Annotated in this window: 50 protein-coding genes and 3 pseudogenes (1 of these 53 running past the window's edge); 30 read left to right on the top strand and 23 right to left on the bottom strand. The window is 61.8% G+C overall.

Annotation, left to right across the window (positions count from 1 at the left end; all coding sequences use genetic code 11):
• Positions 1–211 (bottom strand): transposase (locus E1N52_RS27195; protein ID WP_133185892.1); only part of this gene is annotated, 211 nt, incomplete at its 3' end.
• Positions 212–413: 202 nt separating this feature from the next.
• Positions 414–1,118, bottom strand: a complete 705-nt coding sequence (locus E1N52_RS27200; RefSeq protein WP_133185893.1) for an SDR family oxidoreductase — start codon at positions 1,116–1,118, stop codon at positions 414–416.
• A 198-nt stretch (positions 1,119–1,316) separates the two neighbouring features.
• Here E1N52_RS27200 and gcvA point away from each other — a divergent pair, with 198 nt between their 5' ends.
• On the top strand, positions 1,317–2,219 hold the full coding sequence (gene gcvA, locus E1N52_RS27205) for a transcriptional regulator GcvA (RefSeq protein ID WP_133185894.1): 903 nt from the start codon (positions 1,317–1,319) through the stop codon (positions 2,217–2,219).
• Positions 2,220–2,393: 174 nt separating this feature from the next.
• Positions 2,394–7,235: an NAD-glutamate dehydrogenase gene (locus E1N52_RS27210; RefSeq protein ID WP_133185895.1), complete on the top strand. Its 4,842-nt coding sequence runs from the start codon at positions 2,394–2,396 to the stop codon at positions 7,233–7,235.
• Positions 7,236–7,265: 30 nt separating this feature from the next.
• Here E1N52_RS27210 and E1N52_RS27215 read toward each other — a convergent pair whose 3' ends face one another.
• The 6 genes from E1N52_RS27215 to E1N52_RS27240 all read right to left on the bottom strand — a co-directional run bounded on the left by E1N52_RS27215 (position 7,266) and on the right by E1N52_RS27240 (position 13,125).
• Positions 7,266–9,182: an AAA family ATPase gene (locus E1N52_RS27215; RefSeq protein WP_133185896.1), complete on the bottom strand. Its 1,917-nt coding sequence runs from the start codon at positions 9,180–9,182 to the stop codon at positions 7,266–7,268.
• A 290-nt stretch (positions 9,183–9,472) separates the two neighbouring features.
• Positions 9,473–10,012 carry a hypothetical protein gene (locus E1N52_RS27220; RefSeq protein ID WP_133185897.1) on the bottom strand — a complete coding sequence of 180 codons (540 nt, stop codon included), beginning with the start codon at positions 10,010–10,012 and terminating at the stop codon, positions 9,473–9,475.
• Positions 10,013–10,118: 106 nt separating this feature from the next.
• A complete protein-coding gene (gene tatA / locus E1N52_RS27225; RefSeq protein WP_133185898.1) occupies positions 10,119–10,355 on the bottom strand; it encodes a Sec-independent protein translocase subunit TatA in 237 nt (78 codons plus the stop codon).
• A gap of 29 nt (positions 10,356–10,384) precedes the next feature.
• Positions 10,385–11,125, bottom strand: coding sequence for an ABC transporter permease (locus E1N52_RS27230; RefSeq protein WP_133185899.1), 741 nt, complete (start codon positions 11,123–11,125; stop codon positions 10,385–10,387).
• Positions 11,122–12,069, bottom strand: a complete 948-nt coding sequence (gene ccmA, locus E1N52_RS27235) for a heme ABC exporter ATP-binding protein CcmA (RefSeq protein ID WP_133185900.1) — start codon at positions 12,067–12,069, stop codon at positions 11,122–11,124. Before ccmA ends, E1N52_RS27230 begins: the two co-directional genes overlap by 4 nt.
• A gap of 12 nt (positions 12,070–12,081) precedes the next feature.
• On the bottom strand, positions 12,082–13,125 hold the full coding sequence (locus tag E1N52_RS27240) for an FAD:protein FMN transferase (RefSeq protein ID WP_246089238.1): 1,044 nt from the start codon (positions 13,123–13,125) through the stop codon (positions 12,082–12,084).
• Between the two features lie 477 nt (positions 13,126–13,602).
• On the opposite strand from E1N52_RS27240, the gene nosZ reads away from it, so the two are divergent.
• The 13 genes from nosZ to E1N52_RS27305 all read left to right on the top strand — a co-directional run bounded on the left by nosZ (position 13,603) and on the right by E1N52_RS27305 (position 26,266).
• On the top strand, positions 13,603–15,573 hold the full coding sequence (gene nosZ / locus E1N52_RS27245) for a TAT-dependent nitrous-oxide reductase (protein ID WP_133185902.1): 1,971 nt from the start codon (positions 13,603–13,605) through the stop codon (positions 15,571–15,573).
• Between the two features lie 112 nt (positions 15,574–15,685).
• Positions 15,686–16,942 (top strand): nitrous oxide reductase family maturation protein NosD, encoded by a 1,257-nt coding sequence (locus E1N52_RS27250; protein ID WP_133185903.1) that lies wholly within the window; start codon positions 15,686–15,688, stop codon positions 16,940–16,942.
• A complete protein-coding gene (locus E1N52_RS27255; protein WP_133185904.1) occupies positions 16,935–17,843 on the top strand; it encodes an ABC transporter ATP-binding protein in 909 nt (302 codons plus the stop codon). The genes E1N52_RS27250 and E1N52_RS27255 overlap by 8 nt, the downstream gene beginning before the upstream one ends.
• Positions 17,840–18,673: an ABC transporter permease gene (locus E1N52_RS27260; protein WP_133185905.1), complete on the top strand. Its 834-nt coding sequence runs from the start codon at positions 17,840–17,842 to the stop codon at positions 18,671–18,673. Before E1N52_RS27255 ends, E1N52_RS27260 begins: the two co-directional genes overlap by 4 nt.
• Positions 18,670–19,197, top strand: coding sequence for a nitrous oxide reductase accessory protein NosL (locus E1N52_RS27265; RefSeq protein WP_133185906.1), 528 nt, complete (start codon positions 18,670–18,672; stop codon positions 19,195–19,197). The genes E1N52_RS27260 and E1N52_RS27265 overlap by 4 nt, the downstream gene beginning before the upstream one ends.
• Before the next feature lie 10 nt (positions 19,198–19,207).
• On the top strand, positions 19,208–19,474 hold the full coding sequence (locus E1N52_RS27270; protein ID WP_133185907.1) for a hypothetical protein: 267 nt from the start codon (positions 19,208–19,210) through the stop codon (positions 19,472–19,474).
• Between the two features lie 2 nt (positions 19,475–19,476).
• Entirely contained in the window at positions 19,477–19,875 is a 399-nt protein-coding gene (locus tag E1N52_RS27275; RefSeq protein ID WP_133185908.1) for a toxin-antitoxin system TumE family protein, read from the top strand.
• Positions 19,876–19,897: 22 nt separating this feature from the next.
• Positions 19,898–20,362 (top strand): c-type cytochrome, encoded by a 465-nt coding sequence (locus tag E1N52_RS27280; protein WP_133185909.1) that lies wholly within the window; start codon positions 19,898–19,900, stop codon positions 20,360–20,362.
• Between the two features lie 139 nt (positions 20,363–20,501).
• The gene (locus tag E1N52_RS27285; RefSeq protein WP_133185910.1) at positions 20,502–22,742 is read left to right on the top strand and encodes a NosR/NirI family protein; all 2,241 of its coding nucleotides are present in this window, start codon (positions 20,502–20,504) and stop codon (positions 22,740–22,742) included.
• Positions 22,739–23,392 (top strand): c-type cytochrome, encoded by a 654-nt coding sequence (locus E1N52_RS27290; RefSeq protein WP_133185911.1) that lies wholly within the window; start codon positions 22,739–22,741, stop codon positions 23,390–23,392. The genes E1N52_RS27285 and E1N52_RS27290 overlap by 4 nt, the downstream gene beginning before the upstream one ends.
• Before the next feature lie 70 nt (positions 23,393–23,462).
• A complete protein-coding gene (gene petA, locus E1N52_RS27295; protein ID WP_133185912.1) occupies positions 23,463–24,083 on the top strand; it encodes a ubiquinol-cytochrome c reductase iron-sulfur subunit in 621 nt (206 codons plus the stop codon).
• Complete coding sequence (locus E1N52_RS27300; protein WP_133185913.1) at positions 24,083–25,468, top strand: cytochrome b; 1,386 nt, start codon at positions 24,083–24,085, stop codon at positions 25,466–25,468. The genes petA and E1N52_RS27300 overlap by 1 nt, the downstream gene beginning before the upstream one ends.
• A gap of 24 nt (positions 25,469–25,492) precedes the next feature.
• Entirely contained in the window at positions 25,493–26,266 is a 774-nt protein-coding gene (locus E1N52_RS27305; protein WP_425468140.1) for a cytochrome c1, read from the top strand.
• A 71-nt stretch (positions 26,267–26,337) separates the two neighbouring features.
• Here E1N52_RS27305 and E1N52_RS27310 read toward each other — a convergent pair whose 3' ends face one another.
• Positions 26,338–26,808 (bottom strand): Rrf2 family transcriptional regulator, encoded by a 471-nt coding sequence (locus tag E1N52_RS27310; RefSeq protein WP_133185914.1) that lies wholly within the window; start codon positions 26,806–26,808, stop codon positions 26,338–26,340.
• A 470-nt stretch (positions 26,809–27,278) separates the two neighbouring features.
• Here E1N52_RS27310 and E1N52_RS27315 point away from each other — a divergent pair, with 470 nt between their 5' ends.
• Positions 27,279–27,917: a Crp/Fnr family transcriptional regulator gene (locus tag E1N52_RS27315; protein WP_425468142.1), complete on the top strand. Its 639-nt coding sequence runs from the start codon at positions 27,279–27,281 to the stop codon at positions 27,915–27,917.
• A 10-nt stretch (positions 27,918–27,927) separates the two neighbouring features.
• Here E1N52_RS27315 and E1N52_RS27320 read toward each other — a convergent pair whose 3' ends face one another.
• Positions 27,928–28,470 (bottom strand): SCO family protein, encoded by a 543-nt coding sequence (locus tag E1N52_RS27320; RefSeq protein WP_165979453.1) that lies wholly within the window; start codon positions 28,468–28,470, stop codon positions 27,928–27,930.
• Positions 28,467–29,303: a formylglycine-generating enzyme family protein gene (locus tag E1N52_RS27325; RefSeq protein WP_133185917.1), complete on the bottom strand. Its 837-nt coding sequence runs from the start codon at positions 29,301–29,303 to the stop codon at positions 28,467–28,469. Before E1N52_RS27325 ends, E1N52_RS27320 begins: the two co-directional genes overlap by 4 nt.
• A gap of 367 nt (positions 29,304–29,670) precedes the next feature.
• Between E1N52_RS27325 and E1N52_RS27330 the strand changes: the two genes are divergently transcribed.
• Complete coding sequence (locus E1N52_RS27330; RefSeq protein WP_246089232.1) at positions 29,671–30,867, top strand: NnrS family protein; 1,197 nt, start codon at positions 29,671–29,673, stop codon at positions 30,865–30,867.
• Between the two features lie 35 nt (positions 30,868–30,902).
• On the opposite strand, the gene E1N52_RS27335 is transcribed toward E1N52_RS27330, so the two are convergent.
• Together E1N52_RS27335 and E1N52_RS27340 are read right to left on the bottom strand one after the other, a co-directional pair.
• Positions 30,903–32,210, bottom strand: coding sequence for a hypothetical protein (locus E1N52_RS27335; RefSeq protein ID WP_133185919.1), 1,308 nt, complete (start codon positions 32,208–32,210; stop codon positions 30,903–30,905).
• On the bottom strand, positions 32,210–32,443 hold the full coding sequence (locus tag E1N52_RS27340) for a DUF2249 domain-containing protein (protein ID WP_133185920.1): 234 nt from the start codon (positions 32,441–32,443) through the stop codon (positions 32,210–32,212). The genes E1N52_RS27335 and E1N52_RS27340 overlap by 1 nt, the downstream gene beginning before the upstream one ends.
• Before the next feature lie 280 nt (positions 32,444–32,723).
• Here E1N52_RS27340 and E1N52_RS27345 point away from each other — a divergent pair, with 280 nt between their 5' ends.
• From E1N52_RS27345 to E1N52_RS27365, 5 genes are read left to right on the top strand one after another with little or no spacing between them, the layout of a single operon-like run.
• Positions 32,724–32,912 carry a hypothetical protein gene (locus E1N52_RS27345; protein WP_133185921.1) on the top strand — a complete coding sequence of 63 codons (189 nt, stop codon included), beginning with the start codon at positions 32,724–32,726 and terminating at the stop codon, positions 32,910–32,912.
• The gene (gene ubiU / locus E1N52_RS27350) at positions 32,909–33,943 is read left to right on the top strand and encodes a ubiquinone anaerobic biosynthesis protein UbiU (RefSeq protein ID WP_425468141.1); all 1,035 of its coding nucleotides are present in this window, start codon (positions 32,909–32,911) and stop codon (positions 33,941–33,943) included. The genes E1N52_RS27345 and ubiU overlap by 4 nt, the downstream gene beginning before the upstream one ends.
• A gap of 40 nt (positions 33,944–33,983) precedes the next feature.
• A complete protein-coding gene (gene ubiV / locus E1N52_RS27355; RefSeq protein ID WP_133185922.1) occupies positions 33,984–34,871 on the top strand; it encodes a ubiquinone anaerobic biosynthesis protein UbiV in 888 nt (295 codons plus the stop codon).
• A 30-nt stretch (positions 34,872–34,901) separates the two neighbouring features.
• Positions 34,902–35,393, top strand: a complete 492-nt coding sequence (gene ubiT, locus E1N52_RS27360) for a ubiquinone anaerobic biosynthesis accessory factor UbiT (protein ID WP_133185923.1) — start codon at positions 34,902–34,904, stop codon at positions 35,391–35,393.
• Positions 35,394–35,415: 22 nt separating this feature from the next.
• Positions 35,416–35,808 (top strand): putative zinc-binding protein, encoded by a 393-nt coding sequence (locus E1N52_RS27365; protein ID WP_133185994.1) that lies wholly within the window; start codon positions 35,416–35,418, stop codon positions 35,806–35,808.
• Positions 35,809–35,838: 30 nt separating this feature from the next.
• Here the strand turns inward: E1N52_RS27365 and E1N52_RS27370 are convergent, their stop codons facing one another.
• The 4 genes and pseudogenes from E1N52_RS27370 to E1N52_RS27390 all read right to left on the bottom strand — a co-directional run bounded on the left by E1N52_RS27370 (position 35,839) and on the right by E1N52_RS27390 (position 41,598).
• Positions 35,839–36,573 (bottom strand): anaerobic ribonucleoside-triphosphate reductase activating protein, encoded by a 735-nt coding sequence (locus tag E1N52_RS27370; protein ID WP_133185995.1) that lies wholly within the window; start codon positions 36,571–36,573, stop codon positions 35,839–35,841.
• A gap of 1 nt (position 36,574) precedes the next feature.
• Positions 36,575–38,566 (bottom strand): annotated as a pseudogene (locus E1N52_RS27380) (ribonucleoside triphosphate reductase).
• A gap of 407 nt (positions 38,567–38,973) precedes the next feature.
• Positions 38,974–39,213 (bottom strand): annotated as a pseudogene (locus E1N52_RS27385) (DUF2249 domain-containing protein); the annotation flags it as partial.
• A gap of 90 nt (positions 39,214–39,303) precedes the next feature.
• Positions 39,304–41,598, bottom strand: coding sequence for a nitric-oxide reductase large subunit (locus tag E1N52_RS27390; RefSeq protein ID WP_133185926.1), 2,295 nt, complete (start codon positions 41,596–41,598; stop codon positions 39,304–39,306).
• Between the two features lie 282 nt (positions 41,599–41,880).
• On the opposite strand from E1N52_RS27390, the gene E1N52_RS27395 reads away from it, so the two are divergent.
• Positions 41,881–42,588, top strand: a complete 708-nt coding sequence (locus tag E1N52_RS27395) for a Crp/Fnr family transcriptional regulator (protein ID WP_205965673.1) — start codon at positions 41,881–41,883, stop codon at positions 42,586–42,588.
• 523 nt (positions 42,589–43,111) lie between these two features.
• A pseudogene (nirK, locus tag E1N52_RS27400) lies at positions 43,112–44,143 on the top strand (copper-containing nitrite reductase); the annotation flags it as partial.
• A gap of 51 nt (positions 44,144–44,194) precedes the next feature.
• On the opposite strand, the gene E1N52_RS27405 reads toward nirK, so the two are convergent.
• Positions 44,195–45,493 carry a TAXI family TRAP transporter solute-binding subunit gene (locus tag E1N52_RS27405; protein ID WP_133185927.1) on the bottom strand — a complete coding sequence of 433 codons (1,299 nt, stop codon included), beginning with the start codon at positions 45,491–45,493 and terminating at the stop codon, positions 44,195–44,197.
• A gap of 430 nt (positions 45,494–45,923) precedes the next feature.
• Between E1N52_RS27405 and E1N52_RS27410 the strand changes: the two genes are divergently transcribed.
• Entirely contained in the window at positions 45,924–46,127 is a 204-nt protein-coding gene (locus E1N52_RS27410; protein WP_133185928.1) for a DUF3562 domain-containing protein, read from the top strand.
• Between the two features lie 48 nt (positions 46,128–46,175).
• Here the strand turns inward: E1N52_RS27410 and E1N52_RS27415 are convergent, their stop codons facing one another.
• From E1N52_RS27415 to E1N52_RS27430, 4 genes are all read right to left on the bottom strand, one after another.
• Complete coding sequence (locus E1N52_RS27415; protein ID WP_133185929.1) at positions 46,176–47,459, bottom strand: MFS transporter; 1,284 nt, start codon at positions 47,457–47,459, stop codon at positions 46,176–46,178.
• A 65-nt stretch (positions 47,460–47,524) separates the two neighbouring features.
• The gene (locus E1N52_RS27420; protein WP_133185930.1) at positions 47,525–47,893 is read right to left on the bottom strand and encodes a BON domain-containing protein; all 369 of its coding nucleotides are present in this window, start codon (positions 47,891–47,893) and stop codon (positions 47,525–47,527) included.
• A gap of 43 nt (positions 47,894–47,936) precedes the next feature.
• The gene (locus E1N52_RS27425) at positions 47,937–49,181 is read right to left on the bottom strand and encodes a porin (protein ID WP_133185931.1); all 1,245 of its coding nucleotides are present in this window, start codon (positions 49,179–49,181) and stop codon (positions 47,937–47,939) included.
• Between the two features lie 96 nt (positions 49,182–49,277).
• Positions 49,278–50,489 (bottom strand): M20 aminoacylase family protein, encoded by a 1,212-nt coding sequence (locus E1N52_RS27430; protein ID WP_133185932.1) that lies wholly within the window; start codon positions 50,487–50,489, stop codon positions 49,278–49,280.
• On the opposite strand from E1N52_RS27430, the gene E1N52_RS27435 reads away from it, so the two are divergent.
• From E1N52_RS27435 to E1N52_RS27445, 3 genes are all read left to right on the top strand, one after another.
• The gene (locus E1N52_RS27435) at positions 50,474–51,550 is read left to right on the top strand and encodes a LysR family transcriptional regulator (protein WP_165979454.1); all 1,077 of its coding nucleotides are present in this window, start codon (positions 50,474–50,476) and stop codon (positions 51,548–51,550) included. The genes E1N52_RS27430 and E1N52_RS27435 overlap by 16 nt on opposite strands.
• 453 nt (positions 51,551–52,003) lie before the next feature.
• Positions 52,004–53,362 (top strand): MFS transporter, encoded by a 1,359-nt coding sequence (locus tag E1N52_RS27440; protein WP_133185934.1) that lies wholly within the window; start codon positions 52,004–52,006, stop codon positions 53,360–53,362.
• A gap of 98 nt (positions 53,363–53,460) precedes the next feature.
• Positions 53,461–54,609 (top strand): porin, encoded by a 1,149-nt coding sequence (locus E1N52_RS27445; RefSeq protein WP_205965674.1) that lies wholly within the window; start codon positions 53,461–53,463, stop codon positions 54,607–54,609.
• A 110-nt stretch (positions 54,610–54,719) separates the two neighbouring features.
• Here E1N52_RS27445 and E1N52_RS27450 read toward each other — a convergent pair whose 3' ends face one another.
• Positions 54,720–55,727: a LysR substrate-binding domain-containing protein gene (locus tag E1N52_RS27450; protein WP_133185935.1), complete on the bottom strand. Its 1,008-nt coding sequence runs from the start codon at positions 55,725–55,727 to the stop codon at positions 54,720–54,722.
• A 155-nt stretch (positions 55,728–55,882) separates the two neighbouring features.
• Here E1N52_RS27450 and gtdA point away from each other — a divergent pair, with 155 nt between their 5' ends.
• A complete protein-coding gene (gene gtdA / locus E1N52_RS27455; RefSeq protein WP_133185936.1) occupies positions 55,883–56,929 on the top strand; it encodes a gentisate 1,2-dioxygenase in 1,047 nt (348 codons plus the stop codon).
• Positions 56,930–57,033: 104 nt separating this feature from the next.
• Positions 57,034–57,269, top strand: partial view of a fumarylacetoacetate hydrolase family protein gene (locus tag E1N52_RS27460; RefSeq protein ID WP_133185937.1) — the 5' portion only. The gene runs 463 nt beyond the window's last position; 236 of the gene's 699 nt are visible here — the first part of the coding sequence; the start codon lies at positions 57,034–57,036; its stop codon lies off the right edge, out of view.

Raw genomic sequence — 57,269 nt, forward strand, 5'->3', positions numbered from 1 at the left:
CGTCTACCGGTGGCTCGCTCGACACCGGGCCGGCCGCACCGAACACGTCGGCCGCGCGCTCCTGCAACTGCCGCTTCCATTCCGTGATCTGGTTCGGATGCACATCGAACTGCTGCGCCAGTTCGGCGAGCGTGCGCTCGCCCTTGACTGCCGCCAGGGCCACTTTCGCTTTGAACGCCGCTGAGTGCGTGCGTCGGGTTCGTTTCGTCATTTTCTCGGTTCCTTTGCCTGCATTATCGCTGGCTCAGGCCCCGGTCGTTCCACTTATCCCGCTGTCCGATTTTGCGCGGCCACCTCTTAGCGCGATCGTCGCGACCTGTAGCATCGTGAAGGGCGAACGCTCCTTTCCCGCGTTTGCGCCTGCGTGCAGGCGCGCCCAGACCTCATCGACGATCTGATCCATATTTGCCGAATTACAGGCCACGCACGATGCCGCCGTCGACACGGATGTTTTGCCCCGTGATGTAGCCCGCGGCATCCGACAACAGGAACGCGACCGTTTGCGCGATCTCCTGTGTCTTCCCAAAGCGGCCAACCGGTATGCGGGCAACGATCTCGGGCGTCTCGGGCCAGCTGTCGATAAAGCCCGGCAGCACGGAGTTGATTCGAATATTGTCTTTCGCGTAGCGATCGGCATAAAGGCGCGTGAACGAACTCAACGCGGCGCGCAGTGCAGAAGAAACCGGCATGGCCTGCTCAGGCGCATCTGCGGCAAAGCTCGAGATGTTCACCACAGCGCCGCCGCCTTGCTCGAGAAACGCAGGCGTCACACGACGCAGCACGCGAGCGACGTTGAGCAAGATGAGATCGAGCCCGAGGTGCCACTGCTCGTCTGCGATAGAAAGCAGATCGCCCTTCGGCGGATGCCCCGTGTTGTTTACCACGGCGTCGATGCGACCATACTTATCGAGCGTTTCGCGAACGAATCGGTCAATACAGTCCGGCTCGGTGACCGAGCCCGTAAAGCCGAATCCGCCAAGTTCTTTCGCCAGTTCGGCGGCGCTGCCGGACGGGGACATCAAGGCCAGCCGGTAACCGCCGGCTGCCAGTTCGCGCGCGATAGCCGCGCCCATACCCTTGCCGGCCGCCGTAATGAGTGCGACTTTTTCTACTGCCATGGTGCTCCCTCCCTGAATTGGATTCAGCGCGTACGAGCTGCGCTGTATGGGGTTTCGTCCAAACTGTATGGCGTTATGATTGGCTTGTCGAATGATGATTTTTATAGTCTGACAATAGATTTATTGCAGGCTCGCTGTTGGATCAGTGCTGGCTAATCGCTGGCTTTCCACTAGCCAATATACCCGTTCAAGCATTCATTGAAGCCACGCCACCTGCCGCCGCTAAATGCGCTTCGCGCGTTCGATGCATCCGCCCGGCACCTCAATTTCCGCCTCGCGTCCGAGGAACTCGGCGTTACGCAAGGCGCCGTCGCGCAACAGGTGCGGGTGCTGGAGGAGGCGCTGAATTTGCCCCTTTTCGCGAGGGGGCCACGGGGTCTCGCTCTCACGACCGAGGGGCAGACTTACTTCGCTGCCATTCAACGGGCGCTCACGATCGTCGCCGACGCGACCGCGGCATTGAACCGGCGCTCGACCTCCCTCACGATCAGCACGACGCCGTCATTCGCTTCGAAATGGCTGATACCCAGGCTAGCAGAGTTCGGCGAGCACCACCCGGAAATCGACGTCAGGATTATTGCTGATGCGGCGCTATGCAACTTCAGGTCCGATGGCGTGGATATCGCGGTTCGGCTCGGCAAGCCACCGTTCGCGAAGGGTCTCGTCAGCGACCTGCTATTTCCGCTGCAGGTGTTCGCCGTCGCCAGCCCGCAACTGCTCAAGCCCGATCACCCGGTGCGCACGATCTCGGACCTGCAAAACTATGTGCTTCTCCACGATTCTCATGATCTATGGCCGGAATTTTTCAACGCCCTGGGCTGCACAAATGATGTGGGCGAGCTGAAAGGGCCGCACTTCAGTCAATCGTCGCTCGCCATCGATGCCGCGATTGCGGGACAAGGCATTGCGCTCACGAGCGAACATCTCGTCGAGCGCGATATCGCGGCCGGAAGGCTGCGACGCCTGTTCGATTTTTCGTTGCCACTGTCGCTGGGTTATTACGTTGTCCTTCCACAGGCCAGCGTCCGGTCAGAGACGAGCCAGAAGCTGCGTACCTGGCTGCTCGCCCAGTTCAAATCCGCATCGAAAGCGGCGCCATAAGCGCGTTGAAGCGGGCGTCCGCAGTCAGCAAGTTCTGCGCCACCATCCGTATTGCAGCGCAGCGCCTCACCGTGGGGCAGGCTCGTGCGCACGCATTCATCGTTCGATCACCTTGCCGGTGCATAATGCTTGAACCGCCGATGCAGTCGATGACTATCCGCCAAGGAGTTCGTCATGCTAGCGAGGAACGAAGAATTCGTCGCCCATCTGCTCTCCGACGTCATGGAATTTGCGCGGGCGCGCTTGCCCGAGCCGACGTTCCAGATCGTCGAGCCCTTCCTGCGGCACTACTACGATTTCGCCGACGCCGAGGATCTGCGTAGCCGCAGCATCGCCGACCTCTACGGCGCCGCCATGGCGCACTGGCGAACCGCGCAGCGCTTCGTGCCGGGCAGCGAGCGCATGCAGGTCTACAACCCGATCCTCGAACAGCACGGCTGGCATTCGGACCATACGGTCATCGAAATCGTGAACGACGACATGCCATTTCTCGTCGATTCGGTTTCCATGGCCGTCAACCGTCTGGGGCTCGCGCTGCATTCCGCGCTGCACCCCGTATTCCGGATCTGGCGCGGCAAGGACGGCACGATCGAGCGGGTGGACGAGGGCGGCGCTAGCGCCGGCGACGGGCAATCGCAACTCGCCTCGTTCATCCATTTCGAGGTGGACCGCTGCGGCGACGCAGCAAAGCTCGACGAACTGCGCAACGACATCGCCAAGGTGCTTGGCGACGTACGGGCGTCCGTAGAAGATTGGCCGAACCTGCTCGAGGCTGCGCGTACCACCATCAAGACGATGAAAGCGCGCGAGACGAGCGCAGAGGACATCGAGGCGCGCGCGTTTCTCGAATGGATGGTCGCCGACCATTTCACCTTCCTCGGCCAGCGCGATTACGCGCTGGTTTCGCATGACGGCGGCTACGCCCTGCGCGGCGTGGAAGGCTCGGGCCTCGGCATTCTGCGTGAATCGCTGCGCGCGCCGGGCACGCCCGACATCACGCCGCTGCCGCCCGCGGCCGTAGACATCATCAGCGGCGCGTGGCCGATTTTCCTGACGAAAGCGAACTCGCGCGCCACTGTGCACCGGCCCGGCTATCTGGACTATGTCGGGGTGAAGCTCGTCGGCGCGGATGGCAAGGTGTGCGGCGAGCGCCGCTTCGTGGGCCTCTACACCTCGACCGCCTATATGGTATCCACCGCCGAAATCCCGATCGTGCGGCGCAAATGCGCGAATATCGTGCAGCGTGCGGGTTTTCTGCCGAAAGGCCATCTCGGGAAATCGCTGGTGACCGTGCTCGAAACCTATCCGCGCGATGAACTGCTGCAGGCGAGCGAGGACGAACTCTTCGACATCGCGCTCGGTGTGCTGCGCTTGCAGGAGCACCAGCGCACGCGGCTATTCGTGCGGCGCGACCGCTTCAACCGCTTCGTTTCATGCCTCGTGTACGTCTCGCGTGACAAATACAATACCGATCTGCGGCGACGGATTGCAAACCTCCTCGTGGATGCTTTCAACGGCGTTTCCGTGGAGTTCACGCCGCTGCTTTCGGAGTCGGCGATCGCGCGGATTCACTTCGTCGTGCACGCCGATCCGAGCACGATGCCCGAAGTCGACACGCACGAACTGGAAGCGCGGCTCGTGCAGGTCACGCGCCGCTGGCAGGACGATCTGGCCGATGCGCTGCTCGACGCATTCGGCGAAGAGCAGGGTACGAGTCTGTTGCATCGCTACGCCGATTCGTTTCCGCCGGGCTATCGCGACGACTATCCGGCGCGCACGGCGGTACGCGACATCGAGCTGATCGAGCGCGTGCAGGGAACGCAGCGCATCGCGATGAATCTGTACCGGCCCATCGAGGCGGGGCCGCGTACGTTCCGCTTCAAGGTCTATTGCGCGGGCGAAGCGATTGCACTTTCGCGCAGCCTGCCGATGCTGGAGCATCTCGGCGTGCGCGTGGATGAAGAGCGGCCCTATGTGATCGAGGCGCCGTCCTGCGAACCTGCATGGGTCCACGATTTCGGCCTCGAGCTCGCGGACGACGCTGAATTCGACATCGAACGTGTGAAGGGGCTATTCGAAGACGCATTCGAAAGCGTCTGGAACGCACGCATCGAAAACGACGATTTCAACCGGCTCGTCCTGCGCGCCTATCTGAGCGCGCGCGAAGTCACGATCCTGCGCGCCTATGCAAAGTATCTTCGCCAGGTGGGATCGACATTCAGCGACGCCTATATCGAGCGTGCGCTAACTGGCAATCCCGCGATCGCCCGCCAATTTGTCGAGCTGTTCGTACTCCGATTTGATCCTCGCGATTCGCAGGCACGGGAAGAACGCACGGCGCTCATGCTCAAGGCCATTGAAAGCGCGCTCGACCAGGTGCCCAATCTCGACGAAGACCGTATCCTGCGGCAGTTCCTCGGCGTAATCAACGCGACGGTGCGCACGAACTATTTCCGCCGCGAAGCCAATGGCGCGGAGCGGCCCTCGCTCTCGTTCAAATTCGATCCGTCGAAAGTGCCTGGGCTGCCCGAACCCAAGCCCATGTTCGAGATCTGGGTCTATTCGCCGCGCGTGGAGGGCGTGCATTTGCGCGGCGGGCGCGTCGCGCGTGGCGGCCTGCGCTGGTCGGATCGCCGCGAAGATTTCCGCACCGAAGTGCTGGGCCTCATGAAAGCCCAGATGGTGAAGAACGTCGTGATCGTGCCGGTCGGATCGAAGGGCGGCTTTGTCGTGAAGAATCCGCCGCCGGCGAGCGACCGCGAAGCATGGATGCGTGAGGGCGTGGCGTGCTATCAGACCTTCCTGCGCGGCCTGCTCGATCTCACCGACAATCTCGTGAACAACGCGATCGTGCCGCCGCCGGATGTCGTGCGCCACGATCCCGACGACCCGTACCTCGTCGTGGCCGCCGACAAGGGCACCGCCACGTTCTCCGACTACGCGAACGCGATATCCGCCGAATACGGCTTCTGGCTCGACGATGCTTTTGCCTCGGGCGGATCCGTGGGCTACGACCACAAGAAGATGGCGATCACGGCGCGCGGCGCGTGGGAGTCGGTCAAGCGGCATTTCCGCGAAATGGGCGTGGATACGCAGGCCACCGATTTCACCGTGGTCGGCATCGGCGACATGTCGGGCGACGTGTTTGGCAACGGTATGCTGCTCTCGCCGCATATCAAGCTCGTCGCAGCCTTCGATCACCGCCATATTTTCCTCGACCCCAACCCCGATACGGCCGTGAGCCTCGCGGAACGCACGCGGCTCTTCGCGCTCGAACGCTCGAGCTGGGCCGACTACGATCCGGCCACGATTTCGGCCGGTGGCGGCGTGTTCGCGCGCACCATGAAGACGATTCCGCTCTCGGCCGCGGTGCGAACGGCGCTTGGCATCGAGGCAGCAGCACTTTCGCCAACCGAGTTGATTCGCGCGATCTTGCTGGCGAACGTCGATTTGCTCTATAACGGCGGCATTGGCACTTATGTGAAAGCCGCGCGCGAGACCAACGCACAAGTCGGCGACAAAGCCAACGACGCCGTGCGCGTGAACGGCTCGGAACTACGCTGCAAGGTCGTGGGCGAGGGAGGCAATCTCGGCGTCACGCAGTTCGGGCGCATCGAATTCGCGCAGCACGGCGGCCACATCAACACGGATGCGATCGATAACTCGGCAGGCGTAGATTGTTCGGACCACGAAGTCAACATCAAGATCCTGCTCGGACTCGTGGTGGCCGACGGCGAGATGACGACGAAACAGCGCAACGCGTTGCTCGCGGAGATGACCGACGAGGTCGGACTGCTGGTGCTGAGCGACAACTACTACCAGACTCAGGCGCTTTCGATCGCGGGCCGCTACGCCGTGGAACTACTCGATGCCGAGTCGCGCCTCATGCGCTGGCTCGAACGCGCAGGGCGTCTGAACCGCCATATCGAATTCCTGCCGACCGACGACGAAATCGCCGAACGCCAGGCGGCGAAACTCGGGCTCACGTCGCCGGAGCGCGCCGTGCTGCTCGCTTACAGCAAGATGTGGCTCTACGACGCGTTGCTCGATTCGACCGTGCCGGAAGACCCGCTCGTCGCGGACTTGCTGATCGACTACTTCCCGCAGCCGCTGCAGCAGCGCTTTAGCGAACCCATGCATCGGCATCCGCTGCGGCGCGAAATCCTGGCGACGCATCTGACGAACGCGCTCGTGAACCGCGTGGGCTGCGCATTCGTGCACCGTTTGATGGAGGAAACCGACGCGCAGCCCGGCGAAATCGTGCGTGCGTGCATCATGGCGCGCGACGTATTCGGCCTCAATGACATCTGGCGCGCCATCGACGCGCTCGACAACCGCGTGCCCGACGACGTGCAGGCGCGCATGTTCGTCGACATCGCGCGGCTGCTCGAACGCGCGGCGCTCTGGTTCCTGCGGCATCTGCAGGCGGGCGCGGTGGGTAACGATGGCGTGAGCACGCTGCTGGCGCGCTGCCGCGATGCCGCTCAGCGCCTCGCGCCGCAATTGCCGACGCTGCTGCCCGAACCGGATCTCGAAGCGCTTTCGGCACGCCAGGGCGAACTCGTGAAGGCGGGCGTCGAAAACGCGCTCGCGCTGCGCGTGGCGAGTGGAGATATTTCGGTAGCACTGCTGGACATCGCGGATGTAGCGGCGGCGTGCGACCGTCCGCTAGAGCGCGTTGCGGCGGCGTACTTTGCTTTGGGTACGCGGCTCAATTACAGCTGGATTGGCGAGCGTGCAGCGACGCTGCCTACGCCGACGCATTGGGACACCATGGCGCGCGCGGCGGCGCTCGCCGAGGTGGCGCACCTCAAGCGCGCGCTCACCACGAGCGTGCTTACACAAGGCTCCGATGCCGCGGACGCACAAACGCTCGTTGACGCATGGTGCGCTCAGCACGAGGCGGCGCTCGAGCGTTATGGGCAACTGCTTACGGAACTGCGTGCCTCGAGCGGCGTGAGTCTTTCTGTGCTGCTCGTGATCGTGAGGGCGATGGCGGCGCTCGAAAGGGCTTGAAGACCGAACGCTGAAGGCGGTGCAAGCGACTTACGCGGCGGCGGCTTCGGTCACCGCCTGCGTGCTCGCCACGGCCGCCGCATGCTCGCGAATCAGGCGATAGACCGTCTCGCCGGGCACCGTCTCCGAATCGAGCAACTGGTCGGCGATCGCGCGCAGCACCGGCTCGTTCGCACGCAGCAACGCGAAGCACGCGTCGTTGAGTTCGTGCAGCAGCCCGTTCGCGTGCTCGATCGCGGTCTTCAACTGCAAGCCCGCGACCTGCTGCGGCAGCGCCGCGAGGCTGAACAGATTGCCATCCGCGTTGAAGCCGTGCTTCGACACCATGTCGAGGCTGATGCGCGAGGCCTCCTGTAAATCCTGCGCCGCACCGCTCGATGCTTCGCTGAACATGAGCAGTTCCGCATTGCGCCCGCCCAGCAGCACCTGGATCTCGTTGCGCATTTCCGTCTCGCGATACAGGTACTTGTCCTGCATTTTCGTGATCAGCGCCACGCCCAACGCGCCACCACGCGGCAAAATCGTCACTTCTTCGAGCACGCCGGTGCCGAGGAGGGCGGCGACGAGGCCATGCCCCGCTTCATGGATCGCAATGCGCGAGCGTTCGTCGTCCGAAAGCGCACGCTCTGCGCCGTTGACGTCGCCAATGCGCGCAATCTTGATAGCCTCGAGAAAATGCACCGCGGCCACTTCCTGCTTGCCGGCCTTGCGCGCAACGAGTCCCGCCTGATTCACGATCATCGAAAGCGTGGCCGGCGAAAGGCCCGTGGTCAGCCGCGCGAGTTGGTTGAAGTCGATGTCGTCGGCTTTCGTCTTCAGATTGCTGGCGTAGAAACGCAGTATTTCTGCGCGATCTTCGAGATCGGGCAGACGCACCTGCACCGTGCGGTCGAAACGGCCGGGACGGCGCAGCGCTTCGTCGAGATTGTCTGGGTGATTGGTCGCGGCGACGATGATCACGCCTTCGTTCGACTCGAAGCCATCCATCTCCGCGAGCAACTGGTTGATGATGCGGTTGCTTTCCGCCTCGACCGGGCCGCCGCCGGTATCGGTGCGCTTGCCGAGACCGTCCGCCTCGTCGATGAAGATGACCGTGGGCGCATTCTTGCGCGCAAGCTCGAACAGGCGCTTGACCTTCTGAATGCCCACACCGTAATACTTCGCGCTGAAATAGCTGCCCGTGATGGCGATGAAATTCGCGCCGCATTCGCCTGCAAGCGCCTGAGCGAGGCGCGTCTTGCCAACGCCCGGGCCGCCCGTCATGAGCACGCCGCACGGCGCGCGCACGCCCATGCCTGTGAACTGCGCGGGTTCGGTGAGCCACGCGCGCACGTCGGCGAGCGCGGCTTTCGCCTCGCCCGCGCCAATGACGTCGTCGAAGCGCAACGTAGGCGATTCGCCGAGCAATTGCGCGCCGCCGCCCATCTCCCGGCGCATGAACCACAGCAGGCCGCCTAGCATCAGCACGGGGAACAGCAGACTGAGCGCGTCGCGCAAGCGGTCGAGGACTTCTGTCCAACGTTCGGCGCCGATGCGCACATCGGCGTGCGGCAGCCAGACGAGTTGCCAGGGCGGCGTCGCGCCCGGCTTCAGATCGCCGAGCAGCAGGGCGTTCGCGAACGCGCCATTATGATCGGCCACATAGTACTTTTCGCCCTTGATCGTCGAGACGAGAATCGCCTCGCGGCTCACGCCGATTGCGGCAATATCGCGGTCGCGAATATCGCGCAGCAATTCCGAGGCATCTTTCTCGCGCTTCGTCCACGGCGCCGCGTCATGCCGCATTTTGCTCGCGACACCGGTCAGCGCCACAGGCTGCGACTGAGCAAGATGCGCTTCATGTCGCCAGTAGAAAAAGCCCGCCGTCGCTGCGAGTGCGGCCGCACATACACCCAGCGCCACATATCGGCCAAAGCGTGACCACCGCGAATTCCTTGCCGGTTTCATGAATCCATTCCTGCCTGGCGCCGCGATGGCGACGCCAGATAATCTATCGTGGGACTGGAGGCGCTCGAACGTCTCGCCTTGCGTAGTCCATGGATAGTCAGGAATACGAAAACGACCCTTTTAATCGCGCTGCTCCTTTGGAATTATGCCTGTGTTGGGCTGCACGCGAACAAACGGACTGGCGGATAAATACCTTTTAATCCGGTGATTTAGCGTGGTCGCGCGGTTTCTTACGGGGCGCGAACGACGTCGTATGTCCGTTTGGGGCGAGGGGCCAGACCACTCCGGAATCAAAGGTAGATCGGTAGGCCTTCCCGCATCATCCGCGCGCGCAGAAATTCGAACGTAAATTCCCGCAGACGTGGGTTGGACTTGCGTAGCAGATCAATGGCTTGCGTGAGCGAGTGGCCGCCGCTTTCCAGTGCCTGCGCCAACCGGATAATTTCGTGACGCTGTACGGGCGTATCCGGGTTGCGGCGCAGCGCCGCCAATGTGCGCGTGACGCCGTTCCGTGGCACCGACCCTCTCACGATGCACAGCATGTGAATCGCGTCGAACAGGTCTGCGTTGAGTGCGCTCATGCGCAATCGGGAGACAATCGCCGCGCCAGCATTCGCCAGCGACTGCGCGATTGGGTCGAAAACGGGCAGCGGGTCTCTTCCCAGGCGTCGAAGCAGCTTTTCCGCACAGTGACGTTCGGACACGAGCGTGATGGCGCTGCCACCAATGCGCGGCATCGCCTCCAGGTGGTAGTAGCTTCCTCGCGTCGAGATCGGGCCGCATGGCAACGGTTTCTGATTGAGATTCCTCAGATGAACCAGAGGCGTCACGTGGTGCGTTTCCAGAATGCACGGCACGTGAAAGTGTCCGCGTACGGGTCTCATATTGCACGCTCTCGAGGGCGCCAGAGTTGCTCCCGCCACTTCGCGCCGCGCATCATCGTTGCTCCTGCGTGTGACATGCTTTCTCCGTTGTGTTGACATCGACAATGGTGCCCGGCGTCAGTTCGGCATCCTGAGTGAGTGCGGGCGCCTCGGCTTCCCGCATTCCTTCCTTGAAACCCTTGACGGCACCGCCCAGGTCGCCGCCGATATTGCGCAGCTTCTTCGTGCCGAACACCATCGCAACGATCAGCAAGACGACAAGCCAGTGCCAGACACTGAATTCACCCATGGAATATCTCCTTCAATTCATCAAGGTTGCTATGCGTCGCGCCGGTTGATGCGGCGCACGACCATCCAACCCGCAGCGACCAGACACGCCGCGAGTGTGGCAAGCGAGCGCGCCGGTGCAATCACGAACTGGTTCGTCAACACGCCGCGCATCAAGTCGACTCCGTAGGCGGCGGGGTCGAATACGGCGGCGAGCCGGATCCAGTCCGGCGCGAGGTCGAGCGGATAGAGCGCGCCAGAGAGGAAGAACATCGGCAGCAGCAGCGTGTTCGACACAACCGGAAAGACGATCACAGACCGGAACGGCAGTGCGAGCGCGAGACCGAGTGCTGAAAATGCGAGGGCGGCAAGCGCCATCGCAAGGATGAGGAGTGCGAGGCGCGGTGCCGTGAGACCGATTCCGATCGTCGGCGAGAATGGGAGCAGAAGCGCGCTTTGCACCCACGCCAGCACGGCTCCTGCGCTGATCTTCCCCGCAGCGATCTCGGCGCGCTTCACAGGAGAAACGAGCAGGGCGTTCAGAAGGCCCGTTTGCCGGTCGTGCACGATCCCTACGGCTGCCGAGATGGCCGTGAACATCAACGAAAGGCCGACGACGCCCGGAAAAATATACGCCTGGTATCCACTGACCTCCGCATAGGTGCCGCTCCTGAGCGCTGCGCCCAGGACGAACAGATACAGCAGCGGTTGCGTTAGGCCGAACAGGATCCGCAGCGGTGACGCCCAGAACCGTTTCAGATCGAACCAGATAATCGCGAGGACGTTGCTCATGCGGCCGCCTTTTCGGGGAGGTGGCATGGCTCGCTCTCTCGCGAGTCGTTCCAGTGGTCTACGATGTCCATCAGGTTGGGCATGGTGACGTCCACGCTCGTGACCCGGCACGGCATGCGTTGCAGCAGCGCAGGCAGCACAGCCTGCGGATCGGCGACCGGCACGGTGACGCCGCGTTCGTCGATCGTCGCCGCATAACCCTGCGCCGAGAGCCAGCAGCGGGCCGTTTCGATATCCGGCACCCGCAGCCGGATTGTGCCGGGCACGTTCGCGCATAACGCTCGCCATGGGCCATCTGCAAGCACGCCGCCTCGATGCAGCACGACGACGCGATCGGCGTTGCTTGCTTCGTCGGCATGGTGCGTCGAGCACAGCACGGTATGGCCCGCGCCAACGAGCGTTCTTATTTCCGCCCAGAACACATGGCGTGCGGCGACATCGAGGCCTAGCGTGGGCTCATCGAGCAATAGCACTCGTGGCCGCGCGATGAGTGCGCGCGCCAGTTCGAGCCGCCGCCGCTGGCCGCCAGAAAGACGTCGGACGGGTTCCGCTGCGAGCGCTTCGAGTCCGAACGCCGTCAGCAATTCATTGATACGCTGCCGGACCGCACGGCCTCTCAACCCCTGGCATCGCGCGATGAAGCTCAGATTGTCATACGCGCTCAGACGCGGTTCTAGCGCGGACTCCTGAAACACGACACCGATTCTCGAGCGGACCTGCTCCGGCTTCGCCATTGCGTCGATACCGTCGACGAAAATGTGGCCGCTGCGAGGCGCAGCGAGCGTGGCGAGAAGCGAGAGCAGGGTCGTTTTGCCTGCGCCGTTGAAGCCCACGATGGCCACGAGCCCGGCGCCTGTGACCGTCATGTTGATGTCGTTGAGGATCGCGCGCCCACCGCGGCTATAGCTCACGTTACGCAGGTCGATGCCGGGTGGGTTCGTCATGGCGAAGGCCGCTCAATCCAGCTGCGCGGGGCGCAGCGAGGGATCCGTAAAGCGCAACCGCGCCGCCATGGGCGCGGACGCCCACACGCGCCCTTGTGCGTCCACCAGCAGCACGGCCTCGACGCCGACCTTGCGCGCCAGCGACATCGCCTGTGCAGAACCGGCGATGAACGGCGGCTTGCTTGCGCCATCGGACAACGCGCCGGCATGCGGACCGGGCTTCACGAGCACAGTCACCGACTCGCTTTGCGTGGCCGGAAAACCGGTGCGCGGATCCAGAATGTGGCAGTAGCGCACGCCGTTCGATTCGAAGAACCGCCTATAGTCGCCGCTCGTGCCGATCGCCTCGCCGTCGCGCAACTCGAGTGTTGCGAGCGCGCCGGCTTTGCGCGGGTCCTGGATGCCGACCTGCCATGGCGTGCCGCCTTTGCTTCCCATTGCGAGCAGGTTGCCTCCCACGTCGATCAACGCGTTCTCGACGCCACGCTGCTTGAGGATCGCAGCGGCGTCGTCCAGCGACCAACCCTTGGCGTATCCGCCGAAGTCGATTGCGACCGCGCGATTACTGCTCGTGACGACGCCAGTGGGAGAAATCGTGAGTTCCGCAATACGCGGGCGCAGCGCCGCCTCGCGTTCAACCACTTCGCGCGATGGCGGCTTCACGTCGAATTGATCGGCCTGAAAGCCCCATAGCCGAATGAGCCTGCCAATAGCGGGATCGAAAAGCCCCTGTGTTTCGAGTGATAGCTGCTGCGCCGCGCGCAGAACCTGCGCGAGTTCCGTCGATGCCTGGAAGGGCTCGCCTGCCGCGATGCTGCGGTTCAGGCGCGTGAGTTCCGAAGGCTGCCAGGCGTGCATCGAGCGATGCATGGCCTGAAAGTGCGCGAAGACCGCGTCGGCGTCCTGTCGCGCCTGTTCGAGCGGCACGCCGTAGAGCGCTAGTTGGACGCGAGTGCCGAAAACATAGGTTCCCTGAACATAGACTTCCGGCCTCCTGAGCGTTAGCCCGAATCCGGCCGCAATGGCAGCGATAAAGAGCAGCGAAATCAGGATGATTTTTCGGTAAATGAACAATTTTCCAATACTCCAGACAATATCGCGCTGCACAGACCGGAAATTCATTGTGTGGCGGTGATTGTCATTATGTTTTTTTGATTATCAACACGTTTGAGCGGTGTCAAATTGGACGTTTTGACGCAGTCCGCACAGGCGCTCGCGTCCGATCGCCGCACGGGTGCTGAATGACGTATGTCGCATACTTCTTTTTAATATAAATCAAGTCGCATTTACGATCGGCACGCCAAACTATCCGACTGAAAGCACCTGTTCGGATCGGAAGGCGAACTGAAATTGAATTGGAAATATAAGTTGCATAGAGCGATAAACAGTGTCTTATTTTTGGGGAATGGAAAATGCGATTTATCAATTTTCAGATTTTTTAATAACAGCGATTTACTTCGGAGCCGGCGGACTTGTTACGCAGGCCTCGAGGCGATTTGTCGACGTTGAAACGAATTGACGAGCGAGAGCGTGATGACAATTTCAAAAGAAGAATCTGGAAAGAGCGTAACTCCACAAGACACGGGGCGTCGCAGGTTCCTTGCTTCCTCCGCAGTTGCAGGTCTGGCGGGCGCGAGCCTGTCGCTCGGACTGGCTGCGTGCAACAAGGGTGGCGGCGAAGCCACGGTTGCGGCGGCGGGCAACGCGGGCAGCGGCGCAAGCGGCGCGAGCGCCACCCCCGCCATCGATTGGGACAAGTACGAGGTGCATCCGGGCAAGCTCGACACGTACTACGGTTTTTCGAGCGGCGGGCACTCGGGCGACCTGCGGGTGCATGGGCTGCCTTCCGGGCGCGAGATCCGACGCGTACCCGTGTTCAACGTCGATTGCATGTCGGGTTGGGGCATCACGAACGAATCGCGAAAGATCATCGGGACGCGACCGAACGGCCAGCTGAACTACATCACCGGCGACACGCACCACGTTCACATGTCGTATACCGACGGCGTGTACGACGGCCGGTACATTTTCGTGAACGACAAGATCAACGCGCGGGTCGCGCGCGTGCGTCTCGACACGATGGAGTGCGACGCGATCACGCAATTGCCGAACGTGCAGGGCTTTCACGGCATCTTTCCGGACAAGCGCGATCCGCTGGACGAAAAGATCAACTCGACGACCCGCGTTTTCTGCGGCGCCGAATTCCATACGCCGCAGCCGAACGACGGCCGTGATCTGAACGACCCGAAGAAGTATTTCTGTCTGTTCACCTGCATCGATGCGAAGACGATGCAGCCGCGCTGGCAGGTGAAGGTCGACGGCAACATGGACCTCGTCGCGACGTCGTATGACGGCAAGCTGGCCTGCTCGAATCAGTACAACACTGAAAACGGCGTGCATTACGAAGACATGATGTCGGCTGAACGCGACGCCTGCGTGTTCTTCAACATTGCGCGCATCGAGGCTGCCGTGAAGGCCGGCAAGTTCTTCCACGTCGGCAACTCGACGGTGCCCGTGGTCGACGGCACGCATGAGGCCAGCGCGGACCCGAAAACTGCGCTCACGTGTTACGTGCCCGTGCCGAAGAACCCGCATGGCGTGAATATTTCGCCGGACGGCAAGTACTATGCATGTGCAGGCAAGCTGTCGCCGACCGCAACCGTGATTTCGCATGAGCTGATGCTCAAGTGGTTCGACGGCGAATTCAAGGACCCGCGCGACGCCGTCGTCGCCGAACCCGAAATCGGTCTTGGGCCGCTTCATACCGGGTTCGATGGCAAAGGCTTCGTCTACACCACGCTCTTCCTCGACAGTCAGATCGTCAAGTGGGATCTCGCTGCCGCGATGAAGGCGTACAAGGGCGACAAGGACGCGAAAGTCGTTGTCGATCGCGTCGACGTCCACTATCAGCCGGGGCACGGGTTCACCTCGATGGGCGAGACGAGGGAGCCGGACGGCCAGTACTTCATCTCCGACAACAAGTTTTCGAAAGACCGGTATTTGCCCGTCGGCCCGCTGCATCCGGACAGTTCGCAACTGATCGACATTAGCGGCGAGAAGATGGTGATCGTAGGCGACCATCCGCTTTATCCGGAGCCGCACGATTCGATCATGGTGCGCCGGGACATCATCAAGACGCGGCAGATTTACGACCTGAACGAGTTTCCGCTTGCCGTGAAGACCGCGAAGGACTGCCGTGTCGAGCGTCAGGGCAGGAAGGTCACGGTGTATCTGACCTCTCAGGCGCCGGTCTTCGGCCTGCGCGAGTGGACGGTGAAGAAGGGCGACGAAGTCACGATCATCCTGACGAATCTGGACAAGGTCGAGGATCTAACGCACGGCTTTGCCATCCCGTTCTACAACATCAACTTCGTCGTCCATCCGCAACAAACCCAGTCCGTCACGTTCATTGCGGAAAAACCGGGTGTGTTCTGGTGCTACTGCACGAACTTCTGCCACGCATTGCACCTTGAAATGCGCTCGCGAATGCTCGTGCAGGCATAGCGCGTCAACGCAGTAGCGAAGGTGCGGGCGAGCCGGGGATGCTATGCGTTTCCCGGTTCACGACGCGGACCCTGCTTGAACCTTGAAAAACCTCTCTCGTTGGCAGTCCAGAATGCTGGAGTTCCCTCTCGTTGCGATGCCTGTGTTTGCCACATTGCTGGTCCGCACGGTCGCTGCCGCCACGCTCACAGTGCATCCCGGCGAGCTGGTGAGTTCGGCGATCGATGCGGCCCAGCCGGGTGACACCGTGGTGGTGTACGGCGGCCGCTACGAAGAGAACCTCAAGATAGGCAAGCGCCTCACGCTGCGTGGAATCGGCCGGCCGATGATCGATGGGCGCAATGCGGGCGACGTCATCCGCATCGCGGCGCCGGACGTGACGATCAGCGGTCTGGCGATCGTCAACAGCGGTGCGGACCTGACCGCACAAAACGCGGGCGTCTACGTGCAGCCAGGATCGGACCGCGCGGAAATCGATCGCTGCGAACTCGTCTACAACCTGTTCGGCATGTGGATCGAACACTCGGCCGACGTGCGCGTTCACGACAACGTAATCGTCGGCAAGCGCGACCTGCGCTCGCCGGATCGAGGCAACGGCATCCAGCTTTACAACACGACGGGTGCGCAAATCGTGGGCAACACCATCAGCTATTCGCGTGACGGCATCTACGTCGACGTATCGCAGCACGCGCTCTTCAAGGGCAACTCGATACACGACGTCCGCTACGGAACGCATTACATGAACTCGTACTACAACGTCTGGGACGGCAACGAGGTCTATCACAACCGCGGCGGTCTCGCGATCATGGAGTCGCGCAACCAGGTCGTGAAGAACAACCGGGTGTGGGGCAATACGGACCACGGCATCATGCTGCGCACGCTGCAAGACTCCGTAGTCGAAAACAACGTGGTTGCGGGAAACCAGCGCGGCTTCTTCATCTACGACGCCGAATACAACACGATCCGCGGCAACCTCGTGGTGGACAACAACGTCGGCGTGCACCTGTGGGGAGGTTCGGTCCATAACGACGTGACCGGCAACGACTTCATCGGGAACCGGGAGCAGATCCGCTACGTCGCGGCAAGCGACGTCGCATGGCCCGGCAACTACTGGAGCAATTATTTTGGCTGGGACAAGCGCGGCCGGGGCATTGGCGATATTCCCTATACCGCGAACGATCTCGTCGACCGGCTCACCTGGCGTGTGCCGGCGGTCAAAGTGCTCATGAACAGCCCCGCCGTGCAGTCGTTGCGCCTGATCGCGCAACAGTTCCCGCTGGTCGCCGTGCCGAGTGTCGTCGATGACGCGCCGCGTATGAAGCCTTCGCACGCAGGGTGGGCGAGCTGGGTCGGGAGGCAGCATGATTGAAATCACAGGCGTTGCGAAGGCGTTCGGCGCGCTGCGTGCGCTAGACGGTGTTGATCTCACAGTGCGCAAGGGTGAGCTGTTCGGGCTGATTGGACGCAACGGTGCGGGCAAGAGCACGCTGTTCCAGCTCATGCTCGGTCTTCTTTCGGCGGATGAAGGACGGGTGCAGATCGACGGCGAATGCGCCGGCAGTCGGCGCTTTCGTGCTGTCAAGCGCAGGCTCGGTTACCTGCCGGAGAACGTCGTGCTGTACGACAACCTGAGCGGGCTCGAGACGCTGCGTTTTTTCGCGCGGCTCAAGGGCGCCGACACCTCTGAGTGCACGCCGCTTCTCGAGCAGGTGGGTCTCGCCGGTGCGGCTGAGCGCAAGGTCCGGGAATACTCGAAGGGGATGAGGCAGCGGCTCGGTTTCGCGCAGGCGCTGCTAGGCGACCCGGCGCTGCTGTTTCTCGACGAGCCGACGAACGGCCTCGATCCAGAAGGCATTCGCGAGTTTTATCGAACTTTGAAGACCCGTCAGGAAGCGGGGACGACCATCGTCATCACCTCGCACATCCTTGCCGAGATTCAGCAGCGCGTGGACCGCGTCGCGATATTGCAGGCCGGGCGAATTAGCGCGGCGGGCAGTGTGTCCGCGCTGCGCGGCGACGCGAACCTGCCGCTTTCCATCGAAGTCGTCGCGCTTTCGGATGACACGCACGCCATCGAGCAGGCGTTGCACCGGGCACCGTTTGGTCGACTGACGATTCGCGGACGTCATATCGAATTCGAGTGCCCGCGCGACGCGAAGATGAGAGCCATTGCTGCGTTGGCGCCGCTGTCCGGCTGCATAGCGGATCTGCGGCTTCACGAACCGTCACTCGAAGACGTGTTCCTCGGCTGCACGGAGGTGAATGCATGAGCCTCGCCATTTGTTCGTCGTGGACGCAGATCCGCGTGATTGCCGGCAAGGAGTTCCGCGACCGGATTCGCAACCGCTGGGTGCTCGCCGTGTCGCTCGTGTTTGGCGTGTTCACGCTCGCGACCTCGTACTTCGGCGCGGCCACGCAGGGCGCCGTCGGCTTTCACGGCGTCGAGGCGCTGATCGCCAGTCTCGTCAGCCTCACGATCTATCTGCTTCCCCTGATCGCGCTGATACTCGGCTTCGATGCGATCGTCGGCGAGCGCGAGCGCGGCACGTTGAATCTGCTGTTGTCGTATCCGGTCACGCGCATCGAACTGCTGCTCGGCAAGTACGTCGGGCTCGCCGCGGCGCTGTCCTGCGCGACGCTCGCGGGCTTCGGACTCGCCGGCATCGTGATCGCCGTGCGCGCGCCGGCCGCCGACTGGTTTCAATACGCGGGCTTCGTCGTCAGCGCTGTGCTGCTCGGCTGCGTCTTCCTGAGTCTTGCCGTTTGCGCGTCGGTGTTTTGCGCAAGCCGCACGTCGGCAAGCGGCGTGGCGATCGCGCTGTGGTTCTTCTTTGTACTCGTGTACGACCTGCTGTTGCTCGGCGCGCTGGTGCTCACCGGCGGCGCCGCGCTCGGCCCGCTGTTTCCGCTGCTGCTCATGCTCAATCCGTCCGACGTCTTCCGCATCCTGAACATCTTTGGCCCCGGAGACTTACGCACGATGTATGGCCTCGTGAGTGTGTTTCCCGCCGGGCTTGCTGTTCCGCTCTTTCTCGGTCCCGTGATGCTCGCCTGGATCGCCGCGCCGCTCGGGCTCGCTGCCTGGAGATTCAATCGATGAACCGCCACTCTCTCAAGACGATCGCCGCGATGGCGGTCACCGTGCTCACCGTTGTGCTTGCGACCGGTTGCCAGAACGATTCGCGCGCGCTGCCCGCGCCGCATGAAATCAGCGATTCGACGGTGAGCGTGCTCGATGGCATGAGCCTCAAGGAATATCCAGGGCCGAAGGCGCAGATGCTCTATGCGGACGGGCATGCCGACTTCTTCTGCGACACGCTCGGGCTCTTTTCGGTGTATCTGCGCCCCGAGCACGATCGCAAGATTAGCGTGATGTACGTGCAGGACATGGGCGCGGCCGACTGGCGGCACCCGGAGGGCCACTGGATCGACGCGAAGCAGGCGATCTACGTGGTCGGCTCCAGGAAGCATGGCGCGATGGGGCAGACCTTCGTTTCGTTCGCGAAGGAAAGCGACGCCGCGCAGTTCGCGAAGTCCGAAGGCGGCCACCTCTATCACTTCTCCCAGATCACGAGTGATATGGCGACGACCGACGGCGGAGTGATCAAGGACCAGAACATGTAAGGAAACAGCGATGACACACTTCTTTCAAAACGTTCCCTCTGAAGCGGCCCAGCAGATCGATGCGCTGAGCCGCATGCTCTACGACCTGCGCGAGGACCGCAAGCTCATCCTCGCCAGATATCGCGCCGACGACGAGAAAGCGTTGCTGGCTCTGATTGCGGAGGGCAGGGTGGAAGAGCATCCGGCCTACGAGCACTACCTCGGCGCGAAGACGCTCGCGAATACGCGCGAAGTCATCCGCGAACAGTTGCGCGAACTGCTGGCCACGGGAGTTTGACCATGCTTCACATCGAGTTGAAAGAGCAGATCGAGGCGGCTTTCGACGCCACGCAACTGGCCTCGGTCACGCTGTGCCGCGACGCGCTCGAATTGAGTTTGACCAATGGCGTCGAGCTGACATTGCGCATTGCGGACCCGAGTGAGTACGCGATGAACTGGCGCTGGGGCGAAGCGGCGATGGGTATCGATACCGCGCCGGTGCACCCCACGCTCGGCACTTTTCCAAACCATCTCCATACGCCGGATGGCCGGACCGTTGACGATCCGGTCAGCGAAGTCGGCGTAGCGCCGTGGCACAACGTCCGCAGGCTGATTGCCCGGCTGCTAGCGCAACCGCTGCTCGGCTTTGACGCCCCGTTTGTGCACGATCTTTCGGAAGCCTTGAGCGACGAATCCTGAACCCCCTCAATAAGGAAGGACCATGAAAACTCGTAATACCGTGATCGCAGCAATGAGCTTCGCCCTTGTGCTAGGCCTTGCTGCATGTGACAAGAGCGGCGCCGCTTCGCAAATGGGCAGCGCCACGTCGAAGTCGATTGCGCCCATCGGTGTGGTGGCGATGGACCCGGGCGTGTCGGCGTCGGCGGGCTTCGTCAAGGTTGCAGTGAGCACAGCACCGGCCGCCGCGCCGAACCCAGGCGGCGAGAAGGTATTCAAGAGCGTCTGCTTCATGTGTCACCAGACGGGCGCGGGCGGTGCGCCGATTCTCGGCAACAAGACGGACTGGGCGCCGCGCATCGCGAAAGGCAAGCCGACGTTGTACAAGCACGCCCTGGAAGGCTTTACCGGCAACAACGGGATGATGCCGTCACGCGGCGGCAATCCGAGCCTGAAGGACGACGAGGTGAAGGCGGCAGTGGACTTCATGGTGTCGAAGATTCAGTGACATGAGCGAGGCGACGCCGCGCCGGCCGGGGTCAGGCGAGCGGCGCGGCGTCGGGAAGTCTTCGCTGTTACGACGCGTTTCGGATAACTAATCGCGTCGATGCCGCGTCATGCCAGGCGGCTCCCACAAAGCGACAAAAATGAAAGTCTCGTTCCGGATCTTGCTGTTCGCGCCATTGTTCGCGCTGCTGTTTGCATTTACCCACCCGGCCTTTGCTTCGATCTATGAGCAGGAGTTGCCGGACGAACTGTTCAGCCGTCCGGAGATGTGCAAATGGACCGACTGTGCCGGCGTGCTGCCAGGCGCAAATGAATTCTCGGCACGCAAGGGCAGCCCTCCATACGTCGAGGCTTATGCAAACGACGGCCACGCACGCGTGCTCAAGGGCTACGTATTCCTCTCGACCGATATCGTCGACATACAGGGCTACTCCGGCAAGCCTATCGTCACGCTGATCGGGATGGACACGAAAGGTGTGATTACCGGCGTCAGGGTGCTCAAGCACAGCGAGCCGATTCTGCTGGTCGGCATACCCGAAAGCAAGCTCCTCACGTTCTTGCGGCAATACGTTGGCCGGTTCGCTGGTTCGCGCTTCGAGATCGGACAAAGTAGCGCGGGCGGCGCGAACCTCGACGCCATTTCTGGCGCGACTGTCACCGCTATCGCCGAGAACCAGCTGATCTCGCGCTGCGCAATTGCGATCGCCAGCCAGGTGGGCATCGTGAAAGAAGCCGTCTTGCCGCAGGCAAAACTGCTGCCCGCTGATGCGCGCTACGGTTGGCCCGCGCTCGTCGACATGGGCGCTGTCCAGCACCTCGTGATCCACGCGAGCGACGTTGGAGCGGCGGACAGCGGCACACCCTATCTCGATCTCTACTATGGCTACCTGAACGCGCCCGCAATCGGCAAAAGCATTCTTGGCGACTACGATTACGCGCAACTGATGAACCGGCTCAAGCCCGGGGAGCACGCGCTTTTCATCGTGGCGAATGGCACGGAGTCGTTCAAGGGATCGGGCTTCGTGCGTGGCGGGATCTATGATCGCATTCAGGTCAGGCAGGGGATCAATGCGTTCACGTTCAAGGACTCCGACTATCTGAACCTCTATTCGTTGCAGGCGGCGGGCGCACCCGCCTTCAACGAGACCGGTATCTTCATCATCCGGAGCACGAGTTTCAGTGCCGCTTATCCGTGGAAATTCGTGTTCCTCGGCCACAGAATCGACAAGCAAACCGGCACGAAGAGTTTTTCGGCGTTCAACTCGCCGTACTGGCTGCCGGCGCGCTTTCTTGAGGGCGGTCGTCCGAAGGTTCAGGAAGAGAAGCCGGCCTGGTGGAACGCGTGGAACGGGAAGAAGGTCGAAATCGGTTTCTTCGTTGGCTGGGCCGTTGCGGTCATGCTGTTCTTTGCGACGCGCGACCGCTGGGTGCGCAAGGCGAAGCGCGCGAACAAGCGTTGGGTCTCGTGGCCGAAAACGGCGAGCTGGCTGATTGCGGTGGGTTTCGCAGGCTGGCATGAGATGGCACAGCCCTCGATCACGCAGGTGCTGACCTTCATCCATTCGCTGTTTGGCGGCTGGAACCTGTCGCTTTTCCTCTCCGATCCGTTCATCTTCGTCTTCTGGATCGTTATCGCTGTCACCGTGTTCGTCTGGGGACGCGGCTTGTTTTGCGGCTGGATGTGCCCCTTCGGGTCGATGTCCGAAATGCTTTACAAGCTCGCGCGCGCCGCGGGATTGAAGAAGCTGCAACGCAAGCTGCCGATGCGCTGGCACAACCGGCTGCGCAAACTCAAGTATGCGGTGTTCGCGGTTCTACTTGCCGTGTCGTTCTTCTCGATGCCATGGGCCGAGAAGCTCGCCGAGATCGAGCCGTTCAAGACGACCTTCCTCGTTGGCGTACTCAACCGATCGTGGCCGTTCATGTTGTTCTGGACAGTCGTTGTCGGCGCGTCGATCTTTATCGAGCGGCCATTCTGCAAGTATCTGTGCCCGCTCGGAGCCAGTCTCGCACTGCCTGGCCGCCTGCGCTTCCTCAAATTGCGGCGCAAGCCCGAATGCACGACCTGCCACGCTTGCGCAGTCGGCTGCGGTTCCCTCGCGATCGACGACAAAGGGCGGATCGACCAGATGGAATGCATGCTCTGCCTCGATTGCATGGTGATGTATTACGACGAGCACAGTTGCCCACCTCTCGCGAAGGAGAGAAAGCGGCGCGAAAAGGAAAAGCTGCCTCTGACTCGGATCGGCAAGGACGGACACTACATTCCGATCAAACTGGAAGTTCCCGAAAGCGCGAGCATCCGGCGCACAAACACCGCGCCGCTCGCGCGCCCGGCGGAAGCTCTCGCCCCTACAAAACAGAACAGGACGCGCGAATGAATCGAATGCTCAAGCTTTGGGCGAGCCTTCAAGTGACCATGAGTCTTTCGGGTTGGGCGGTGCTCGCGCATGCGGCGCAAGTCGATGCGCCCGATGTCAGTCGAGGGCAGGCCGTCGTGGCGCAGGGTTGCGCGGCCTGCCACGGCACCGATGGCAACAGTGCAGCTGAAACGTATCCAAAACTCGCGGGGCAGCACGCCGGGTACATCGTCAAGCAGCTAGGCGACTTCAAGGCGCCTCCTGGCGGCGGCCAGCCGGCACGAAACAACCCGATCATGGCGGGCATGGCCGGCACGCTCTCCGATCAGCAGATCGTGGATGTCGCTGCGTATTTCGCGGCCCAGAATCCACAGCCCGGCTACGCGCATGACAAGGACACGCTCGCACTCGGGCAACGCATTTATCGAGGCGGCATTGCGGAAAAGGGCGTGCCCGCTTGTGCCGCTTGTCACGGGCCCGCGGGCCAGGGCATTCCCTCGCTGTATCCGCGCCTCTCTGGGCAGTGGGCGGGATATACCGCAACCCAGTTGACCGCGTTCAGTCAGGGAGCGGGCGCGCGTGACAACAGCGCGCCGATGCATGCCATCGCGTCGCGTCTTTCGGACAGCGAAATCAAGGCGGTGGCCGACTACATATCAGGGCTGCGCTAGGGGCTCCATTCGCATCGACACGCCGCCGTCGAGGCGGCCTGGAAGAACCCATTCAAAAACGAGGAATGTCATGCAAGTCCAGGAAGACGAACGCGTCGACAGCGGCCGCCGGACGTGGCTGATTGCGGCATCGGTAGCAGGCGGTGTGGGGGGAATGGCTGCGGTCGTGCCTTTCGTAGGCTCGTTTGCGCCTTCCGAAAAAGCGAAGGCGGCCGGCGCACCGGTTGAAGTCGACATCGCCAATCTCAAGCCTGGCGAGATGATGACCGTGGCGTGGCGAGGCAAGCCCGTGTGGATCTTCAACCGCACCGATCAGATGCTCGCCGGTATTCAGAAGGTCGATAACGAACTCGCCGATCCACAGTCGAAGAATCCCTTTTCGATGCCCGAGCCCGAATACTGCAAGAACGAGTTTCGCTCGCGTGCCGAGCACAAAAATATTCTCGTGGCCGTGGCCGTCTGCACGCATCTGGGCTGCACACCCACGCCACGCTTCCAGGCGGGCCCGCAGCCAAACCTGCCCGAGAACTGGCCGGGCGGCTTCCTGTGCCCGTGCCACGGCTCCACCTACGATCTCTCCGGCCGCGTGTTCAAGAACAAGCCCGCGCCGCAGAACCTCGACATCCCGCCTTACATGTTCACGTCCGCAACGCAGCTCGTGATCGGCAAGGACGAAAAAGGAGAAGCGTAATGGCGAGCGGCACCGAACACGAAGTGGGAACGAAGGGGTTCCTGGGCTGGATCGACAAACGCTTCCCGTTGACCGCAATGTGGAAGACCCATCTCTCGGAATATTACGCGCCGAAGAATTTCAATTTCTGGTACTTCTTCGGCTCGCTTGCCCTGCTCGTGCTGGTGAACCAGATCGTCACCGGCATTTTCCTCACCATGAACTACAAGCCCGATGCGACGCTCGCGTTCGCGTCGGTCGAGTACATCATGCGCGAAGTGCCGTGGGGCTGGCTCATCCGCTACATGCACTCCACGGGCGCTTCGATGTTCTTCGTAGTCGTGTACCTGCACATGTTCCGCGGGCTGCTGTACGGCTCGTACCGCAAGCCGCGCGAACTCGTGTGGATCTTCGGCTGCGCGATCTTCCTGTGTTTGATGGCCGAGGCGTTCTTCGGCTACCTGCTTCCCTGGGGCCAGATGTCGTTCTGGGGCGCCCAGGTGATCGTGAACCTGTTCTCGGCGATTCCCTTCGTCGGCCCGGATCTCTCGCTGTGGATTCGCGGCGACTACGTTATCTCCGACGTCACGCTCAACCGCTTCTTCGCATTCCACGTGATCGCCATTCCGCTGGTGCTGATCGGGCTCGTGGTCGCGCACATCATCGCGCTGCACGAAGTGGGCTCGAACAACCCGGACGGCATCGAGATCAAGGAGAAGAAGGACGCGAACGGCGTGCCGCTCGACGGCATTCCGTTCCATCCGTACTACTCGGTGCACGACTTCATGGGCGTGTGTATCTTCCTGATGATCTTCGCGGCGATCGTGTTCTTCGCGCCGGAAATGGGCGGCTACTTCCTCGAGGCGAACAACTTCGTGCCGGCGAACCCGCTGCAAACGCCGCCGGAAATCGCGCCGGTCTGGTACTTCACGGCGTTCTACGCGATGCTGCGCGCCACCACCGACCCGTTCAAGATCGTGCTGATGATCGTGATCGCGCTGCTCGGGCTGCTCGCGCTGGTGCGCGCCCGCGGCAAATGGCGCGCCGGGCTGCCGGTGCTGGCGGTGCTCGTGATCCTCGCCATGTACTTCACCGAGTCGAAGTTCTGGGGCGTGGTGGTGATGGGTACGGCGGTGATCTCGCTCTTTTTCCTGCCGTGGCTCGACCGCTCGCCGGTGAAGTCGATCCGTTACCGGCCGTTCTTTCACAAGGTATTTCTCGGGATATTCGTGGTGGCGTTCTTCATTTTGGCGTTCCTCGGCACGCGTCCGCCGTCGCCAATGGGCACGCTGATCGCGCAGATCTGTGCGCTTGTCTATTTCGCTTTCTTCCTCGGCATGCCGTTCTGGACGCCGCTCGGCACTTTCAAGCAGCCGCCCGAACGCGTGCGTTTCAAACCTCATTGACCAACGAGCGAGGAGAACATGAATATGAAAAAGAACCTGCTTGCTAGACTCGCCCGTAACGCTGGGTCCGCCATGCTTGCGCTCGCTTTAGGGGCCGCCGGTGCGCCAGCGATGGCACAGGAAACGATTGCACTCGATCACGCCCCCGAAAAGGCGAATGACCTTGCCTCGCTCCAGCATGGTGCGCAGTTGTTCGTGAACTATTGCCTGAATTGCCATAGTGCGAACCTGATGCGCTACAGCCGGCTCCAGGATTTGGGCATTTCACAGAAGCAGATCGAGGCAAACCTGCTGTTTTCCGCCGACAAAGTGGGCAGCACGATGAGTGTCGCCATGCGAGCGGACGATGCCAAAAACTGGTTCGGCGCCGTGCCACCGGATCTTTCGGTGGAGGCGCGCTCGCGTGGGAGCGACTGGCTCTATACATACCTTCGCAGTTTCTACCGCGACGACACCCGGCCCACTGGCTGGAACAATCTGGTGTACGAAAACGTGAGCATGCCGCACGCGCTGTGGCAGTTACAGGGTGTTCGAGCCGCGAAGTTCGAGGATGCGGTTGACAAGGAAACCGGGGAAAAAGTCCACCGCTTCACGGGCTACCAGCAGGTGACGCCAGGAAAACGCTCGCCGGCTGATTACGATGCGGACGTCGCCGATCTGGTGGCCTACCTGGGCTGGATGTCCGAGCCGGAGCAGCAGACGCGTAAACGACTCGGCGTATGGGCGTTGCTCTTCCTTGGCGGCATGACTTTCGTGGCGTGGCGGCTGAATGCCGCGTACTGGAAGAACATCGAATAACGCAAAGGCGTTTTTCTCCGCCGCAAAGCCGGCGCTGGTCAGGCTACGAACGCTAGCCTGACCAGCGTACTTTACGACGGTGTTTGCCGCATCGTCGAGTGATTGACTGAGCGGCCGATGAGAAGGTGCGTCAACTCGCCGTGGTCGGAGGCGAGGTCGGCGAGCGTGCACCGGTCGAGCACATCGAAATACGCGCGCGTGGCGGCCCAGAAAGTCGAGCGGAGTCCACAGGCAGCGCTGTTCGCACTCGTGCTGTGCTCGGTGTCGAAGCGTTCGGACATGTCGAAATCCTGCTCCATCGTGCGAACGACTTCGCCGACCGTAATCAGCATGGCAGGGCGGCCAAGGCGCAATCCGCCTGCACGGCCTCTCGACGTGCTGAGATAGCCGGCCCGTCCAAGCGTATGGACGATCTTCGTCAGATGATTGCGTGAAATGCCGAACGCCACGGAGATCTGGTTGACCGTGAGGAGTTCGTCACGGTGAACGGTGGCGTAGACCAGCACCAACAGACCATATTTGGTGAAGCCTGTAAGCCGCATAGTGATTTGCTAACGTTGATTGGCGATAAAGACGCAGTTTCTCTTTCTGCCGAATTGTTGTGATTCGCTTTCGGATGAAAGGTGGGTGCATAGATAGTATGGCTGCATTGACTGCCGAGAAAATGCTACGGCTCAATGTTTCCGCGAGTTGATTCAATTGAGTATTGGCATCGCGGCGACACTGGCGTGAGGGCTTCGGTGCGAGCGAATACGGGTGCGGCAAACCGTCCGAAGTGGCGAATAGCTATTTGATTGCCGACAAATCTAGCCACACTTGCACGCGCGACAATACAAAAGTTACCCCAAAGCATTGAACGACTGCCATGTCTCTGATTACCGATTCCCCTACGTGCGCCCAATTGGCGAAAGCAGCGGTTGAAACAGATAGTCAATCGCAATCTAGAGCTGCTGCTAGCCGGAGTAGCCCGGTGAGGGCAGGCAAGATTCGTATACAAGACTTCCTTTCGAAGATGCCGCTGTTCAATGAAATGTCGGCGGAAGAACTCGATGTTCTGGCACTGGGCACCACCGAGTTGAGGGTGGCGCGCGGCGCGACGATATTTCGCCGCGGCGATCCCTGCCTGGGCTTTCATACGGTCGTTTATGGTCTGATCAAGCTGAGTTTCAGCTCTCCCGTTGGTGAGGAGAAGATCGTGCGTCTCGTGGGCCCCGGCGACGGCTTTGGCGAGGCGCTGATGTTCATGGACAAGCCTTATATCGTGTCCGCGCAGGCGTTGGCCGACACCTTGCTCCTGTATGTGAAGAAGTCGGTGGTCGTTTCAGAACTGGAGCACGATCCTGCCTTTGCACGCAAGATGCTGGCCGGGCTCAGCATGCGCCTTCACAATCTGATGCGCGACGTGGAGGCATACTCGCTCCAGTCCGGAACGCAGCGCGTAGTCGGATATCTGTTGAATCTCGTAGACGACACCTGTGAGAGCGCGCAGCAAGTGCGGCTTGAAACGGGAAAACGAACGATCGCTTCGCGGCTTAACATCACGCCCGAGCATTTCTCACGCATATTGCGTGACCTGAGCGTGCGAGAACTCATTGAAATAAGGGGCCGGGAAATCACCATTCCCGATGTCGCGCGATTGAGGAAAGGCTGATCGAGCGGCGCTAGTGCCCCGTGGAGCGCGCACGCACCGCGGAGACAAATGCCGGATCGACTTTCCCGATAACCGATGTTCGCGCGACGATGCATCCGTTCTCGTCGAGAAGCGCGATCACGGCGTTGTGGCTGAAATCGCTGTTCGTGCGCTGCCGGTAGGCGACGCCCAGTGTTGCGGCGAACGCCATCAGGTCTCCCGCCGTCGAGCGCGTCAGGCGCCAGGACGCCGCGTCTAGCCCATGCGCCTTTGCCATCGCGGCGAGATTCACGACGTCGTCGTGTTGCGGATCGAGACTGACCAGCAGCACGGAAGGAACTCCCCGTTGCTGAGCGCTTGCTGCGTGGCGAATTTGCTCGATAGTATCGATCGTCAACGGGCAAGCCGACGAGCAGGCGGTATAGAACATGCTGACAATGACTGGCCGCCCGCGCATCGAAGCGAGGTCGAACTGCCGCCCTTGCTGATCCTGTAGTGTGAGCGACGTCTGGTACAGCGAATCTCCGGGGGGCGAAAGCGACGGTGTGGCGGCGAAGGCCGCCGGGATACTCAATAGGAATGCGCAGAGCAAGATGCGGAAGCGCTGCATGGCACGACCTCGTTGTCGATGTTCATATCCTTGACGCAGCGAAAACCTACGCTGCGACTGCTGTCGGCTGGCTTCAATGCCGAGAGCGCGGCGACGCGCATCATCAGCGTGTAATCGGTGCGGTCGATGAATGCCAGCGCTGCGCCGCCACACAGCCCGAGTTCGCTGTTCTCGCCCGGATTGCGCGTATCCGTGTTTGCGAATAGCGCGGCGTAGTCGTCCACCCATTCGCCGGTCAGCGCATGCATGTCGAGTAGCCCATATACATTCGCGTGCTGGCGAACGGGTGTCACGCGTGGCGAGCCGAAGGTCGCCATCAGGTTCGCGAGCAGGCGCGCTTGCCGAACGGTGTCATTGCGTGCATCGCGATGTTTCTCGTCTGCCGCTGCCGCGTACTCCCATTCGATCCACTTCGGCAGGCGCGCCTGCTCCGAGGCGCAGTAGGCGCGCGCCGCAAACCAGCTAACCCCCGTTACGGGTTCATCGGGTGCAGCGTCGGGGCCGAGCGTCAATGGCCCGCTCCAGTGCGACAGATAGCCAGGAGTGGCAAACAGGGTGGCGACACGGTTGCGGCGCCAACGCGATTCGCCCCTGACAAAGGCGAGGAATTCCGCATTCGTCACGAGCTTTTCCCGCACGCGAAACGTCGCGACGACGAGCCTGTCTTTAGTGTCGTCGGCTAGTTTGATAGCACTACGGAATGATCCGCCCGGGACTTCGATATAACGCGTGTCGGCCAGTGCACACGTAGCGGCGAGAGAAAGTGCCGCCGCGAGAAGGAGCAACCGGGGCCGCATGAACAGGTTTCCTCCGACAAAAAGCTCAAGAACAACGGATCACGGCGTTGTTGCGCCGAAGTGTCGCAGTGCCATCAGCCGACCGTATGTGGCCGTGCCCGGTAGTGGCAGCGAATGGCATCCATCACGGAGCAGATGATCTGCAATACTTTCGGAGCGTATACAGCGCGTCAAGCGGCATGAAAGCGATTCTTGACTCGTCTTCAGGAATACACGTTACGTGTTCGCCGGTTGTTGCAGAGGATTGCACGAAGCGCTGGCGACGGGGGTTGCGCGGCAGCAAATGCGGGTTCGGTGCGAGGGCACATCATGTGTCGCATCCGTTTCCGCAACGAATTGTCTCGGGCTTCATGTGGGAGAGTCTTCCGTGGTCCAATTTCTCAAGATCGAAGAGCCACCGCGCACACCAGTGGCGGAGCAAGGCTTCGCACTCTGGCGACTGGGTTTCCGTCCCTTCTATTTGCTCGCGAGCGGCTTTGCCGCAGTGTCGATCGCACTATGGGCGCTGCAGTTTGCCGGTTTGCTCAAGGGCGCCTATTTGCGCGGGCCGATCTGGCATGCGCATGAAATGCTCTTCGGTTTCACGCTCGCCGTGGTCGTGGGGTTCCTGCTGACCGCCGGGCGCAACTGGAGCAACCGGCCAACCCTTTCCGGCGCGCCGCTCGCGGCCCTGGCCGCGTTATGGCTTGCCGGTAGGGTACTGGTGCTCACGCCCTGGGGCTGGGCGGCGGCAATCGTTAACGTGGCCTTTCCGCTCGCTGCTGCGGTCGCGTTGGGTGTTCCGTTCTTCGCGGCGCGCAATCGCCGCAATTATTTCTTCGTCGGTCTGCTCGTGCTACTGGCGCTGGCGCAATTGGGCGTGCACCTCGGCGAACTGGGCGTGCTGAAGCTGCCAGGCTGGGCCGGTGTACAGCTCGGGCTGGACGTGGTGCTCTTCATCATGTCCGTGATGGGCGGCCGCGTCATTCCGATGTTCACCAATAATGGCGTGCCAGGAGCACGGGCAACGCGCAAGCCCTGGCTCGAAAAGACCGTGCTGGGCTCGGTGCTGGCGCTGCTGGCTGCGGACGTGTTCCAGCTTGGCGGCATCGCGTTGGCGCTGCTGTGCGCCTTCTGTGCGGGTGCGCAACTGGCTCGTTGGTGGCTGTGGCAGCCGCTCAAAACGTGGCGCGTGCCCCTGGTCTGGGTACTGCACCTCGCGTACCTGTGGATAGCGGTGCATCTGCTGTTACGCAGCCTTGCAGCGCTGGGCATGATCGCTCCTTCCGTGGCAACGCATGCATTGACGGCAGGCGCGATCGGCGGACTCGTGATCGGCATGATGACGCGCACTGCGCGCGGGCACACTGGGCGCCCGTTACGTGCGAGCCGCGCGGACGTTGCGTGCTACGTCATGCTTGCGCTTGCCGCGCTGGTGCGGGTAGCGTTGCCGATGGTGGCGCCGGCACTGACGGTCCATGCGGTCTTGTGCGCGGGGGTGCTATGGTCTGCAGGTTTCGGCCTCTACGCGATTGCCTATTGGCCCGCCTTGACGCGTCCACGCATCGACGGACGTCCCGGCTGAACCGCGGTTCCGGTAGCCCGGTCGGCGCCACGCTTTCACGACGCATGGACTTGCGTTGAGGAAGCCTTACGCGAAGCGCTCAGATAAATCCGGATCGCGCCGAGCATGTTCAGCCCGAGCCACGCCGCTGAAACACCAGCGGCGAGCCCGCCAACGCGCGTAAAGCCCCATGGCTGGAGACTGGCCGCGAGCAGCAATGCCAGAGCGGCCAGGTGCGCCCAGAATTGCATCGACGCTGCGCGATCCGGAATCATGTCCTTGACTTTCGGTGCGAACCGCATGGCGGCGCCAGTGAGCGAGCGTTGAGCGTGATACCAGAGCAGAAACGGGACGATCTTGTAGAGCATGCCGTTGACCAGCGACCACGCCACGCCGTAGAGCAGCAATACGCCGAGCGTGACGGCGCTGGCGGGATTGCCCGTCTTGACGTGGATGGCCCACAGCGGTCCGCAACCGGTCAGGCATAGCATGGCCGTGCGCCAGAACAATGTGGTGGCGTCGGCGGCGGGACGCTTGCGCGTCCACAGCAGATGGAGGGTGATAACGGCGAACGCGGTGAAGGCAACGAGCAGTAGCACACTGAGCAGCGTTTCGACGCGGGGAGCCAATGCGGCGCTGAACGAAATCAGCGCAAGCAACGCAAACACACCAGGTGCGAGGCCAACTGTGAACACACGCGGATAAGGCTCCGTCACGACGAACATCGGAATGAGTTGATACGCCATCCCGATGGTGAGCAAACCCACCCAGCCCGACAAGCCCCACACGGCATGAAGGTTGGTCAGTGCGACGATCGGCAGCGGTATGCCAAAGGCTTGCGTGCCCGCCAATAACAAGCCGAGAACGATCGTGATGAGCAAGGCGACGAGTGCGAGCCGGCTCGCACCCAGCACGTCTGCGACACCTTTACGCGCTTCGTTGCGATATCGCCAGAAGCCGATCGCGCACGCAACAAGTAGCCAGGTAAACGCCGCTGCCAGCAATAGTAGCGCGACAGCATAGAGCGCTGGCGTGCCAGCCAAAAAAGCGGAACAGAGCGCCAGCGTGCCCGCGGTCAGCAGCGTATGTACGACGACTGCGCTCGCGCCAGTTCCCGCAACGCGAACGCCCGTAGCGACGGGGAGAATCTGCATGAGCGCGCCCGCCATCACGCTTGTGAGAATGCCTAGTGTGAACAGATGGGTAAGTGCGAGCGAAGCCGGAGACCAACGCGATGCCAGCGCGTCGGGTCCCTCCCAAACAAGGAGACCGGCGGCCAGCAACGCGAAAATGGGCGCGTTGAGGAAGAACCGAAACGGCACCGAGAGCGCGGGTGAGCTGTCTAGCGAAAGTGCACGGCGCATTAGTGCTTGCGCCAGACGCGGACTTCATGATGCCTGGGTGCGATCGTTTCGCCGACGAATTCGAAGCCCTTTTCGATGAGCATGCCATACAGGGGAAACGGCTCCCGATCGAGCACGACTAGCAACTGGTGATCCGGTTCCAGCGTGCCCAATGCGTGCATCACTCGTTCCAGTGGTTCAGGCGGCAGAAGGCCGCGCACGTCGAGGTTGACTTCGTGTTCGGACAGGTTCATGAGTAATCCTCTTTAAGTTCGGCCTGACGAGAGATGTCGGCTCAGGTGCGTCTATGACGTAACACTACCTGAAAGCAGGAGCATTCCGGCAATAACCCCGTTCACGGCGCATGTTCCGGCATCGATGCGGGCGATATTCTTGATGGACATTAAGGCGATCAACACCCTGCGGTTCCAGACTGTCGATCTCCGCTAATTCGCTTTCTGCGCGGGCGGCCCGGCGATCTTCTGACTCGTCTGATTCAGGCTTCGGTTTCAGCGGCTGCGCAGCGCACACGTTATGTATTCGTTCTTGTTTCGGCCCGACGGTCTGCTGCTGCAACTCTGCCTGACGCTCACGGCGCTGGACTGCATGCAGTCTTCATTGCGCGTTCCATTGAGGATAGGCCTCGTGCTGCTCGTGCTGGTGTTCTGCGGATTGAATCTCGACCCCAGTCTTCTCTCAACCTCGATCGGTTATCTTCCATGAGCCTGGCCAACACAAGTCACGATGCGTCGCCGCCGCTGGAACTGGTTTGCCCGGCGGGCAGTCTGCCGGCGCTCAAGGCCGCGGTCGACAACGGCGCCGATTGCGTCTACCTCGGCTTTCGCGATGCGACCAACGCCAGGAACTTCGCCGGCCTGAACTTCGACAAGGAAGCGATTCGCGCCGGCATAGCGTACGCACACGCAAAGGGGCGAAAAGTCTTCCTCGCCCTGAATACCTATCCACAGCCCACGGGCTGGGCCGCATGGCGTGAAGCCGTGGACGAGGCTGCGCGATGCGCCATCGATGCAATCATCGTAGCCGACGCGGGTTTGATGCGCTACGCCGCCGAGCGGTATCCGCAATTGCGCCTGCATCTGTCCGTGCAGGGGTCCGCGACCAACTACGAAGCCATCAACTTCTATCGCGAGCATTTCGGTGTCGTGCGTGCGGTTTTGCCGCGGGTGCTTTCCGTGACGCAGGTTGAGCAGGTCATCGAGAAGACGCCGGTGGAAATCGAGGTATTCGGGTTTGGCAGCCTGTGCGTGATGGTGGAGGGGCGCTGCGCGCTTTCGTCGTATGCCACCGGCGAATCGCCGAATACGCAAGGGGTGTGCTCGCCGGCCAGATCGGTGCGATGGCAGCAGACGCGAGACGGTCTGGAGTCCAGACTGAACGGCGTGTTGATCGACCGTTACGCCGACGGCGAAAACGCGGGTTATCCCACGTTGTGCAAGGGACGCTTCGAGGTGACAGGCGAGCGTTACTACACGATAGAAGAGCCGACCAGTTTGAATACGCTCGAGATATTGCCTCGGCTTGCGCAGATCGGCGTACGCGCGATCAAGATCGAAGGCCGGCAACGCAGTCCGGCTTATGTTGCGCAGGTCACCCGCGTATGGCGCGACGCCATCGACCAATGTGTCGCCAACGGACCGCGCTATAGCGTGAAGCCCACGTGGATGGCGGAGCTCGACAAGGTCGCCGAGGGGCAGCAGCACACGCTGGGCGCGTATCACCGCCCGTGGAAGTGATGGGAATGACGCCTTTTTTCAGCATTCGGGAGTGGGCACTGTGAAGATTGCCTTGGGGCCGGTCCAGTACTACTGGTCGCGCACAGCGATGATGCAATTCTACGAATCGGTTACGGACGCGCCAGTCGACGTGGTGTACCTGGGCGAAGTGGTCTGTTCGCGACGCCATGAACTTCGATTCAACGACTGGCTCGATATTGCCGACATGCTCGCCAACGCCGGCAAAGAGGTCGTGTTGTCCACGCAGATTCTTCTCGAGTCGGGCAAAGACATGACGACGCTCCGGGAGATTGCCCACAATGGCCGCTACACGGTCGAGGCCAACGATATGGGCGCGGTGCATAGCGTCGAAAATACGCCGTTTGTCGCGGGGCCCTGGCTGAACGTGTACAACCCGCCAAGTCTGGACTTGCTGGCCGGTCTGGGGGCGCGGCGCTGGGTGATGCCGCTGGAAATGGCGAAGGACGGCCTCGCACGGATGCAGGCGGAACGGCCGTCCTCGATGCAAACAGAGGTGTTTGCCTATGGCCGCATGCCGCTCGCGTTTTCGGCGCGCTGCTTTTCGGCTCGGCATCGCAACTTCCCTAAAGACAATTGCCAGTATGTCTGCATGGATCATCCGGATGGTCTGATGATGGAGACCCAGGAAGGCAAGCCGTTCCTGGTTCTGAATGGCATATCGACGCAATCTGCGCTCGTGTACAACCTGATTCAGGAGGTGGATGCATTGCGCGCACTGCACGTGGACGTATTGCGTTTGAGTCCCCAGTCGCAGCACATGGTCGAAATCGCGGGGTTCTTTCGTGACGTGATAGACGGCCGAGTGGATAGAGGCGATGCGCTCGCAAACATGCTGCCCTTGATGGCCGGACAGCCTTGTGATGGCTACTGGTACGGTTTGCCTGGGCTGGAACGGAAAGCCGTTTGAATTGCTCGTCGCGCTTAAAAGAAAATCTCAATGAGTTCCCCAACCTATCAACTGCCCTCGGTATTGAAAAAGGCGCTGTCCCTGCTGCCGGCCTATCCCGGTTCCGTGTTGTTCGCGGGCGCACTCAATGCGGTGCTGGCGCGGCACCTGCCCGCCGATACGCTGGATCAGCTCGACGGCCGCGCGCTGCGCATCGAGGCGCGAGACGCTGGCATCGGCTTCGATTTCGTTTGTCGCGGGGGCCGGTTTTCCGCGGTACGGCCTCAGAGTGAAGTCGCACTGACGATCAGTGCAAGCACGCACGATTTCATGCTGCTTGCGCAACGCAAGGAAGATCCCGATACGCTGTTCTTCAGCCGCCGCCTGACGATGGAAGGCGATACCGAATTGGGTCTGCTGGTGAAGAACACACTGGACGCGACGGATTTGGCGACGTACTTCTCTCTCGGCCGCTTTGCACCGGAACGCTGGCTTCGACGCGTCCGTGAAATGAAAGAGAAAGGGGCCGGCCCGTGGATGTGAACCAGAATTGAACGAGGTCTCCATGACTGTTGACAGAAAAGCGTTGCCGCTCGTGTACTCGTGTTCGGGCTGTTCAAGCGCGGCGCAGATGGCCAATCATGTTGCTCTGCAGCTTGATCGGCGCGACGCAGCGGAAATGTCCTGCATTGCGGGCGTAGGCGGCGACGTCCCTTCGCTACTGAAAGTTGCCGGATCGGGCCGGCCCATCGTCGTGATCGACGGCTGTCCTTTGGTGTGCGCGCAGAAGTGCCTGGAGCGGCACGGCATCGTTCCAGATCAGCACGTTCAGCTCGCTGACTGCGGCGTGAAAAAGCGCTTCCACGAGGATTTCGATCGCGAGGAGGCGGAGCGGGTCATCAACCGTGTGCTCGATTCCATAGTGACGCTCGGCGCGCTCCAGGTGACGCCGCGATGAGCCTGGCCGCTTTGCATCTGCAAGTTCGCTTTATTCGCTGCGAAGCGTGAATGCGGGAAACAGCGCGGCTATCCTGCCGATGAGTTCGCGATCGGGATAGCCCGCCATCGATACGGCATTCAAGCCGTCATCGTCACAACCTTGACTGCGAAAGACCTGCAACGCGTAGTTCGTTACGTTCATTGCCGAGAGCGTTTGCGCGAGACTCAGGATTTCGCTTTCCGGTAGTAGCTCGGGATGCAGTGTCGTGCGGCATTCGTATTGCACGCCGCTGGCCTGCACGGCCTCGAGACTGGCCAACGCATGCTTGCCACTGGAGGGAACGCGGGTAACGCTCGTGTAGTCGCCAAACGCCGCCTTGACGTCCAGTCCAACCCAATCCACCAGCGGCAAGACTTCCCTGAGACGTCGCGGGTGCGTGCCGGCAGTATGCAGGCCAACCTTGAAACCTAGTGCTCTCACATCACGCATGGCCTGCCCGAGCGCCGGATCGCCTGTAGGCTCGCCGCCGCTAAAGACGACGGCATCTAGCAAGCCCACTCGGCGCGTCAACAGGTTCAAAACGGCTTGCCACTCGAGCGAACCATTGCGGGTGCGCGGCTGTAAATGCGGATTGTGGCAATACGCGCAGCGCCACGGGCATCCCTGCACGAATACGACGGCAGCAATCTGGCCGGGATAATCCGTTGCGGTGAACGGGACCACCCCGCCCACTCGCAGTGAGCGGGGTGCTTTCGGGCCGAAGTCCGGCCCGCGCGATTTCATCTCAGTGGGCAAGCCGTGCCTCGCGTTCGCTGAAATATTTGCGCTCGTGGAATTCGCCCTTTTTGCCGGTGTTGAACGAAGAGACCGGACGGTGATAACCCATGACTCGAGTCCAGATCTCGCAGGGCTGGCGTTCTTCGTCGGAGAGCGTGACGCAAGCGTGGTTAGCCTTCAAGGATTGAGAGAGTACGGTGCTCATGGTTCAGACCTCAGCGGGTTCGAGTTGAGAAAGCTTGCGTTGAAGAATTTCTTCGTCGCAACGTGGGCAAAACTTGTGGCTGCCTCCGAGGTAGCCGTGCTTTGGGCAAATCGAGAAGGTAGGCGTGACGGTGATATAGGGCAGCGAGAATCGATTCAGCGCGCGTCGAACCAGTGTGCGGCAAGCGTTGGCTGACGAAAGCGGTTCGGTCATATACAGGTGCAATACCGTACCGCCGGTGTATTTGCGCTGTAGATCGTCCTGGCGCTCCAGCGCTTCGAACGGATCGTCCGTGAAGCCAACGGGCAACTGCGACGAATTCGTGTAGTACGGCATATCCGGCGTGCCGGCCTGCAAAATGTCCGGAAAGCGTTTGCGATCTTCCTTGGCGAACCGGTACGTCGTTCCTTCAGCCGGTGTGGCTTCGAGATTGTACATGTGGCCGGTTTCTTCCTGATACTCGAGCATGCGCGCGCGCACGTGATCCAGCACGCGGATCGCCATGGCATGTCCCCATTCGCTGGTGATGTCGTGTTCGTCGGACGTGAAGTTGCGGATCATTTCATTGATGCCGTTCACACCCAGCGTGGAAAAGTGGTTGCGTAGCGTGCCGAGGTAACGCCGCGTGTATGGGAACAGCCCGTTGTCCATGTGATGCTGGATGACCTCGCGCTTGATCTCGAGGCTCGTCTTGCCGAGTTCGAGCAGTTCGTCGAGGCGCCGGAGCAACCCGGCTTCGTCACCGGCATGGACGTGGCCCAGACGCGCGCAGTTGATTGTGACGACGCCAAGGGACCCCGTCTGCTCAGCGGAGCCGAATAAGCCATTGCCGCGTTTGAGCAGCTCGCGCAGATCCAGCTGGAGCCGGCAGCACATGGAGCGGATCATGTTCGGCTTGAGCTCGGAATTAATGAAGTTCTGGAAATAAGGCAGCCCGTAGCGCGCAGTCATTTCGAACAGGCGGTCTGCATTCGGGCTGTGCCAGTCGAAATCGGGCGTGATGTTGTAGGTCGGAATCGGAAAGGTGAAAGCGCGGCCTTTCGCGTCGCCGGCCATCATGACTTCGATATACGCCTGATTGATCATGTCCATTTCGGCTTGCAGATCGCCGTATGTGAAGGACATCTCGCGCCCGCCGATCAGCGGCACCTGCTCGCGTAGATCTTCAGGGCAAACCCAGTCGAACGTGAGATTCGTAAAGGGCGTTTGCGTACCCCAGCGCGAAGGCACATTGAGGTTGTAGATCAATTCCTGAATGTATTGGCGAACCTCCGCATATGAGAGTTGGTCGTGGCGCACGAAAGGGGCCATGTACGTGTCGAACGAACTGAACGCCTGCGCGCCCGCCCATTCGTTTTGCAGCGTGCCGAGGAAATTGACGATCTGGCCAATGGCGCTCGACATGTGCTTCGGCGGCGAGGCTTCGACTTTCCCCGGTACGCCATTCAGACCTTCGTTCAGCAGTGTGCGCAGCGACCAGCCCGCGCAATATCCCGAGAGCATGTCCAGGTCGTGAATGTGCAGGTCCGCGTTGCGATGGGCCTGGCCCACCGCCGCCGGGTACACGTGGCTGAGCCAGTAATTGGCAATGACCTTGCCCGATACGTTCAGGATCAGGCCACCGAGCGAATAGCCCTGATTGGCGTTGGCGTTGACGCGCCAATCCTGTTGCTCGAGATATTCGTCGATCGAAGAGCGAACCTCGATCAACGGCTTGTCTTGCTGCGCCTTGCTTGAGGCGCCTGGCAGCGCGGGGTCGCGGTCGGCAATCGAGGCGGGAAGCGCGAGAGGCACGGTGAACCTCCTTTGAATACTAGATATTGTTGGTGTGGCGATCTTATTAACTAGATGTAGTGCGTGTCAACGATACTCGATGGCGAGTTAGGTGGGACTTGATCCGTGCTAATTTCGCCGGTTTTGCGCTGCGGAGGCGACGCTTTGGGGGGCGTCATACGGGACACGACGCGGCGATTGCACGCACGCGTCGATGGAGATTCGCGATGATCGAGGGGAAAGGGGCCGGCACTGCGGGCGAATGCCGCTTGCCCGTGCCGGCCTTGCAGGAGGGAGAGATGCTGCTGGCGGGAGGAAACGGTGCGAGGCGCGCGTTAGCCGCCGCTGCACCCACAGGTGCCGCCGGTACTGCCGCAGCCGCCGGCAGCCCGCTCCTGATTGACCGCGGTGTTCGAATCAGGGCTTGCGAGCACGAAGTCGATCACGATCTGCTCCGGCTGGCGCGCCACGTACTCGATACGAACCGGGCGCGGATAGTACTGGGCGATTTGCTGCAAGAGTGGAATGGGGTCGTGGTCGTTCACGAAGCGCATTGTCTCGCCGTCGTCGAGCGCTTCCAGCGCACCGAAAATCGCTGCATGACGGAATCGTTTGGCAATGCCGCGTGCGTCGAATACATAGGTACGGTTGTCGAGAATATCGGCCATATCAGGCTCCTGGTCAAAATATTGGAAGTGTGAAAAGCGTGTCCCGCAGGAAGCCGGCCACAGATCGTGACCGGCTTGTCGGTGCGGCGTTCAAACGCGCTGAGCCGCCTTGTGCGTTGTTTTGGCTTCGACGGGCACAGCCGCTTCGGGGCGGCGGAACAGCAGCCGCGCGGCGAACCAGCAGAGGTACAGCACGCCTGCCGCGAACACCAGGTCACCCGGCACACGCATCCACACGAGCGTTTGCATCAGCGACGAGTGAATGACTTCCGGCGAGCGTGCATACCAGAGTCCCTTGCTCACGCTGGCCCATGCCTGGTAGATGCCCGAAGGCAGGATCGAGATGAACACCATCATGAAGAGGCCGATGTTGAGCATCCAGAACGCCATCTTGAGCAGCGAGTCGTCCCAGGCCTCGCGCGACGACATGCCGCGCAGACAAAACAGCATCAGCCCGATTCCCAGCATGCCGTACACACCGAACAGCGCTGCGTGACCGTGCGCCGGCGTCATGTTCAGGCCTTGCACGTAGTAGAGCGAGATGGGCGGGTTGATCGAGAAGCCCAGCAGGCCCGCGCCAACGGTATTCCACACGCCCACGGCGACGAAGCACAGGATGACCCACTTATAGGTCTGCACCCACGGTGCAGCCTGCGTCCTGCGATACGTTTGCCAGCCTTCCAGCCCGATCAGCGCGAGCGGCACCACTTCGAACGCGGAGAACACGGCGCCGACCGCGATGACGGCAGTGGAAGCCCCGGTAAAGTAAAGGTGATGCAGCGTGCCCAGAATCCCGCCGAACATGAACACGATCGTTTCGAACACGATGGCGCGATTGGCCGTCGACATGCGGATCAGCCCGAGGCGCGAGAAGATCAGTGCGATCACCGCGGTGGCGAACACTTCGAAGAAGCCTTCGACCCAGAGGTGCACGAGCCACCATCTCCAGTACTCGATCATCGAGTAGTGGGTGTGCTGGCCCCACGCGAGCGACGACGCGTAGAAGAGCCCAATGCAGGTCGCCGAGAGGAACACCATGCCGATCAGCCCGCGGCCTTCGGTCTTGGGATTCTTCAGCGCCGGCATCAAGGCGCGCCCCATCAGGAACAGCCAGATCATCAAGCCGACGAAAAGCAGGATTTGCCAGACGCGGCCCATGCTGGTGTACGCGAGGCCCTGATTGCCGATCCAGAAGCTGAAGCTGGTGCCCAGGTGCTTGAGCGAGCCCAGCCAGCCTGTCACGGTCGATCCCACCACGATGAAGAGCAGCGCCCAGAAAAGCACATCGACGCCAAGCTTCTGCAACCGCGGCTCGTGCCCCGAGAGCAGCGGCGAGATATAGAGACCGGTCGCGAGCCACGCTGTGGCAATCCACAGGACACCGAACTGCGTGTGGATCGTGCGGCTCACCACCCACGGCATCACTTCGGCAATCGGAATGCCAAAGAAGCTGTGTCCTTCGACCGCGTAGTGCGCGGTGAGAGAACCCATGACCACCTGTGCCAGCAGCAGGCCGATCACCACGTAGAAGTACTTCTTGGTGGCGCGCATCGAGGGCGTCGGCTTGACGTTGAAGAGCGGATCGGCGCCAGGCGCTGCCACCGACTCGTCTTCGTCGCTGTGCGCGGTGTGATACCAGAGCATCGCGGCAATACCGCCAAGCAGCAGGATCACGCTGGCAACGGACCACATGCCGTTGGCGACCGTCGGCGTGTTGTCGACGAGCGGCTCGTGCGGCCAGTTGTTCGTGTAGGTGATGCCGGTCTGACCGGGGCGGTCCGTGGTGGCCGACCATGCCGACCAGAAGAAGAACGCAGCCAGCGCCGTGCGGTCATCCGCGCCGGGAACGCTCCCCGCCGTCATGGCGTATTGGTCGCGCAGCGTGTTGAGTGCCGGGTCGGTGCCGAAGAGCGCCTCATAGTGCGTCGCCACCTCGCGCATCGCCTGGGCGCGCTGCTCCGTCACCGTGACGCGGTCCGTCTGCGGATCGTAACGGTTGGCGCGCATCTCGCGCTTCAGACGCGCGTCGAGTTCGCCTTGCTGTTCGACGGGGAGATCCTTGTACGCCTTGCCGAAGTCCCGCTGCGCCCAAATCTCGCGAAGCTGCAGCGCTTCGCGGTGCAGCCAGTCGGCGGACCAGTCAGGGGCGACGTAGCTGCCGTGGCCCCAGACCGTACCCAGCTGCTGACCGCCGGCCGACAGCCAGACCTGCTGACCGCGTTTGATCTGGTCGCCCGTAAATACTGTGGCGCCGTTTTCGGTGACGACCGCGGCGGGAATGGGGGGCGCCGCGAGATAGATCTCGCGCCCGAGGTAGAGTAAAGCGGCGAATGACAGCAGGCACACCAGCCCGAGCCATTTCCATAGACGATTTGTTGACTGCATATCCTCTCTCCTTTTATCCGGAGGTGTAACGGACGGGGAAAAATGCCGGCGATCACCGCTCGTCGGCATGAGCGGTTTAAAAGATCAGAATGGGTTCATGGTCAAGGGCTGTGCCAATTAGTCACGGGTTTGCCGGCTTCTGTAGCCTGTTGCTAGGCTAAGCTGCCCACAGGAGAACTACGTTTGCGCTTGCACAAAGCCCTACCTGGGCAAGGGGCGTCGATAAAAGACGCTGAACAAGAACATCGAGCAGGGGCGGCGCGCTTTTGGTGAAGATACGAAATGAATGCTCAATCGCTGGTCAGATCTGACGTGCTCGCTTCCATGGAGCTGTTTCAAGGGCTCTCGCCCGTTGCATTGGCGGATACGATGATCTGCGCGCGCACGCACGAGTTGCGTGCGGAGGCCCGCATCTTCTATCAGGGCGACGGGGCGGGAAGGGCCTATGCGCTGATCGAAGGGGGCGTTCGCATCTCCCAGTCGGGAAGCGACGGCGAGCAGGTGGTGATCCGATTTGTCGCACCGGGTGAGATGTTTGGCACTGTCGCGCTGTTCACCGATCGCCGTTATCCGGCGGAAGCGGTCACGCTCACCCAGTCGGTGGCCCTGAGCTGGAGCGAGGCTGACATGCTCGATCTGATGAACCGATACCCGCGCATCGCGGTCAACCTGGTCGGCATTCTTGGCAGGCGTTTGCAGGAAGTGCAGGAGCGCTTTCGCGAGATCGCCACGCAAAGCGTCGAGCGCCGCATCGCACATGCCTTGCTGCGGCTTGCCGAGAAGGCGGGCGAGAACACCGGGCAGGGGACGGAGATCGATTTCCCGTTGACCCGCAAGCACGTCGCTGAAATGTCGGGGACGACGCTATATACGGTGAGCCGCATTCTGACGCGCTGGGAAAAGTCCGGCTGGATCGTCACGAGCAATCAGCGCGTGACGCTCTGTGACTTCACGCGCATCATCCGGATCGCCGAAGACGGCGTGGATTGAGGCGGTCGCGGCGACCACCTGCCGCACGTATCGAAGCGAATCTATTCTTGCGTCCGGATCGAGGCATCGACCGGACGACGATACGCGCACGTTCCCAGAGTGCCTGGAGTGGCTATTTCCTCGCTCCACGCCCACCCTTGAGCATTAACTCCGAATTTCGACGGCGCTAATTTGCGCGGAATGCGATTGCTTGAATCGCATGCGACATTATGTCGAAAAGAGACATTGAATAATTAATTCAGATTAAGGGGTGTGGCGGATTTAAGCGTTAGCCTGTTTCGCGTTTGTGATCGTTATATATGGTCGTGCAAAACGAATGCTTATTCAAATAATCTATCTTGAATTTATAAGTGTGTCAATGAGACGCGCAGAGCATTTTTTTAGCTGATGCATCGCAAATGAGAGAGGGGAAACTGGAATGGGAGGTGATGCTTTTTAATTGGTCGATATTAAGTTTTATCCGCCCGGCGCATTACGTCCGGCCTCTGTAGCCGGGCAGCGGGAACCCGTAAGGAGAACAAACATGACAGGAAGATTATGTACCACACTTGCCACCCTCGGCCTGCTGGCGAGTCTTGCGTATCCGGTCGCGGTGCTGTCCGCGACCGACCAGCCCGGCGCCGCGCCGGGTGACTTTGGCCCGCCACAAGGGCAGCCGATTCACGCTGTGCTGACCAGTCCGCCGAATGTGCCGCCGCCGATCGAGCGGAACTATCCCGCTCTGGTCATCGTCGATCTCGAAGTCAAGGAAGTGAAGCGGGAAATTGCAGACGGCGTCAGCTACGACTTCTGGACCTTTGGCGGCACAGTCCCCGGCAGCTTCATCCGCGTGCGTCAGGGCGACACGGTGCAACTCCGTTTGAAGAATCCGCCCGATTCGCACATGCCGCACAACATCGACCTGCACGCGGTGACCGGTCCGGGCGGAGGCGCGGCAATGACGCTGGCGTCGCCGGGCCACGATGCCACGTTCACGTTCAAGGCGCTGAACGCGGGTCTTTTCGTCTATCACTGCGCAGCGGCCCCGGTCGGCATGCATATCGCCAATGGCATGTATGGCTTGATTCAAGTCGATCCGCCCGAAGGCCTGCCCAAAGTCGATCGCGAATATTACGTGATGCAGGGCGACTTCTACACGAATGGCAAGTATCACGATCAAGGCATGCAGACCTTCGATATGGAGAAGGCAATCGACGAACGTCCGACCTATGTATTGTTCAACGGAAGGGAAGGCGCACTCACTGGCGATAATGCGCTGAAAGCGAAAGTCGGAGAAACGGTCAGGCTGTTTGTGGGTAATGGCGGCCCGAATCTGGTATCAAGCTTCCACGTAATCGGCGCGATTTTCGATCGGGTTTGGGACGGCTCGTATAAACACTACGAAGAAAGCGTACAGACAACGCTGATTCCGGCTGGCGGCGCGAAGGTCGTCCAGTTCCGCACGGAGGTGCCAGGCACATTCCTGCTCGTCGACCATTCGATTTTCCGTACCTTCAATCAGGGAGCGTTGGGCATGCTCAAGGTCGATGGTCCAGCCGCGCCGGCAATCTATTCGTCGTCCGCCGCCGCGCGATAGTAGTGTGTCGGCTATGAAGCCGACACACCGCTATTCCTTCATTCGCTGCGCAACATGCGTTATCCGGTCCCGCACGACACCAATCGCCTGCTTGAGCGCGTAGACGTCCTGAAAATAGCGATACGGAATGCGTATCCGGCTCGCATTCGCGTCGATGTTTTCGATCTCCTCGCTCCACTGCGCAATCTGTGAGCGGGTCGGGTCGCTGTTGCTCCACACTTCGTCTTCCAGTGACTTGATTTCGCGGTACCAGATCACGAGCCGCTTCTTCATCCGCGCTTCGAGCATGCGCGGCAACGCCTGAAGCAAGCCGATCAGGAGCGCCGCGAAGGGCACGAGGATCAGCAACCGTCGTTCGATCACGCTCGCGAGCCAGAACGGCAGATAGCGGTACAGGAACGGCTGGCCGGATTTGAAGTAGCGGACGCTTTCGTCGGAGATCGGGAATTCTTCCGTCTTCAGGTTCGGGAACGTGCCGAGCGGGGTGAAGTAATCTTCGCCGCCGTGAACGGCGTGAGCCGCGTCGAGCAGCAGATAGACGAGCGCCGGATGCAGCGTGTCTTTCGATACGAGCAGCGCCGTCGCCGCGAGCAGTGTGACGTCGTTGCGTGGCCGATCATCGGCGACACTCGTCGACGCGCGTGGCAGAACGATTTTCGAAAGTGCCGGGAACTTCTGAACCAGCGCGTCGGCCTGCGCGAAACTCATCAACTTGAGATCGCTGTTCAGCAGCGTCTTCTGCATATCGGCATCGGGCCTGCCGATGAAGAAAGCCGCGTCGATCTGGCCTCGCTCGAGCGCCTGGTACGCTGCAGGTGCGTCCATTTGCAGCAGTGTGGAGTTTTGGCTCGTGATGCCGCTGTAGCCGAGCAAGACCTGCGCAACGTTGAGCAGACCGCTGCCGGGCACGCCCGTCGAAATCTTCTTGCCACGGAGTTGCGACAGCTGGTCGACCGTCGTGTCGCCGCGATAGAACACCCAGATCGGTTCGTACGACACGGCAGCAATGGTCTGCAGACCGTCGGTCTCCTTCGGGCTGGTGGTGCCCGACTGGATGAAACCGACCTCATAGGCACTGTTCGGGTCTCTCAACCGCTCGTAATTTTCCACCGCGCCGGAAGAACTGCGGATATCGAGCTTGATGCCCGCGCGCTTCAGGATGGGTGCGTAGTGATCCGCAAAACCGCGATAGATGCCGTTGTCCGCGCCGCTGGTCATGACGATGGTGCGCTGGAACGCAGGCGCGGCCACGATCGCCACCACCCAGCCAAACGCAGCCAACAGAACGATTACGCCGACGATCAGGAAGCGCCGCCTCGCCCTGGTCATGGGGGCTTTCTGGCTGCGATGCAGTGCCGGATTGTGTCGGGGCATTGTTGTCCGCGTCTCCAGGATTGACCGCAGCAAGGATCGCGATGCGCGGCGATCCGCTGTGATCGATATGGTTATGTAACATCGCTCGCGGTGAGTATGCCACGGTCGTGCGAACCCCCCGTCCGCGCGACGGACACGAGCGGCAGGCGCACTTAGCTGACTGCTTAATCTAGCCGGCCGGGTTAGCGACCGCGCGCCGCAGGGTCGTCACCGCCATCATCTCTATACTTGCGATGTTGACGGAGATCAAGATTCAAGGCGCTTAGGGACCGCTGGATGTGCGGCTTATCGGCTGAAGTTCGTTAACCAGTTGCGTAGAGATCGATGACATTGTTGTTTGGCCCTGGCATGGTCAAACAACAGGAAACAACCAAAGGAGGTTGTCATGGCCAGGAACGATGACACGAAGACGATTGTTCAGGAACTCGCTTCTTCAACGAATCAACCCGAGCAACTGGTGTCGCAGATGTACGCAGAAGCCCTGGCCGATTTCAGGCTCGACGCAAAAATAATGGACTATGTCCCCCTCCTGGCAGCACGACGCGTTCGGGAGAGTTTCAAGCGCGCGTCGGCGCAATCAATCCGATAAGCGGTACAGGCCGGGTTCCCGGCCATCACGCTGTCGCCGCGCAGCGTCTTAACTTCTGGAAGGAGGGGTTTCCCTGAACAGCAGGAGCCCGAACAGGCTCAGGCATCCGCAGCCCAGTACGTACCATGCTGGAGCGTAGAAGCTCCCGGTTGCACGCCATAGCGCGCCGACGATGAACTGGGCGAACCCGCCGAACAGGGTCACGCCGATCGCATAGATGATGCCGAGCGCAGTCGCTCGTACTTCGGGTTGCAGCGCTTCCAGAATCATCAGAAATCCCGCCGGACTCGATAACGTCATCAGGCCGACCAGCACCGAGACGGCGACGGCCACCGTGGCCATTGACGGGAAGGCGGCGATCGCCCAAAACGCCGGCAGCACGACGACGAGCGATGCAACCGTGGAGCCGAACAGTAGTCGCTTGCGGGACACCACGCGATCCGCAAGCTTGCCTGCCAGCGGCGAACCGACCAGCAGGATGACACCGGCCGCGCAACTGCTCGGCAAAGCCGTGGCTGGCGGCATGTGCAGCGTCAGCGTGAGAAAGGTGGGGAGAAAGAACACGATCGTGTACATCGTGGCCGTGCTGCCGATAACCAGCATCACGCCCGCAACGATCTGCCGAACCGGAAGTCGATGGCGCACTTTCGCGGCGTCGTCCGCACGCGAATGAAGGTGCCGCGACGTGTCCTCGATGCGCGTGCGCAGGAAGAATCCGATCGGCCCGATCGCAAGCCCGATCACGAACGGCAGCCGCCAGCCCCAATCGATGAGTTGACTGTGCGTCAGCGACTTCGTGAGAAGTACGGCGATCAGGGCGCCCGCGAGCGCGGCGCCACCCTGGCTTGCCATCTGCCAGCTCACGAGCACGCCCCGCTTGCCTGCGCTGCCCGATTCCATCAGCAGCGTGGTTGCCGCGCCGACTTCGCCACCAGCGGAGAAGCCCTGGAGCAGGCGGCCCAATACGATCAACAACGGCGCAGCAATGCCGATCTGTGCGTAGGTGGGCGCAAGGCCGATGAGGCCGGTGCCGAGCGCCATCATCGCGACCGTCACCAGCAGCGCGGGCTTGCGGCCCGCACGGTCCGCGAATATCCCGATCGCGACCCCGCCGAGCGGACGCATGACGAAGCCGACACCAAATGCGGCGAGCGATATCAGTAGCGAGGCGAACTCGTCGCTGGCAGGAAAGAACAGCTTGCCGATGATCGGCCCGAAGAAGCTGAAAACCGTGAAATCGAAGAACTCGAGGCCGTTGCCGAGTGCGGCTGCGATGACCGTGGAGTGACGCGTGCTCGATGCGCTCGTTGCGCTGGCGTCGACTACATTCATGTTGAGGCTGCCGTGAAAGGGGGTGAGGGCGCGCGTTGCATACATCGCGTCGCGCGCCACGACGTTTACTGGTTGCCGTTCAGGCCCGTGTTGGTGCGTATCTCGATCTTGCTCGTCACCGAGCGCACGCCATTCACGCCGCGTGCGACAGACGTGGCCAGTGCGATCTGGTTGTCGCTTGCGACGACGCCGCTCAGCGTGACTGCGCCGTTGTGGGCGCGCACGCGAATGTACGTCGACTTGAGGCCCTGCTTGCGCGCGGCGCGCAGTGCTTGGCGCACGTCGGCGGCCAGCTGCTTGTCGGCTGGTGCCGGTGCGGTCGAAATGGATGCGGCCGATGTCGCCGCTGTGTCGCTGCTTTCCTGCGCCCCCACATTTACGCAAAAGATAAAGAGCAGGACGGCGGCGAGCCGGGTGAGAGGGTTATTCGTCATGCTGTTTCTCCTCAGTCAATGGATCTGCGTAGCGCGAGCCACATCAAAACTTGTGATACATGCCGACCAGCACGACGTGCGGCGTCTTGTAGAACTCCGTACCGTTTTGACCCGCGTATGCATTGTTGATGCTGTCGAGCGTGGGCTGTTGCGTGTAGGGGTAGGGATAGTGGCTATAGGTGGGCGCAGTGCCGATGTTATGGATGACCGAGCCGCGCACGTAGAGGGCCGTACGTTTGGAGAGGTTGTAGTCGTAGCCAAGTGTCACGCCGTACGAGTGATCGACCCAGCCGCCGACGGTGCGATACACGACTTCAGCGCGAAAGTCATTGCGCTTCAGGTAGCGATAGATCGCGCCGAGCGTATAAGTCGAAGACACCCGGTCGCCGTCGAGCCGGGGGGCGAGGAAGCTGTAACCCGCGGAGAGCACATAGTGTCCGCTGTCGTAAAGCACGCCGCCGGCGATGTTGTCGGTGCGTACGTATTGCGAGGGATTGAGCCCGTTCACCGCGTAGTTGCCGAAATAGCTGATCGTCCCGAACAGATGGCCGTCGAAGTAATTGACTGCAACGGACCGGTTGGTCAGGGTCGGCGCAGTCGAATCCTGGGTGTGCGTCTGCACGAGCACCTGCGCATTGAACGGCCCATACCACGGTGACGAGTAGCTAATCGCGTTGGAAATGTGCAACGGCTGATAGCTGGCGCCCGGTCCGAGGTCGTAGGTCCATCCGGCCAGATAGGCAACCGTCGAAATCGACAGCACCTCGCCGAACACGTCTACGAAGAGCGGCACGCCGACGGCATCCTGCAGGCCCAGCTTCACTTCGCCGGTTCTCGCGGAGCCAAGCGCAATCCACGCTTCGCGGTTGAACATCGTGCCCGCGGTGCCGAGTTGTCCGTTGGAGGCGTCGAAACCATTTTCGAGCGCGAAGCGTACGCGGTAGCCGCCGCCGAGATCCTCGACGCCATACATGCCGAACTTCGAAGTCCACTCGCCGCCGCTTTGCTGAACGAAGGCGGTCTGGGCACCCTTGGTGAAGCCGATTGCCTGGTCTACGACGCCATAGAGCCTGAGCCCAGGCGTATAGGCATCGGTCGTCGCGTACGGCACGCCCTGGAAGTAGTCGCTGAAGAACAGGTTCGAGGCCTGGGCCGAGGCCGCCTGGCTCACGGCGCAGAGCGTTGCGGCGTAGCCGACACGCAGCACGCCTCGTGAAAAGCGCTTCCGTTGTTCGTTGGCCCGTTTGTTATCGGTGGCGAAATATTGCCGAAGGCTGCGTGCTGACATTTATAGGCTCTTGTGGTTGGTCAGAAACTGCAAAGGAAAAGCGGCAACTGACGCAGGCGACACGTGACAGCGGTCCATCGCCTGACGTGCCTGAGGTTATTCGGTGCGCAGGTAGCGTTCGGTCAGTGCGACGAACCAGGCCGCGCCCCAGCTGAGCGCGGCGTCGTTGAAGTCGTAGCCCGGGTTGTGAACGAGGCAGCCGCCTGTCTGGCCGACGCCGTTGCCAAGCAGCACGTAGCAGCCCGGCAGCACCTCGGTCATCCAGGAGAAGTCCTCGCTGCCCATGAGGGCGTCGGGCATCATCGTGAGCGCCTCCTTGCCCACGAGCGCCTCGATGGTCGCGATCGCGTGATCGGTTGCCGCCCGCTCGTTCACGAGGGGGCGCGAGATGGCGTGGTACTCGACCGTAGCGGTCGTGCCGTACGACTGCGCCTGCAGTTCGGCGATGCTGCGAATGCGCGCCTCGAGCGTGTTGCGGGTTTCGCTGTCGAGTGCACGCACCGAAAGCTCCAGCGTGGCCGTCGCGGGAATCACGTTGGCCGCCTTGCCCGCGTGAATCGAGCCGACCGTCACCACGGCAGCGCGTGTCGGTTCGACATTGCGCGCGACGATCGATTGAAGCGCCATGACGATGCTTGCGGCCGCAACGACCGGATCGCTCGCGAGATGGGGCATCGCGCCATGCCCGCCGCGACCCGTGACGGTGATCGTCACGGTGTCGGACGACGCCAGCATGCAGCCGTGACGCACCGCGAAATGGCCGACCGGGAGGCCGGGTGCGTTGTGCAGGGCGAACACCTGATCGCAGGGAAAGCGTTGAAAGAGGCCATCGGCGATCATGCGCGAGGCGCCGCCAAGGCCCTCCTCGGCGGGCTGAAAAATGACGTTGAGGGTGCCGTCGAATTGCCCTTGCGTTGCGAGGTGGTGCGCGGCGGCCAGCAGGACTGCGGTGTGCCCGTCATGGCCGCAGGCGTGCATCGTTTGGGCGACGGTGCTGGCGTAGGGCAGGCCTGTCGTTTCCTGAATCGGCAGGGCGTCCATGTCGGCGCGCAGACCGATGGCGCGCGGCGAGTCGCCGCGCTTGATCTTCCCGACCACACCCGTGCCGCCGATGCCCGTCGTCACCTCGTAGCCCCATTGCGCAAGCTGTTCGGCGACGAGGGCGGAAGTCCGCTTCTCGGCGAAGCCCAACTCCGGATGGGCGTGAATGTCGTGGCGGATCTGGATGAACTGGGCTTCGTGACGGCGCAATGTTTCCAGCAGTTCGGCGTATTGCTGCGTTTCGGGATTCGTTGTCGCTCGGGTCATTGTTTTTGCCTCCTGCTGGCGTTTCTCAGAAACTGGATCAGGGGCTAGACTACGAACGATCGGTCAAAATAAAAAATCAAAAACTTGCATCTGAATACCAAAACCGCACATCATTCCGCATTATGAAAATCCAGCAACTGCGCGCACTGATTGAAACCGCCGAGACGGGCAGCATCCACGGCGCATCCCGGCGGCTACACCTGACCCAACCGGCTGTCACCCGTGCGATTCGTGAACTGGAAAATGAATGTGGCGTTCAGTTGCTCGAGCGGCACCCGTGGGGCATGGCGCCGACGGCGGAAGGTATGACGTTGCTGCAACGTGCACGCAACGTCGTGCGCGAACTCGAGCGTGCCGAAGAAGATCTCAGCCATCTGAGGGGCAAACGAGAGGGGCGCCTGGTCGTCGGTGTGACGCCGCTTGCGGGTATGGCCGGACTGGTGGAGGCTTTCGTGGAGTTCCGCCGGCACTGGCCTCGCGTGACTGTCGAGTTTCGCGAGCTCGAGTTCAACCAGTTGACCGAGAGGCTCGGCAACCGGACCATCGACATCGCATTGGCGGCCTTTCCCGTGAATCGCGGGGAAGCGCCAGGGATCGTCAGAGCGCTTTTCGCGTTCGATTCGGTGCTGGTTACGCGTGCGGACGGGAAATACTCAGGCGCAAAAGACCTGGCCGATCTGCAGGATGCCGAATGGATTCACACCGACGTCACCGACAGCTACCCGGAGTTCGTCCGCGGTATCTTCCAGGACGCGGGCCTCGCGCCGCCAGAACGGATCACCCTCTGTACTTCCTATTCGCTCTTCTACGCGCTTGCACTGAAATCGGATGCCGTGCTCGCGCTTAATCTTCTCGCGCTCAACGAGACAGTCGTGGGGCGGTCTTTCGTCGAGTTGTCAATCAAACCTGCTCCGCCTCCCTCGCAGCTCTTTCTCCTTTCGCCACCCGATGCGCAGCTGACGAAACCTGCAGAGCATTTGATCGATTGCATTCTCAAGATCTCGGAAGTAAGGGCAGAACGTCTACGCATCGCTGCCAAGGGGGCGGATTGCGCTGAGTGAACTCTCCATGCGGCGGCGCCGTCTCCTGCAACCGTCTTCGAGCTATACGAAAAAACATATGGGAGATATGAATTGGTCATTTTACGTGCCATCTCTCCTTGGCTTTTAATTGGCTCCGGTCAAGTTCACAGATAGCCAGGGCGCCACGCCGAAGGCTGAAAAAAGACAGGAGACAACGATGTCAACACCAACGCCGGGCAAGCATCCCGTGAATGGCCGTACCCGTTAAACCGGCGCGGCCAACACCACAGGCGCTGCGCCGAACCGGCTGCGCGAAGCGCACACCTGAACCCGATCCCCAATAAGAAAAACCGACGCGGTGCCCCTTGCAAGGCACACCGCGCGGGAACGGTCGCGCGCGCTTCGTGGTCGTGACGTACCGCTACCGCCGATCGGTTACGCAATACCCGAAGCAGTGCGCGTGACGCGCAAGCGAAAACTGAGGAGACAACCATGGCAATCTCACACACCGTCGACGTGACGGCATTCATCGACCGGCATCGCGTCTCGAGGTTTCAGACGCTGATCGTCGTGCTGTGCTTTCTGATCGTCGCCATTGATGGCTTCGATACGGCGGCGATCGGCTTCATCGCGCCGGTGCTGCATCTGCAATGGCAGTTGGCGCCCGCCCAGCTCGCGCCGCTGTTCGGCGCGGGACTCGCGGGGCTGATGGTCGGCGCGCTCGCCTTCGGGCCGTTTGGCGATCGGGTAGGGCGCAAGCGCCTCCTGCTCTTCTGTGTGTCCGCGTTCGGGCTGGCGAGCGTGATGTCGGCGTTCGCGCCGTCGCTCGGTGTACTGATCGCGCTGCGTTTTCTGACTGGCCTCGGCCTCGGCGGTGCGATGCCAAACGCGATCACATTGACTTCGGAGTACTGCCCATCGGCGCGCCGCTCGTTTCTCGTGACGACGATGTTCTGCGGTTTCACGATCGGTTCCGCACTCGGTGGATTCGCAGCAGCCGCGCTCATCGAGCATTACGGCTGGCGCTCGGTGCTGCTCGCGGGCGGCATCGTGCCAATCGCGCTCGTGCCGCTTCTCGCATGGCGCCTGCCGGAATCGGTGCGCTATCTCGCGAGCCGTGGCGGGCATCGTGAGCGCATCGAACGCACGCTCGCGCGCATCGCTCCCGAAGCCGATCTTGCCCATGCGACGTTCACGACGTCCGGCACGAAGGCGGCTGGCTCCCCAGTGAGTCATCTGTTCCGCCCTGAACTGTTGCGCGGCACGCTGCTCATGTGGCTCGCCTTCTTCATGAGCCTGCTCGTGATCTACCTGCTGTCGAGCTGGCTGCCGACGTTGCTTCGTACTACCGGCGCCTCACTGCGCACGGCGGCGCTCGTCACGGCGATGTTCCAGGTGGGCGGCACGCTCGGCGCAATCGTGCTCGGCTGGCTCATGGACCGCCTCAATCGTTGCTACGTGCTCGGCGCGAGCTACGCGGCCGCCGGCGTATTCACGGCTGCGATCGGCTCGCTCGCAGCAACGCCCTGGCTCGCGGCGCTTGCGGTTTTCTTCGCGGGCTTTTGCGTATCGGGCTCGCAGGTCGGCGCCAACGCGCTGTCCGCTGCGTTCTATCCAACCGATTGCCGTGCAACCGGTGTGAGCTGGGCAAACGGCGTTGGGCGCCTTGGCTCGGTGGTCGGTTCGGTCGCGGGCGGCGCGATGCTTTCGATGGGGCTGACGTTGCCGTCGCTCTTCGTGATCGTCGGTGTGCCTGCAGTGGTCGCGGGTATCGCGATGGCGGCGCTCGGGCGCTGGCGCACGGCGGCGGAGCCTGCGTCGCAAGACGAGCTTCTGCTCAGCGGCGAATGAATGCGGTGCATACGCCGCAAGCAGGGTCACAAATAAAACAGACGCAAAAAACAGACGAAAAAATTGCGTTCGACGTCGACGCGTATGGAGATCTATCAATGAAAAAAGTCATCACCGCAGCCTGTGCGGCATCTTTCGGCATGGCCGCGAGCGGCGTGAGCCACGCGCAAAGCAGTGTCATCCTTTACGGCATTCTCGACACCGGCATCGAATATGTGACGCACGCGAACCGCGACGGCGACAGCCTCGTTCGCATGCCCGGCATCACCGGCGAGATGCCGTCGCGCTGGGGCCTGCGCGGCACCGAGCAACTCGGCGGCGGCTTGTCGACGGTATTCGTCCTCGAAAGCGGTTTCAACGTGCGCGGCGGCGACAGCGGCCAGGGCGGCCGCCTGTTCGGCCGCCAGGCGTGGGTGGGCTTGCAGGGACCCTTCGGCACCCTGAGCTTCGGTCGTCAGTACACGATGACGTTCTGGGCGCTCCAGGATTCGGATCTGCTCGGGCCCGACATCTACGGCGGCACCGGCACGTTCGACAACTACGTGCCCAACGCCCGCAGCGACAATACCGTCGCGTGGAAAGGCGCGTGGCACGGTGTGACGGCTGGCGCGACCTGGTCGTTCGGACGCGACGCCGCCGGCACGGGTAACTCGCCAGGACAGGGCACGTGCGCGGGGCAGATACCCGGCGATTCTCAGGCATGCCGTCAGTGGTCCGCGATGCTGCGCTACGACGCGCCTGCGGGCTTCGGCGTCGCGGCCGCGTACGACCAGCAACGCGGAGGACCGGGTGCGGCGGCGAACTTCTTCAACGGCGTGACACCTCTTACGCTCACGAATTCGGGCGATACCGATTCGCGCATCCAGCTGAACGGCTATGCGCCGCTTGGGCCGGTCAAGGTGGGCGGCGGCTGGCTCGGGCGTCGCGTCGACACCGCATCCGCCTCGGTGCCCAACGTTCAATCGAACCTCTACTACATGACCGCGGCGTGGTACGCGACACCGGCATGGCTGATCGACGGGGGCGTCTATCGCATGATCAATGGCGACCAGGACACGCGCGGCACGCTCTTCACGCTGCGCAGTACCTACCTGCTTTCGAAGCGGACTGCCGTCTATTTGCAGGGCGGCTACCTCGCCAACAGCGCGCACGCGGCCTACACCCTGAGCCAGGGCGGCTCGGGGGCGTCGCCGGGGGCGGGCATGTCGCAGCTCGGCGTGATGGCGGGCATCCGGCAGATGTTCTGAGGTCGCGGCGATTTCGCCGGTAGTGCCGTGCCGGTGCCGCACGCCGGCACTGGCGATCCAGGTAACGATTGGTGCGCGCGCCCTGTCTTTCCTGCAGCCGTGAGACTCGATTAACGGCTGCGGGCCGCGAGATCGGCCTTTTTCGACTGGTGTGCGGTCTCTTCAAGGTCCTGTTCGTAGCCTTCGCCTCCGATGCGCCGCGCGCCGACCCGTGCGCTCGCGCGCAGGTGCTCCAGCGTCAGCGCAACGGCCTGGCGATTCACGCTATCGGCGCGCCAGTACATCGAAACCGAACCGATTCCCGCGAGCCGCATCGGCAGCACGCGTAGCGCATTCATCCGCACGAAGCGCAGCGCCGCCCGATGAGAAGCCACGCCCAGCAGCTCGGTCTGGTTCAGCAGCGTCACGTTGAGGATCGACGAATTCGATTCGAGGCAGTGCTGGGGCATGCCGCGGCCAGCCGCCACGAGAGCCGTTTCCAGCGCTTTGCGTACCGGCGTGCCCTCGGGCCAGACGATCCACGGGTAGTGGTAAACGTCGTCCCAACTGACGGAGCGGCGCGCCGCGAGCGGATGCTCGAGACCGCAAACGAAGTTGATGCGCTCGCGATAGAGCACCTCGCCGCACAGCAGCGAATCGGGCGCTTCGCTTGCCGTGCGTCCGACGACGATGTCGAGTTCGCCGCGCTCGAGCTGCGGCATCATCAGATTCATCGTGCTCTCGACGATGCGCACCTGTGCGCGCGGCAATGCCTTGACGAGCCGCGCGACCGCCATTGGCACGGTGTCCGCCGCCGAAACGCCCGAGGTGCCGATGGCCACCAGACCGCTGCCGCCGGCGCGCTGCGCCGCGAGGTCGTCGCGCGCGCTGTCCAGGTGACCCGCGATGCGCCGCGCGTGCTCGATGAGCGCCTCACCGTACGAGGTAGGCCGCAAGCCGCGCGCGTGACGCTCGAATAACGGCAGCCCAATGTCCTCCTCCAGCTCCTTGAGCCACTTCGAGAGCGCCGGTTGCGTGGTGTTGAGCGCAGCGGCCGACTGGCTCAGGTTGCCGGTCTCGCCAAGCTTGAGCAGCAATTCCAGATGCCGAAGCCGCAATCGATGGGTCCAGTCCGCCATGTGGGGCCTCGCGAGGTATATCGGAAAGTATATGGATGAGATGAATTTACCATTTCACATGGTATGGCACGGTGCCCTATAAATGCAACAGTTGCAGAGTTCGAGACATGGCCGCGGCGCCTCTCCGCGGCGCCCAACAAGTCAGGAGACACCGAATGTCAGCTACGGCTCAGAACGAGACCCGCACCGCCTATTACGAGCGCATTGCGCGCCAGCAACTTTCCCCGCTGTGGGAATCGCTGCACGCACTGGTGGTTTCGTCGCCGCAATCCAAGGCGCTGCCCGCCATCTGGAAATACGCGCAGATCCGCGATCTGGTCATGCAGGCGGGTTCCGTGATCAGCGCTGCCGAGGCCGTGCGCCGCGTGCTGGTGATGGAAAACCCGGGGCTGCCGGGCAAGTCGGCGGTCACACCGAATCTCTATGCCGGCCTTCAGTTGATCCTGCCCGGCGAAATCGCGCCGAGCCATCGTCACACGCAATCGGCGCTGCGCTTCATCGTGGAAGGCAAGGGCGCGTGGACCGCCGTGAACGGCGAGCGCACGACCATGCACCCCGGGGACTTCATCATCACGCCGTCGTGGACGTGGCACGACCATGGCAACCCGTCGCTCGAAGAAGGCGGCGAGCCTGTGGTGTGGCTCGATGGTCTGGATATTCCGCTGGTCGCGCATCTCGACGCGAGCTTTGCAGAGAACTACCCAGAGGACACGCAGCCGATTTCGCGCCCCGAAGGGGACAGCCTGGCGCGCTACGGCAGCAACATGCTGCCGGTGCGTCACGAGGTGACGGACCCGACTTCGCCTATCTTCAGTTATCCCTATGAACGCAGCCGCGAGGCGCTCGACACGCTCTACCGTCACGGAGACCTCGACCCGTGGGACGGCGTGAAGCTGCGCTACGTGAACCCAGCCACGGGCGGTTGGCCGATGCCGACCATCGCCACGTTCATGCAATTCCTGCCGAAGGGCTTTCGCGGCAAAACCTACCGCAGCACCGATGCGACGGTCTACTGCGTGGTCGAAGGCAAGGGCACGGCGCATATCGGTGACACGGAATTCGCGTTCGCGCCGCACGATGTGTTCGTCGCGCCTTCATGGCTGCCCGTGCGTCTCGACGCCGACGATGACAGCGTGCTGTTCAGCTACTCGGACCGTCCCGTGCTCGCGGCGCTGAATCTCCTGCGCGAGTCGCGCACCTGAGCGGACAAACCGGGCATACGAACGCATTTGCAACCGTGTGCCCGCAACGAGGCGGCGAGCTAGCCGCCCAGCAATCCTTTCTATCCTTTCCCATACGAGCAATCATGGCATTCGTCTTTACTCCCGAGGCACCCGTTGCCGTTCCCGTCGCCGGTTCGTCCGATCAGTTCGCCGTGCGCCGCGTCTACTGCGTCGGCCGCAACTATGCGGCGCACGCGCGCGAAATGGGCTTCGATCCCGACCGCGAGCCGCCGTTCTTCTTCTGCAAGCCGGGTGATTCGATCGTGCCGGTGGCCTACGGCGAAACGCTCGAGCTGGAATATCCGGCGCAGACCTCGAA

The sequence above is a fragment of the Paraburkholderia guartelaensis genome (assembly GCF_004353905.1).
GTDB classification, from domain to species: domain Bacteria; phylum Pseudomonadota; class Gammaproteobacteria; order Burkholderiales; family Burkholderiaceae; genus Paraburkholderia; species Paraburkholderia guartelaensis.

What these genes read in the sequence shown, in the direction of transcription:
- E1N52_RS27430 (WP_133185932.1), bottom strand. Translation starts at nt 50,489, where the DNA reads ATGACCCGAGCGACAACGAATCCCGAAACGCAGCAATACGCCGAACTG.
- tatA (WP_133185898.1), bottom strand. Translation starts at nt 10,355, where the DNA reads ATGGGTGAATTCAGTGTCTGGCACTGGCTTGTCGTCTTGCTGATCGTT.
- E1N52_RS27285 (WP_133185910.1), top strand. Translation starts at nt 20,502, where the DNA reads ATGAAAGTCTCGTTCCGGATCTTGCTGTTCGCGCCATTGTTCGCGCTG.
- E1N52_RS27370 (WP_133185995.1), bottom strand. Translation starts at nt 36,573, where the DNA reads ATGAAATCGCGCGGGCCGGACTTCGGCCCGAAAGCACCCCGCTCACTG.
- E1N52_RS27440 (WP_133185934.1), top strand. Translation starts at nt 52,004, where the DNA reads ATGGCAATCTCACACACCGTCGACGTGACGGCATTCATCGACCGGCAT.
- E1N52_RS27215 (WP_133185896.1), bottom strand. Translation starts at nt 9,182, where the DNA reads ATGAAACCGGCAAGGAATTCGCGGTGGTCACGCTTTGGCCGATATGTG.
- E1N52_RS27255 (WP_133185904.1), top strand. Translation starts at nt 16,935, where the DNA reads ATGATTGAAATCACAGGCGTTGCGAAGGCGTTCGGCGCGCTGCGTGCG.
- ubiU (WP_425468141.1), top strand. Translation starts at nt 32,909, where the DNA reads ATGAGCCTGGCCAACACAAGTCACGATGCGTCGCCGCCGCTGGAACTG.
- E1N52_RS27200 (WP_133185893.1), bottom strand. Translation starts at nt 1,118, where the DNA reads ATGGCAGTAGAAAAAGTCGCACTCATTACGGCGGCCGGCAAGGGTATG.
- gtdA (WP_133185936.1), top strand. Translation starts at nt 55,883, where the DNA reads ATGTCAGCTACGGCTCAGAACGAGACCCGCACCGCCTATTACGAGCGC.
- E1N52_RS27275 (WP_133185908.1), top strand. Translation starts at nt 19,477, where the DNA reads ATGCTTCACATCGAGTTGAAAGAGCAGATCGAGGCGGCTTTCGACGCC.
- ccmA (WP_133185900.1), bottom strand. Translation starts at nt 12,069, where the DNA reads ATGACGAACCCACCCGGCATCGACCTGCGTAACGTGAGCTATAGCCGC.
- E1N52_RS27340 (WP_133185920.1), bottom strand. Translation starts at nt 32,443, where the DNA reads ATGAACCTGTCCGAACACGAAGTCAACCTCGACGTGCGCGGCCTTCTG.
- E1N52_RS27445 (WP_205965674.1), top strand. Translation starts at nt 53,461, where the DNA reads ATGAAAAAAGTCATCACCGCAGCCTGTGCGGCATCTTTCGGCATGGCC.
- E1N52_RS27270 (WP_133185907.1), top strand. Translation starts at nt 19,208, where the DNA reads ATGACACACTTCTTTCAAAACGTTCCCTCTGAAGCGGCCCAGCAGATC.
- E1N52_RS27300 (WP_133185913.1), top strand. Translation starts at nt 24,083, where the DNA reads ATGGCGAGCGGCACCGAACACGAAGTGGGAACGAAGGGGTTCCTGGGC.
- E1N52_RS27365 (WP_133185994.1), top strand. Translation starts at nt 35,416, where the DNA reads ATGACTGTTGACAGAAAAGCGTTGCCGCTCGTGTACTCGTGTTCGGGC.
- E1N52_RS27450 (WP_133185935.1), bottom strand. Translation starts at nt 55,727, where the DNA reads ATGGCGGACTGGACCCATCGATTGCGGCTTCGGCATCTGGAATTGCTG.
- E1N52_RS27305 (WP_425468140.1), top strand. Translation starts at nt 25,493, where the DNA reads ATGAAAAAGAACCTGCTTGCTAGACTCGCCCGTAACGCTGGGTCCGCC.
- E1N52_RS27230 (WP_133185899.1), bottom strand. Translation starts at nt 11,125, where the DNA reads ATGAGCAACGTCCTCGCGATTATCTGGTTCGATCTGAAACGGTTCTGG.
- E1N52_RS27210 (WP_133185895.1), top strand. Translation starts at nt 2,394, where the DNA reads ATGCTAGCGAGGAACGAAGAATTCGTCGCCCATCTGCTCTCCGACGTC.
- E1N52_RS27395 (WP_205965673.1), top strand. Translation starts at nt 41,881, where the DNA reads ATGAATGCTCAATCGCTGGTCAGATCTGACGTGCTCGCTTCCATGGAG.
- E1N52_RS27420 (WP_133185930.1), bottom strand. Translation starts at nt 47,893, where the DNA reads ATGACGAATAACCCTCTCACCCGGCTCGCCGCCGTCCTGCTCTTTATC.
- E1N52_RS27310 (WP_133185914.1), bottom strand. Translation starts at nt 26,808, where the DNA reads ATGCGGCTTACAGGCTTCACCAAATATGGTCTGTTGGTGCTGGTCTAC.
- E1N52_RS27390 (WP_133185926.1), bottom strand. Translation starts at nt 41,598, where the DNA reads ATGCAGTCAACAAATCGTCTATGGAAATGGCTCGGGCTGGTGTGCCTG.
- E1N52_RS27260 (WP_133185905.1), top strand. Translation starts at nt 17,840, where the DNA reads ATGAGCCTCGCCATTTGTTCGTCGTGGACGCAGATCCGCGTGATTGCC.
- E1N52_RS27280 (WP_133185909.1), top strand. Translation starts at nt 19,898, where the DNA reads ATGAAAACTCGTAATACCGTGATCGCAGCAATGAGCTTCGCCCTTGTG.
- ubiT (WP_133185923.1), top strand. Translation starts at nt 34,902, where the DNA reads ATGAGTTCCCCAACCTATCAACTGCCCTCGGTATTGAAAAAGGCGCTG.
- E1N52_RS27325 (WP_133185917.1), bottom strand. Translation starts at nt 29,303, where the DNA reads ATGCGGCCCCGGTTGCTCCTTCTCGCGGCGGCACTTTCTCTCGCCGCT.
- E1N52_RS27290 (WP_133185911.1), top strand. Translation starts at nt 22,739, where the DNA reads ATGAATCGAATGCTCAAGCTTTGGGCGAGCCTTCAAGTGACCATGAGT.
- E1N52_RS27250 (WP_133185903.1), top strand. Translation starts at nt 15,686, where the DNA reads ATGCTGGAGTTCCCTCTCGTTGCGATGCCTGTGTTTGCCACATTGCTG.
- E1N52_RS27415 (WP_133185929.1), bottom strand. Translation starts at nt 47,459, where the DNA reads ATGAATGTAGTCGACGCCAGCGCAACGAGCGCATCGAGCACGCGTCAC.
- E1N52_RS27265 (WP_133185906.1), top strand. Translation starts at nt 18,670, where the DNA reads ATGAACCGCCACTCTCTCAAGACGATCGCCGCGATGGCGGTCACCGTG.
- E1N52_RS27345 (WP_133185921.1), top strand. Translation starts at nt 32,724, where the DNA reads ATGTATTCGTTCTTGTTTCGGCCCGACGGTCTGCTGCTGCAACTCTGC.
- E1N52_RS27425 (WP_133185931.1), bottom strand. Translation starts at nt 49,181, where the DNA reads ATGTCAGCACGCAGCCTTCGGCAATATTTCGCCACCGATAACAAACGG.
- nosZ (WP_133185902.1), top strand. Translation starts at nt 13,603, where the DNA reads ATGACAATTTCAAAAGAAGAATCTGGAAAGAGCGTAACTCCACAAGAC.
- E1N52_RS27405 (WP_133185927.1), bottom strand. Translation starts at nt 45,493, where the DNA reads ATGACCAGGGCGAGGCGGCGCTTCCTGATCGTCGGCGTAATCGTTCTG.
- E1N52_RS27410 (WP_133185928.1), top strand. Translation starts at nt 45,924, where the DNA reads ATGGCCAGGAACGATGACACGAAGACGATTGTTCAGGAACTCGCTTCT.
- E1N52_RS27335 (WP_133185919.1), bottom strand. Translation starts at nt 32,210, where the DNA reads ATGCGCCGTGCACTTTCGCTAGACAGCTCACCCGCGCTCTCGGTGCCG.
- petA (WP_133185912.1), top strand. Translation starts at nt 23,463, where the DNA reads ATGCAAGTCCAGGAAGACGAACGCGTCGACAGCGGCCGCCGGACGTGG.
- E1N52_RS27315 (WP_425468142.1), top strand. Translation starts at nt 27,279, where the DNA reads ATGCCGCTGTTCAATGAAATGTCGGCGGAAGAACTCGATGTTCTGGCA.